Origin of the sequence: Paracoccus sp. 228 (genome assembly GCF_000967825.1) — a bacterium.
Taxonomy (GTDB): domain Bacteria; phylum Pseudomonadota; class Alphaproteobacteria; order Rhodobacterales; family Rhodobacteraceae; genus Paracoccus; species Paracoccus marcusii.
The window spans coordinates 344,500-395,118 of sequence record NZ_JYGY01000004.1; the positions used below are offsets into that span (position 1 = coordinate 344,500).

General features: G+C 68.4%; 44 protein-coding genes, 2 tRNA genes, 1 pseudogene and 1 riboswitch (1 of these 48 only partly in view). Of the genes and pseudogenes, 22 read left to right on the forward strand and 25 right to left on the reverse strand.

Going from position 1 to position 50,619, the window contains the following annotated elements; all coding sequences use genetic code 11:
* From SY26_RS14640 to SY26_RS14685, 10 genes are all read left to right on the forward strand, one after another.
* Positions 1–167: the 3' portion of a MerR family DNA-binding transcriptional regulator gene (locus tag SY26_RS14640; RefSeq protein WP_046001102.1), read on the forward strand. 226 nt of this gene lie to the left of the window's left edge; 167 of the gene's 393 nt are visible here — the last part of the coding sequence; its start codon lies beyond the left edge, outside the window; its stop codon occupies positions 165–167.
* Between the two features lie 11 nt (positions 168–178).
* Positions 179–1,957 carry an acyl-CoA dehydrogenase C-terminal domain-containing protein gene (locus tag SY26_RS14645; protein WP_046001103.1) on the forward strand — a complete coding sequence of 593 codons (1,779 nt, stop codon included), beginning with the start codon at positions 179–181 and terminating at the stop codon, positions 1,955–1,957.
* Positions 1,958–2,227: 270 nt separating this feature from the next.
* Positions 2,228–2,869: a glutathione S-transferase family protein gene (locus SY26_RS14650; protein WP_046001104.1), complete on the forward strand. Its 642-nt coding sequence runs from the start codon at positions 2,228–2,230 to the stop codon at positions 2,867–2,869.
* A complete protein-coding gene (locus SY26_RS14655) occupies positions 2,866–4,077 on the forward strand; it encodes an acetyl-CoA C-acetyltransferase (RefSeq protein WP_046001105.1) in 1,212 nt (403 codons plus the stop codon). Before SY26_RS14650 ends, SY26_RS14655 begins: the two co-directional genes overlap by 4 nt.
* An 11-nt stretch (positions 4,078–4,088) precedes the next feature.
* Positions 4,089–6,260, forward strand: a complete 2,172-nt coding sequence (locus SY26_RS14660) for a 3-hydroxyacyl-CoA dehydrogenase NAD-binding domain-containing protein (RefSeq protein WP_046001106.1) — start codon at positions 4,089–4,091, stop codon at positions 6,258–6,260.
* Between the two features lie 167 nt (positions 6,261–6,427).
* Positions 6,428–7,612 (forward strand): toxic anion resistance protein, encoded by a 1,185-nt coding sequence (locus tag SY26_RS14665; protein ID WP_046001107.1) that lies wholly within the window; start codon positions 6,428–6,430, stop codon positions 7,610–7,612.
* A complete protein-coding gene (locus SY26_RS14670; protein ID WP_046001108.1) occupies positions 7,612–8,628 on the forward strand; it encodes a DUF2927 domain-containing protein in 1,017 nt (338 codons plus the stop codon). The genes SY26_RS14665 and SY26_RS14670 overlap by 1 nt, the downstream gene beginning before the upstream one ends.
* A gap of 51 nt (positions 8,629–8,679) precedes the next feature.
* Positions 8,680–9,798, forward strand: a complete 1,119-nt coding sequence (locus SY26_RS14675; protein WP_046001109.1) for an SPFH domain-containing protein — start codon at positions 8,680–8,682, stop codon at positions 9,796–9,798.
* 7 nt (positions 9,799–9,805) lie between these two features.
* On the forward strand, positions 9,806–10,972 hold the full coding sequence (locus SY26_RS14680) for a hypothetical protein (protein WP_046001110.1): 1,167 nt from the start codon (positions 9,806–9,808) through the stop codon (positions 10,970–10,972).
* A gap of 23 nt (positions 10,973–10,995) precedes the next feature.
* A complete protein-coding gene (locus SY26_RS14685; protein WP_046001111.1) occupies positions 10,996–11,907 on the forward strand; it encodes a carbohydrate kinase in 912 nt (303 codons plus the stop codon).
* A gap of 92 nt (positions 11,908–11,999) precedes the next feature.
* Here SY26_RS14685 and hflX read toward each other — a convergent pair whose 3' ends face one another.
* The 9 genes from hflX to dusB all read right to left on the reverse strand — a co-directional run bounded on the left by hflX (position 12,000) and on the right by dusB (position 24,115).
* Positions 12,000–13,391, reverse strand: a complete 1,392-nt coding sequence (gene hflX / locus SY26_RS14695; RefSeq protein WP_084693860.1) for a GTPase HflX — start codon at positions 13,389–13,391, stop codon at positions 12,000–12,002.
* Positions 13,392–13,625 (reverse strand): RNA chaperone Hfq, encoded by a 234-nt coding sequence (gene hfq, locus SY26_RS14700; RefSeq protein WP_042250201.1) that lies wholly within the window; start codon positions 13,623–13,625, stop codon positions 13,392–13,394. It abuts the gene before it with no gap.
* Between the two features lie 114 nt (positions 13,626–13,739).
* Positions 13,740–15,371: a TrkH family potassium uptake protein gene (locus SY26_RS14705; protein WP_046001113.1), complete on the reverse strand. Its 1,632-nt coding sequence runs from the start codon at positions 15,369–15,371 to the stop codon at positions 13,740–13,742.
* Between the two features lie 10 nt (positions 15,372–15,381).
* Positions 15,382–16,758 (reverse strand): Trk system potassium transporter TrkA, encoded by a 1,377-nt coding sequence (gene trkA, locus SY26_RS14710; RefSeq protein WP_046001114.1) that lies wholly within the window; start codon positions 16,756–16,758, stop codon positions 15,382–15,384.
* Between the two features lie 65 nt (positions 16,759–16,823).
* Positions 16,824–18,215 carry a sigma-54 dependent transcriptional regulator gene (locus SY26_RS14715; protein ID WP_046001115.1) on the reverse strand — a complete coding sequence of 464 codons (1,392 nt, stop codon included), beginning with the start codon at positions 18,213–18,215 and terminating at the stop codon, positions 16,824–16,826.
* Complete coding sequence (locus SY26_RS14720; protein WP_046001116.1) at positions 18,212–20,473, reverse strand: PAS domain-containing sensor histidine kinase; 2,262 nt, start codon at positions 20,471–20,473, stop codon at positions 18,212–18,214. Before SY26_RS14720 ends, SY26_RS14715 begins: the two co-directional genes overlap by 4 nt.
* A gap of 73 nt (positions 20,474–20,546) precedes the next feature.
* Positions 20,547–21,992 carry a sigma-54 dependent transcriptional regulator gene (locus tag SY26_RS14725; protein ID WP_046001117.1) on the reverse strand — a complete coding sequence of 482 codons (1,446 nt, stop codon included), beginning with the start codon at positions 21,990–21,992 and terminating at the stop codon, positions 20,547–20,549.
* A gap of 12 nt (positions 21,993–22,004) precedes the next feature.
* Positions 22,005–23,117, reverse strand: coding sequence for a nitrogen regulation protein NR(II) (locus SY26_RS14730; protein WP_045982013.1), 1,113 nt, complete (start codon positions 23,115–23,117; stop codon positions 22,005–22,007).
* A complete protein-coding gene (gene dusB / locus SY26_RS14735; protein WP_046001184.1) occupies positions 23,114–24,115 on the reverse strand; it encodes a tRNA dihydrouridine synthase DusB in 1,002 nt (333 codons plus the stop codon). The genes SY26_RS14730 and dusB overlap by 4 nt, the downstream gene beginning before the upstream one ends.
* A 241-nt stretch (positions 24,116–24,356) precedes the next feature.
* Here dusB and SY26_RS14740 point away from each other — a divergent pair, with 241 nt between their 5' ends.
* A complete protein-coding gene (locus SY26_RS14740; protein ID WP_046001118.1) occupies positions 24,357–25,739 on the forward strand; it encodes an L-serine ammonia-lyase in 1,383 nt (460 codons plus the stop codon).
* Here the strand turns inward: SY26_RS14740 and SY26_RS14745 are convergent.
* Positions 25,736–26,827 (reverse strand): sensor histidine kinase, encoded by a 1,092-nt coding sequence (locus SY26_RS14745; protein ID WP_046001119.1) that lies wholly within the window; start codon positions 26,825–26,827, stop codon positions 25,736–25,738. The genes SY26_RS14740 and SY26_RS14745 overlap by 4 nt on opposite strands.
* Positions 26,828–27,086: 259 nt before the next feature.
* Between SY26_RS14745 and SY26_RS20015 the strand changes: the two genes are divergently transcribed.
* From SY26_RS20015 to SY26_RS14760, 3 genes are all read left to right on the forward strand, one after another.
* Entirely contained in the window at positions 27,087–27,647 is a 561-nt protein-coding gene (locus SY26_RS20015; RefSeq protein WP_052715297.1) for a COG3650 family protein, read from the forward strand.
* Positions 27,648–27,759: 112 nt separating this feature from the next.
* Positions 27,760–29,946 carry a YjbH domain-containing protein gene (locus SY26_RS14755; RefSeq protein ID WP_052715298.1) on the forward strand — a complete coding sequence of 729 codons (2,187 nt, stop codon included), beginning with the start codon at positions 27,760–27,762 and terminating at the stop codon, positions 29,944–29,946.
* Positions 29,947–29,954: 8 nt separating this feature from the next.
* A complete protein-coding gene (locus tag SY26_RS14760; RefSeq protein ID WP_232303358.1) occupies positions 29,955–30,605 on the forward strand; it encodes a YjbF family lipoprotein in 651 nt (216 codons plus the stop codon).
* Between the two features lie 152 nt (positions 30,606–30,757).
* On the opposite strand, the gene SY26_RS14765 is transcribed toward SY26_RS14760, so the two are convergent.
* From SY26_RS14765 to SY26_RS14780, 4 genes are all read right to left on the reverse strand, one after another.
* Complete coding sequence (locus SY26_RS14765) at positions 30,758–30,961, reverse strand: hypothetical protein (protein ID WP_369799442.1); 204 nt, start codon at positions 30,959–30,961, stop codon at positions 30,758–30,760.
* A 198-nt stretch (positions 30,962–31,159) separates the two neighbouring features.
* Complete coding sequence (locus SY26_RS14770; RefSeq protein ID WP_045982018.1) at positions 31,160–31,942, reverse strand: metal ABC transporter permease; 783 nt, start codon at positions 31,940–31,942, stop codon at positions 31,160–31,162.
* A gap of 6 nt (positions 31,943–31,948) precedes the next feature.
* A complete protein-coding gene (locus tag SY26_RS22230; RefSeq protein WP_046001121.1) occupies positions 31,949–32,728 on the reverse strand; it encodes a metal ABC transporter ATP-binding protein in 780 nt (259 codons plus the stop codon).
* Positions 32,725–33,231: a Fur family transcriptional regulator gene (locus SY26_RS14780; RefSeq protein WP_369799443.1), complete on the reverse strand. Its 507-nt coding sequence runs from the start codon at positions 33,229–33,231 to the stop codon at positions 32,725–32,727. Before SY26_RS14780 ends, SY26_RS22230 begins: the two co-directional genes overlap by 4 nt.
* Before the next feature lie 112 nt (positions 33,232–33,343).
* Between SY26_RS14780 and SY26_RS14785 the strand changes: the two genes are divergently transcribed.
* A complete protein-coding gene (locus tag SY26_RS14785; RefSeq protein ID WP_046001122.1) occupies positions 33,344–34,369 on the forward strand; it encodes a zinc ABC transporter substrate-binding protein in 1,026 nt (341 codons plus the stop codon).
* Positions 34,370–34,519: 150 nt separating this feature from the next.
* Positions 34,520–34,696 (forward strand): hemin uptake protein HemP, encoded by a 177-nt coding sequence (gene hemP / locus SY26_RS20205; protein WP_064503568.1) that lies wholly within the window; start codon positions 34,520–34,522, stop codon positions 34,694–34,696.
* A 65-nt stretch (positions 34,697–34,761) separates the two neighbouring features.
* Here hemP and SY26_RS14790 read toward each other — a convergent pair whose 3' ends face one another.
* Complete coding sequence (locus tag SY26_RS14790) at positions 34,762–36,546, reverse strand: pseudouridine synthase (RefSeq protein WP_046001123.1); 1,785 nt, start codon at positions 36,544–36,546, stop codon at positions 34,762–34,764.
* A gap of 118 nt (positions 36,547–36,664) precedes the next feature.
* Here SY26_RS14790 and SY26_RS14795 point away from each other — a divergent pair, with 118 nt between their 5' ends.
* Positions 36,665–37,117: a nucleoside deaminase gene (locus tag SY26_RS14795; protein ID WP_046001124.1), complete on the forward strand. Its 453-nt coding sequence runs from the start codon at positions 36,665–36,667 to the stop codon at positions 37,115–37,117.
* Positions 37,118–37,164: 47 nt separating this feature from the next.
* Positions 37,165–37,238 (forward strand) — tRNA-Gly (locus SY26_RS14800).
* A gap of 15 nt (positions 37,239–37,253) precedes the next feature.
* On the opposite strand, the gene SY26_RS14805 is transcribed toward SY26_RS14800, so the two are convergent.
* From SY26_RS14805 to SY26_RS14840, 8 genes are all read right to left on the reverse strand, one after another.
* The gene (locus SY26_RS14805) at positions 37,254–38,018 is read right to left on the reverse strand and encodes an ABC transporter ATP-binding protein (RefSeq protein ID WP_046001125.1); all 765 of its coding nucleotides are present in this window, start codon (positions 38,016–38,018) and stop codon (positions 37,254–37,256) included.
* A complete protein-coding gene (locus tag SY26_RS14810) occupies positions 38,015–39,070 on the reverse strand; it encodes an iron ABC transporter permease (RefSeq protein ID WP_046001126.1) in 1,056 nt (351 codons plus the stop codon). The genes SY26_RS14805 and SY26_RS14810 overlap by 4 nt, the downstream gene beginning before the upstream one ends.
* Positions 39,067–40,074: an ABC transporter substrate-binding protein gene (locus SY26_RS14815; protein WP_046001127.1), complete on the reverse strand. Its 1,008-nt coding sequence runs from the start codon at positions 40,072–40,074 to the stop codon at positions 39,067–39,069. Before SY26_RS14815 ends, SY26_RS14810 begins: the two co-directional genes overlap by 4 nt.
* Before the next feature lie 137 nt (positions 40,075–40,211).
* Positions 40,212–40,429, reverse strand: a riboswitch (cobalamin riboswitch).
* A gap of 248 nt (positions 40,430–40,677) precedes the next feature.
* Complete coding sequence (locus SY26_RS14820) at positions 40,678–40,932, reverse strand: hypothetical protein (RefSeq protein ID WP_046001128.1); 255 nt, start codon at positions 40,930–40,932, stop codon at positions 40,678–40,680.
* A 125-nt stretch (positions 40,933–41,057) separates the two neighbouring features.
* Positions 41,058–42,374 (reverse strand): TRAP transporter large permease subunit, encoded by a 1,317-nt coding sequence (locus SY26_RS14825; RefSeq protein ID WP_045982566.1) that lies wholly within the window; start codon positions 42,372–42,374, stop codon positions 41,058–41,060.
* Positions 42,374–42,931 carry a TRAP transporter small permease subunit gene (locus tag SY26_RS14830; RefSeq protein WP_045982565.1) on the reverse strand — a complete coding sequence of 186 codons (558 nt, stop codon included), beginning with the start codon at positions 42,929–42,931 and terminating at the stop codon, positions 42,374–42,376. The genes SY26_RS14825 and SY26_RS14830 overlap by 1 nt, the downstream gene beginning before the upstream one ends.
* A 49-nt stretch (positions 42,932–42,980) precedes the next feature.
* The gene (locus tag SY26_RS14835; protein ID WP_046001129.1) at positions 42,981–44,000 is read right to left on the reverse strand and encodes a TRAP transporter substrate-binding protein; all 1,020 of its coding nucleotides are present in this window, start codon (positions 43,998–44,000) and stop codon (positions 42,981–42,983) included.
* Complete coding sequence (locus tag SY26_RS14840; protein WP_198143176.1) at positions 43,997–44,527, reverse strand: gluconokinase; 531 nt, start codon at positions 44,525–44,527, stop codon at positions 43,997–43,999. The genes SY26_RS14835 and SY26_RS14840 overlap by 4 nt, the downstream gene beginning before the upstream one ends.
* Before the next feature lie 97 nt (positions 44,528–44,624).
* On the opposite strand from SY26_RS14840, the gene SY26_RS14845 reads away from it, so the two are divergent.
* The 3 genes from SY26_RS14845 (at position 44,625) to SY26_RS14855 (ending at position 47,559) form a co-directional block, all read left to right on the forward strand.
* Entirely contained in the window at positions 44,625–45,665 is a 1,041-nt protein-coding gene (locus tag SY26_RS14845) for a LacI family DNA-binding transcriptional regulator (RefSeq protein WP_046001131.1), read from the forward strand.
* 81 nt (positions 45,666–45,746) lie between these two features.
* The gene (locus tag SY26_RS14850; protein WP_046001187.1) at positions 45,747–46,985 is read left to right on the forward strand and encodes a serine hydrolase; all 1,239 of its coding nucleotides are present in this window, start codon (positions 45,747–45,749) and stop codon (positions 46,983–46,985) included.
* Between the two features lie 97 nt (positions 46,986–47,082).
* On the forward strand, positions 47,083–47,559 hold the full coding sequence (locus SY26_RS14855) for a nucleoside deaminase (protein ID WP_046001132.1): 477 nt from the start codon (positions 47,083–47,085) through the stop codon (positions 47,557–47,559).
* A 104-nt stretch (positions 47,560–47,663) separates the two neighbouring features.
* Here SY26_RS14855 and SY26_RS14860 read toward each other — a convergent pair.
* Positions 47,664–48,874 (reverse strand): annotated as a pseudogene (locus SY26_RS14860) (IS3 family transposase).
* A gap of 36 nt (positions 48,875–48,910) precedes the next feature.
* Between SY26_RS14860 and SY26_RS14870 the strand changes: the two are divergent.
* The gene (locus tag SY26_RS14870) at positions 48,911–50,353 is read left to right on the forward strand and encodes a recombinase family protein (RefSeq protein WP_052715299.1); all 1,443 of its coding nucleotides are present in this window, start codon (positions 48,911–48,913) and stop codon (positions 50,351–50,353) included.
* A gap of 171 nt (positions 50,354–50,524) precedes the next feature.
* Here SY26_RS14870 and SY26_RS14875 read toward each other — a convergent pair.
* Positions 50,525–50,601: transfer RNA gene (locus SY26_RS14875), tRNA-Met, on the reverse strand.
* Positions 50,602–50,619 lie beyond the last annotated feature (18 nt).

Sequence of the window (50,619 nt, forward strand, 5' to 3'; positions counted from 1 at the left end):
GCGGCACGAACCGCGCGCAGATCGCGGCCACGATCGATGTCGGCCGCGACCGCCTGGCGGACATGGAACGGCAATATGCCGAACTGAGCGAGGCGATCGCCGACCTTCGCCAGCAGATCTTGGATGCCGAAGGCCGGCTTTCCGCAGCCCCCACAGAACAGCCGTAAAGGATCCCGACATGCCTTCGTACACGCCCCCGATCCGCGACCTGCAGTTCGTCCTGCACGACGTTCTGAAGCTGTCGCAATCCGACCTGCCCGGCCATGACGAACTGGCCCCCGACTTTACCGAGGCCGTGCTGGAAGCCGCCGGCAAGCTGTCCGCCGAGGTGCTGGCGCCCCTGAACCTGTCCGGCGACCAGGAAGGCTGCGTTCTGGAGAATGGCGTCGTCCGCACGCCCAAGGGCTTCCGCGAGGCGTTCGAGCAGGTCAAGGAGGGCGGCTGGACCGCGCTGGACTGCGACCCCGAATACGGTGGCCAGGGCATGCCCTACACCATGGGCGTGGCCACCGGAGAGATGTTCGTGTCGGCCAACATGGCCTTCAACATGTACCAGGGCCTGACCCACGGCGCCTATTCTGCGATCCACGCTCACGGCACCGACGACCAGAAGCAGACCTATCTGCCCAAGATGGTCAGCTGCGACTGGACCGGCACAATGAACCTGACGGAACCGCATTGCGGCACCGATCTGGGCCTGCTGCGCACCAAGGCGGAACCGCAGGATGACGGCAGCTATCTGATCACGGGCCAGAAGATCTTCATTTCGGCCGGTGATCACGACATGGCCGAGAACGTCGTCCACCTGGTCCTGGCCAAGGCGCCCGGCGGCGGCGAGGGCACCAAGGGCATTAGCCTGTTCATCGTGCCGAAGTTCCTGGTGAACGCGGACGGCTCTCTGGGCGATCGCAACGGCGTGTCGGTGGGCGCGCTGGAGCACAAGATGGGCATCCACGGCAACGCGACCTGCGTGATGAACTATGACGGCGCGAAAGGCTGGCTGCTGGGCGACCTGCACAAGGGCATGCGCGCCATGTTCACCATGATGAACGAGGCGCGTCTGGGCGTGGGCCTGCAGGGCTATGCCGCGGCGGTGCCCGCCTATCAGAACGCGCTGGCCTATGCCAAGGACCGCCTGCAGGGCCGTGCGGTGACCGGCGCGCAGAATCCGCAGGGCGCCGCCGATCCGCTGATCGTGCACCCCGACATCCGCCGCAGCCTGCTGGACCAGAAGAGCTTTATCGAGGGTGCTCGCGCGCTGGCGCTGTGGGGCGCGCATCTGATCGACCGCGGCCACCTGGCCGGCGACAAGGACGCCGAGGGGCTGGTGTCGCTGATGACCCCGGTCATCAAGGGCTTTCTGACCGACAAGGGCTTCGAGGCGACGGTCCTGGCCCAGCAGGTCTTCGGCGGCCACGGCTATGTCGAGGAATGGGGCATGAGCCAGTTCGTCCGCGATGCCCGCATCACCATGATCTACGAAGGTGCGAACGGCGTGCAGGCGCTGGACCTGGTCGGCCGCAAGCTGGCCCAGGATGGCGGCAAGCATGTGATGGCCTTCTTCGACATGGTCAAATCGTTCTGCAAGGAACAGTCCGGCAATCAGGCACTGGCCGGCGACTTCATCGAACCGCTGAAGGCCGCGTCCAAGGACCTGCAGGCGGCATCCATGTTCTTCATGGAACGCGGCATGAAGAACCCGAACGATGCGCTGTCGGGCAGCTACGACTTCATGCACCTGTTTGGTCACGTAACCCTTGGTTACATGTGGGCCCGGATGGCGGTCGCCGCACAGGCGGCGCTGGATGCGGGCACCGCGGACCCGGCGTTCCACAAGACCAAGCTGGCAACCGGCCGCTACTACATGAAACGGCAGCTGCCGATGACCGCCACGCATCTGGCCCGCATCCAATCCGGAGCAGCCACGGTGATGGAGCTGGAGGCAGAAGCCTTCTGATCCGGCAGCAAGGGCGGAGAGGTCGGATTGGGTATTTTTGCAAAGAAGAAGCAGGATGCGCCCCGACCTCTCCCGATTGTTGTCGGGTCAGGCGTTGTCGGCCCACAGGCCGGGGCGACTTCTCCTTTGGCGGTCATCGGCTCCCCAGCCTGTACCGCAGGACCAGACTAATGCCGCTCAGTTGAAGAAGTGGTTAACGCCGCTTCTTCTTTGCCCAAATACCCTGCGGGGGGTCCGGGGGCGCGCAGCCCCCGGCGTCGAGGAGGAAAGATGACCGCGCAACTCTGGTGCTTTGGCGAATCCGGGAACGCCTACAAACCGGCCCTGACGATGCAAGTGGCGGGTTATGACTGGCAGCCCGTCTACGTCGACTTCTTTAACGGAGAGGGGCGCAGCCCCGCATTTCGGGCGTTGAACCCGATGGGCGAGGTCCCGGTGTTCCGTGAGGGCGATGTGACCCTGACCCAATCGGCCGTCATCCAGCTGCACGTCGCGGAACGCACCGGCAGGTTCCTGGGCAGCGACCGCAACGAGACGCTGCGCTGGCTGATGTTTGACAACCACAAGGTCTCGGGCCAGGCGGGACCGGCGCGGTTCCTGTTGAACTTCCTGCCCGCGGACAAGCGTCCGGCAGGAGCCGCGGAATACCTGCAGGGACGGCTGAAAGGGGCCTATCAGGTGCTGGAAGCGCATCTGGCTGACCGCGACTGGGTCGCACCCGGCGGCCCGACCATCGCCGATTTCGCGCTGTGCGGTTACCTGTACTATCCCGAGCCCTTCGGCTTTGACCGCAAGGATTGGCCCCATATCGATCGCTGGCTGGACGGCATCGCCGCGCTGCCCGGCTGGAAACACCCATATGATCTGATGCCCGGCAACCCATCCGACCGGGCGCCCAAGGAGGACACATGACCGACGCATTCATCTATGACGCCGCCCGCACGCCGCGCGGCAAGGGCCGCCCCGATGGCAGCCTGCACGAGGTCACCTCGCTGGCGCTGTCGGCGCGCCTGCTGAACGCCGTCAAGGACCGCAATGGGCTGGAAGGCCACGCGGTCGAGGATGTCATCTGGGGCAACGTGACCCAGGTCAAGGAACAGGGCGGCTGCCTGGCGCGCAGCGCCGTGCTGGCATCGGACCTGGACCAGAGCATTCCCGGCCTGTCGATCAACCGCTTTTGCGCGTCTGGCATGGAGGCCGTGAACCTGGCCGCCAACCAGATCAAGGGCGGCGCGGGCCAGGCCTATATCGCCGGCGGGGTCGAGATGATGGGCCGCGTTGCCATGGGCAGCGACGGGGCGGCCATCGCGGTCGATCCGGGACTGGCCATGCGGTCGTACTTCGTACCGCAGGGGATCAGCGCCGACATCATCGCGACCGAATACGGCTTCAGCCGCGCAGACGCCGATGCGCTGGCGCTGGAAAGCCAGCGCCGCGCGGCGCAGGCCTGGGCCGACAACCGCTTTGCCAAATCCATCGTCCCGGTGCTGGACCAGAACGGCCTGACCATCCTGGATCGCGACGAATACATGCGCCCCGGCACCACGGCGGACGATCTGGCCAAGCTGCGCCCGGCCTTCAAGGAGATGGGCGAGATGATGCCCGGCTTTGACAAGGTCGCGATGCTGAAATACCCGCACCTGACCCATGTCGATCACATCCACCACGCCGGCAACAGCAGCGGCATCGTCGACGGCGCCGCCGCCGTGCTGATCGGCAACGCGGAATTCGGGCAGGCCCATGGCCTGAAGCCCCGCGCGCGCATCCGCGCCACCGCCAAGATCGGCACCGACCCCACGATCATGCTGACCGGCCCGGTTCCCGTGACCGAGAAGATCCTGAAGGACAGCGGCCTGTCCATCGGCAACATCGACCTGTTCGAGGTGAACGAGGCCTTCGCATCCGTGGTGCTGCGCTTCATGCAGGCCTTCGACGTGGACCATTCCAAGGTCAACGTGAACGGTGGCGCCATCGCGATGGGCCACCCCCTGGGCGCGACCGGCGCGATCATCATCGGCACCCTGCTGGACGAGCTTGAGCGGCAGGACAAGACCATGGGTCTGGCGACCCTGTGCATCGCGTCCGGCATGGGCGCGGCCACTATCATCGAACGCGTGTGAGGAGCCCGGACATGACCGATTTCACGATGGAAAAAGGCGCCGACGGCGTCGCGGTGATCACCTGGGACGTGCCGGGCAAGTCGATGAACGTGCTGTCGATGGACGGCGCGACCGCCCTCAACGGGCTGATCGACGACGCGCTGGCCGACGATGCCGTCAAAGGCATCGTCATCACCAGCGGAAAGAAGGACTTTGCCGCCGGGATGGACCTGAAGGTCATCGCGGGCATGAAGGACGCGAATGGCGCGCAGGGCGTGTTCGACGGCGTGATGACGCTGCACCACCTGCTGCGCAAGATCGAACTGGCGGGCATGGACCCCAAGACCAAGAAGGGCGGCAAGCCGATCGCCAGCGCCCTGCCCGGCACCGCGCTTGGCATCGGGCTGGAACTGCCGCTGGCGACGCATCGCATCTTTGCGGCCGACAATGCCAAGGCCAAGATCGGCCTGCCCGAGATCATGGTCGGCATCTTTCCCGGCGCTGGCGGCACCACCCGCCTGACGCGCAAGCTGGGCGCCATGATGGCCGCACCCTTCCTGCTGGAGGGCAAGCTGTCGGACCCCAAGAAGGCGAAATCGGCCGGGCTGATCGACGAAGTCGTCGAAGACCCGCTGGCCGCCGCAAAGGCCTGGGTGCTGGAGGCCAAGGAGGCCGACCTGGTCAAGCCGTGGGACGCCAAGGGCTACAAAATGCCGGGCGGAGAGCCGTTCCACCCGGCGGGCTTCATGACCTTCGTGGGCGCATCCGCGATGGTGCACGGCAAGACGATGGGCGTCTATCCGGCGGCCAAGGCGTTGCTGTCGGCGGTCTATGAGGGGTCGATGGTGCCGTTCGACCAGGCGCTGAAGATCGAGGCGCGCTGGTTCACCAACGTGCTGATGAACCCTTCGTCCACCGCAATGATCCGCAGCCTGTTCATTAACAAGGAAGCCCTTGAGAAGGGCGCGAACCGCCCCGAGGCCCCCGACCAGACCGTCCGCAAGGTCGGCATCCTGGGTGCGGGCATGATGGGCGCGGGCATCGCCTATGTCAGCGCCATGGCCGGGATCGAGGTCGTGCTGATCGACGCGGCCCAGGACAGCGCCGACCGCGGCAAGGCCTATTCCACGGGCCTTCTGAACAAGGCCATCAGCCGAAAGAAGGCGACCGAGGAGAAGAAGGCCCAGGTGCTGGACCGCATCACCGCCACCACGGATTACGCCGCCCTGCAGGGCTGCGACCTGATCGTCGAGGCGGTCTTTGAGGACCCGTCGGTCAAGGCCGAGGTGACGAAGAAGGCCGAGGCCGTGATCCCGCAGGACGCGATCTTTGCGACCAACACCTCGACCCTGCCGATCAGCGATCTGGCGCGTGCCAGCGCGCGCCCCCAGCAGTTCATCGGCATCCACTTCTTCAGCCCGGTCGACAAGATGCTGCTGGTCGAGATCATCAAGGGCAAGGAAACCGGTCCCGTGGCGGTCGCAAAGGCGCTGGATTTCGTGCGCCAGATCCGCAAGACCCCCATCGTCGTGAACGACGAACGGTTCTTCTATGCCAACCGCTGCATCATCCCCTATATCAACGAAGGCATCCGCATGGTGGCCGAGGGCGTGAACCCCACGCTGGTGGAAAACGCCGCCAAGATGATGGGCATGCCCCTGGGTCCGCTGCAGCTGGTCGACGAGACCTCGATCGACTTGGGCGTCAAGATCGCCAAGGCGACCAAGGCCGCGATGGGCGATGCCTATCCCGACGGCGCGGTCGACGACGTGCTGTTCTGGATGGCCGACCAGGGCCGGATGGGACGCAAGGGCGGCGCGGGCTTCTATGCCTATGAGGACGGCAAGCGGCAGGGCCTGTGGGAGGGTCTGGACGCGCAGTACCCGCGCAGCGCCGATCAGCCCGACCTGCACGAGATCCAGCACCGCCTGATGTTCGCGCAAAGTCTGGAAGCCGTTCGCGCGCTGGAGGACGGCGTGCTGGAGGACATCCGCGAAGGGGATGTGGGCGCCATCCTGGGCTGGGGCTTTGCGCCCTGGTCGGGCGGTCCCTTCGGCTGGCTGGACATCCTGGGCGCGCAGAAGGCGGTCGAGATCTGCGACCGGCTGGAGGCCGCGCACGGTGCCCGCTTCAAGGCGCCGCAGATGCTGCGCGACATGGCCGCCAAGGGTGACAGCTTCTATGGGCGCAAGGCCGCGGCCTGACACCACCGGATGGGCCGCGCTTGTGGCCCATCCGCACCACCCGCTGTGTCCGCCCTGCCATGTGACGAAACTTTCCGGTCTGGCCGTCGTTGAAGCCGCGGAAATTAGTCATATGCTGCGACAACGGAACCGCCCGACGGGCGGATGGCCGACAAGGGGACATGCCGATGAGTGACGAGACGAAACGCCGCGCCGAAGCTGCCCAGGCCCAGATCGAGGCGATCGCCTCGGCCCCGCTGCCCGAGCCTGCTCCTGCGGCGCAGTCCCTGTCCGATGCCGACCCCGCCGTCCAGGCCCAGATCCGCGCCCGCATGGCCGAGATCGACCTGAAGGACAGCAATTCCATCCTCCGCTTCGGCACCCGTGCGCAGGCCGATCTGCAGCAGATCAGCCAGTCCATGCTGGCCGATGTCAAGGCCAAGGAGGTCGGTCCGGCCGGCGACAGCCTGCGCGAGGTCGTGACCACGATCCGCGGGTTCTCGACCAGCGAGCTGGACATGCGCCGAAGCCGCAGCTGGTGGGAAAGGCTTTTGGGCCGGTCGGCGCCCTTTGCCAAGTTCGTGGCGAATTATGAACAGGTCCAGACCCAGATCGACCGCATCACGGCCGAGCTGGAGGGGCACGAGCAGAAGCTGCTCAAGGACATCAAGTCGCTGGACATCCTGTATGACCGCACGCTGACCTTCTATGACGAGCTGGCCCTGTACATCGCCGCCGGCACCGAAAAGCTGGCCGAGCTGGACCGAGAGACGATCCCCGCCAAGGAGGCCGAACTGGCCGCAAAGGCGCAGCCCGACCAGGTGATCGAGGCGCAGGAGCTGCGCGACCTGCGCACCCTGCGCGACGACTTGGAACGCCGCGTCCACGACCTGAAGCTGACGCGCCAGGTGACGATGCAGTCGCTGCCCTCCATCCGGCTGGTGCAGGAGAACGACAAGTCGCTGGTCACCAAGATCAACTCGACCCTGGTGAACACGGTGCCCCTGTGGGAGACGCAGCTGGCCCAGGCCGTCACCATCCAGCGCAGCGCCGAGGCCGCCCGCGCGGTCAAGGAGGCCAACGACCTGACCAACGAGCTGCTGACGCGCAACGCTGACAACCTGCGTCAGGCGAACGCCCAGATCCGGGCCGAGACGGAACGCGGCGTCTTTGACATCAAGGCGGTTCAGACCGCCAACGCCCAGCTTATCGCCACGATCGAGGACAGCCTGCGCATCGCCGACGAAGGTCGCTCGCGGCGCGCCTCGGCCGAGACCGAACTGGTGCGCATGGAGGCCGAACTGCGCGATGCGCTGGCGGCGGCATCCTCGCGGCAGCCTGCGGCCGTCACCGGCCCCGGTGGGCGGCGCTGATGCGGCGCCTGGCTGCCCCCGCCCTGGGATTGGCGCTGCTGCTGGGCGGCTGCGCCCCCGACCCGTTCACGGACACGCCCGGCTCTCCGCGCCCGCAGGCACGTCCCGAGGCCGCCTCGGCCGCGCAAAGCCAGGCCGAGTTGCGCCGCGCGCGGGCCGAGCGCAACCGCGCCGCGAATGCCGTTGCGCGCCAGGCTTCGGCCTCGCCCAGCCAAGCCAGCCAGTCACAGCGTGACTATTATGCCGCGGCGGAACGGCGGCTGGTGGCGCAGGGTCGCCTGCGCCGCGACCGGACCCCGCTGGACGCGCCGATCGACGCCGAGATCCTGACCCGCAACTTCATCGACATCGCGCTGCGCGACGAATACAGCCAGACCGACGGCGGGCTGGTGTCGCAGTCCCGCGCGGCGCCCCTGCGCCGCTGGCAGGGTCCGGTGCGGATGCAGCTGGAATTCGGCGCCTCGACCGACATGGCCGCCCGCCCCGCCTGGCGATCGGAGGTCGCAGATTTCGCGGGCCGCCTGTCGGACGCCACGCGCCATCCCGTGTCGCTGACGGCCGAGGGCGGAAATTTTACCATCCTGGTCCTGACCGAGGATGAGCGCCGGGCCATCGGCCCGCGCCTGGCCCAGCTTGTGCCGGGCATCCCGGCGCAGGACGTGTCGATCATGACGGACCTGCCCGCCGCGATCAGTTGCGCGGTCTTCGCCTATTCGCAGGGCGCGGCTGCCGACTATGCCCGCGCCGTGGCGGTGATCCGGGCCGAACTGCCGCCGCTGCTGCGCACGTCCTGCATCCACGAGGAGCTGGCGCAGGGAATGGGGCTGGCCAATGACAGCCCCGGTGCGCGTCCGTCGATCTTCAACGACGACGAGGAATTCGCGCTGCTGACGCGCCATGACGAGCTGCTGCTGCGGATCCTCTATGATCCCCGCCTGCGTCCCGGCATGTCCGAGGCGGAGGCCGCCCCCATCGTCCGCCGCATCGCGACCGAGCTGCTGGGCGAGAACGCTTGATCCCGTCCCCGGCCCGCCCCTAGAAAGGGGCGAGGTCAGCGGGAGGCACCTATGTCCATCTTCGACATCCTGGGCGGCGAATTCATCGAGATCATCGAATGGACGGCCGACGACCGCGACACGATGGTCTGGCGCTTCGACACCGTCGGGCGCGCGATCAAGTATGGCGCCAAGCTGACCGTCCGCGAGGGTCAGGCCGCCGTCTTTGTCCATGAGGGCCAGCTGGCCGACGTGTTCGGCCCCGGCCTGTACCTGCTGGAGACGAACAACCTGCCGGTGCTGACGCGCCTGCAGCACTGGGACCACGGCTTTCGCAGCCCCTTTAAGTCCGAGGTCTATTTCGTCAGCACGACCCGCTTCAACGATCTGAAATGGGGCACCCGCAACCCCATCATCGCCCGTGACCCCGAATTCGGCCCGGTCCGCCTGCGGGCCTTCGGCACCTATGCGATGCGGGTGAGCGACCCCGCCCGGTTCATGTCCGAGATCGTCGGCACCGATGGCGACTTCACCCGCGACGAGATCACCTTCCAGATCCGCAACGTGATCGTGCAGGAGTTTTCCCGCGCCATCGCCGCGTCGAACATTCCCGTTCTGGACATGGCCGCAAACACCGACCAGCTGGGTGGGCTGGTCGCCAAGGCCATTGCCCCGGTGATCGAGGCCTATGGCCTGGTCCTGCCGGAATTCTACATCGAGAACATCAGCCTGCCCGCCGAGGTCGAGGCGATGCTGGACAAGCGCACCAGCATGGGGATCATCGGCGATCTGGATCGTTTCGGCCAGTATGCCGCGTCCGAGGCCATGCTGGCGGCCGCGCGGAACGAGGGGGGCGCCGGTGCCGGCCTGGGCGCCGCAATGGGGGCCGCCATGGGCGCCACGATGCGCGGACCCTGGGGCGCCGTGCCCTCGGCCGCCCCGCAACCCGCAGCGCCGCCGGCGGCCCCGCCGCCCTTGCCCGGCGGCACGGCACCGCGCTGGCATGTGGCCATCGACGGCGCGGCCTCGGGGCCCTTTGCGCAATCCGACCTGCCGCGGCTTGTGGCCGAGGGGCGCCTGACCCCTGCCACGCTGGTCTGGACCGAAGGCCAAGATGGCTGGCTGGAGGCCGGTCAGGTCCCGGCATTGGCCGCCATCCTTGGTGCGACGCCGCCGCCCCTGCCGCGCTGAGGACCGGATGATCCCGGCCGAACACCGCTTTCCCTGCGGACAATGCGGAGCCAGCCTGACCTTTCGCCCCGGCCAGCAGGAGCTTGTCTGCGACTGGTGCGGCCACCGCCAGGCCATCGGCCCCGGCCCCGCCCGCGCGCCGGGGCGCAAGGCCGATGACAGCAGCGCCGACCCCGCCCTGCAATGGTCCGAGGGCCCGCGCGCGCCGGGCCCCGCGCTTCGCGAGATCCCCCTGGCCGAGGGGCTGGATCTGTCCCAGGGTGCCGCGGACATCGTGCAGACCGTCCGTACCCTGTCCTGTCCGAACTGCGGGGCACAGGTCGATCTGGACGCCGACCATCACGCCAGCGCCTGCCCCTTCTGCGCAACGCCGGTCGTCACCGACACCGGCCCCACCCGCCGCATCAAGCCGCAGGGGGTGATGCCCTTTACCCTGACCGAGGCGCAGGCCCGCGCCGCAATGAAGGCGTGGCTGGGCAGCCTGTGGTTTGCGCCCTCCGGCCTGACGGCCTATGCGCGCAAGGATCGGCGTCTGAGCGGGATCTATTCCCCCTTCTGGACCTTCGACGCCGACACGACGTCGCGCTATCGCGGCCAGCGGGGCGATGCGTATTACGTCATGGTGCAAAGCACCCAGACCGTGAACGGCCGGACGCAGACGGTCAGCCGCCAGGAACGCCGCATCCGCTGGACCCCGGTGTCGGGTCAGGTCGCGCGCCAGTTCAACGACGTGCTGATCCCCGCATCGACCGCGCTGCCGCCGCGCTTCTCCGAGGCGATGAAGCCTTGGGATCTGTCGGCCGTGGCGGAATACGACCCCCGCTTTCTGTCGGGGTTCGAGGCAGAGGGGTACACCGTCCCCCTGGCGGACGGTCACGGGGCTGCGCGCCAGCAGATGGCGCAGGTCATCCACCAGGACGCCCGCCGCAGCATCGGCGGCGCGGAACAGCGCGTCGATCACGTCGACAGCCGCTTCGTGAACGAGACCTTCAAGCACGTGCTGCTGCCGATCTGGGCGGCGGCCTATCGCTACAACGGCGCAAGCTACCGCTTCGTGGTCAATGGCCAGACCGGCAAGGTCATGGGCGAACGCCCGTATTCGGCATGGAAAATCGCCGGGGCCGTCGCCGTGGCACTGGTAGCGTTAGCAGCCATCCTGTATCTGACCCAATAGGGCCGAACCAAGGGGGACCGACCATGATCCTGTGCGCAGGCGAATCGCTGATCGACATGGTGCCGTCCGACGGCACCTTCCGCCCGCTGGCCGGCGGCGCGGTCTACAACACCGCCATCGCGCTTGGGCGGCTTGGCCAGGACACGGGCTATCTGTGGCCGATCAGCCGCGACCCCTTCGGTGACCAGATCCTGCGGCCGCTGGCCGAGGCCGGGGTGAACACCGACCTGTGCCCCCGCACCGACCGGCTGACCACGCTGGCGCTGGTGACGCTGACGAACGGCGAGGCGCGCTACTCCTTCTACGACGAGGGCTCCGCCGGGCGGATGCTGCTGCCCGAGGATATCGGGCCGCTGCCTGATACCGTGACCGCGCTCTTCGCCGGCGGCATCAGCCTGGTGCCCGACCCCTGCGGCGGCACCATCGAGGCGCTGATCGCGCAGCATCACGACCGCCTGCCGGTGATGATCGATCCCAACATCCGGCCGTTCTTCATCACCGATGCGGGCGCCTATCGTGCGCGGCTGGCCCGGCTGTTGCCCATGGCCGATATCGTCAAGCTGTCGGCCGACGACCTTGAATGGCTGCACCCCGACCTGTCGCCCGAAGACGCCGCCCGCGCGGTGCTGGCCACCGGCCCCAAGCTGGTCCTGCAGACCGGAGGAGAGGCCGGCGCCAAGGCGATCTGGGCCGGAGAGACAGTCCACGCCCCCGCCGTGCGCGCCACCGTGTCCGACACGATCGGCGCGGGCGATACGTTCAACGCGGGCGTGCTGGCCTCGCTGGACCGCCAGGGCCTGCTGACCAAGGACGCCATCGCGGCGATCACCCCCGCCCAGATCCACGCGGCGCTGACGCTAGGCGCGCAGGCCGCCGCCGTCACCGTCTCGCGCCCCGGTGCCAACCCGCCCTGGTCACACGAAATGCCTGCCTGATCTGGGGGAGGGTCCGGGAGGGGCGCAGCCCCATCCCGGCGGGGGGTGCGGGGGGCTGGCCCCCCGCCCTTCCGTCGCGGGACGCAACGGGCTCAGTCCGCCGGGTGCCACCCGCCGCTGCGCGGCTCTTCGGGTTCGTCATCCTCGTCGGCCTCGGTGGCCGAGCCGGTGAACGCCTCGAACGCGCCCTTCTGCCGCGCGGTCCAGCGCAGATCCAGATGCAGCCCGTCCTCGCCTGCCTCCTCACGCTCGACCACGCCGGCCTCGTGCAGCCAGGCACGGCTGCGCCCATCGGCAAAATCCAGCACGACCTGCCCCTCCACGCGCGGCTCGTCCAGAACCTCGCCCAGCTGACGGTCGATGGCGGCGATCAGGTCGTCCAGCCCCTCGCCCGACAGGGCACTGACCGCCTGCACGCCCTCGGTGCGGGCATCGGTGCGACGCAAGGCCGCCCGGGTGTCGTCGCCCAGGGCGTCGATCTTGTTCCAGACCTCGATCGCGGCCACGTCCTCGTCCACGCCCAGGCTGTCCAGGATCGCGGCCACGTCGTGGGCCTGCTCCTCGGTCTCGGGGTGGCTGATGTCGCGCACATGCAGGATCAGGTCGGCCTCCAGCACCTCCTCCAGCGTGGCGCGGAAGGCCGCGACCAGCTCGGTCGGCAGATCGCTGATGAAGCCCACCGTGTCCGACAGGATCACCTTGCGCCCCGAATTCGCGCCCTGCGCGTCAGGCAGGCGGATCGCCCGCATGGTCGGGTCCAGCGTCGCGAACAGCATGTCCTTGACGAACACGTCTGCCCCGGTCAGCCGGTTGAACAGCGTCGATTTCCCGGCGTTGGTGTATCCCACCAGCGCGACGATCGGATAGGGCACCTTCGCACGCGATGCGCGGTGCAGGCTGCGGGTCTTGACCACGCGGTCCAGCTGCCGGCGCAGGCGCGTCATCTGGTCGTCGATGGCGCGACGGTCGGCCTCGATCTGCGTCTCGCCGGGACCGCCCACGAAGCCCAACCCGCCGCGCTGACGCTCCAGGTGGGTCCAGGCACGAACCAGCCGCGTGCGCTGATAGGACAGCGCCGCCAGCTCGACCTGCAGGACGCCCTCGCGGGTGCGGGCGCGGTCAGCAAAGATCTCCAGGATCAGCCCGGTCCGGTCCAGAAGCTTGACGCCCCAATCCTTCTCCAAGTTGCGCTGCTGGACCGGGGTCACCGGCCCGTCGATCAGCACCAGTTCGACTTCAAGCGCCTCAAGGCGCTCCTTGATCTCGGCCAGCTTGCCCTTGCCGAACAGCTTGCCGGCATTGGGTTCGCGCAGGTTGGCGACCTCGGACCCGACCATCTCGATGCCCGGCAGGGCCAGGGCCAGCGACACGGCCTCGGCCAACGCATGCTCGGGCTCGCGCCGTTGGGTACGGGCGCGGCCCAGATCGGGGTGGATCACATAGGCGCGTGTCGGCTTGGCTGCGGTTTCCGTCAGTTCGGCCAATCAATCCTCGCCTTCGTACAGGGTGATGGGCTGGCCCGGCATGATCGTGCTGATCGCATGCTTATAGACCAGTTGCGACTGTCCGTCGCGACGCAGCAGGACGCAGAAGTTGTCGAACCAGGTGATGACGCCTTGCAGCTTGACACCGTTGATCAAAAAGATGGTGACGGGCACCTTGGCCTTGCGGACATGGTTCAGGAACGCATCCTGCAGGTTCTGCTTGTCGCCAGCCATTTGTTTATCGTCCGTTTTTCACTGTCCCTGTCCGTTCAACATCTAAGCCGATGCCCCACCCCATGCAAGCATGGCGGATTTCGCGAAAACGCGAAGGCAACATTTGGGCCACACCTAGCGGCGCCAGAACTCCGGAGAGAACAGCGCCAGCACCGCCAGCGTCTCGATCCGGCCCAGGACCATCGCGCAGGCCAGCACCGCCTTGGTGAAATCGGGCAGGCCCGACCAACCCTCCCACGGCGCGGAGGCGATGCCGGCAGTGCCTTCGAAGGCGGGCGTCAGGGGAATGGCGCTGGCCAGCGGGCCGGCATTGGTCAGCGCGGCGATGGACAGGATGGTCGCGGTCTCGAACTCGATGGCGTGGATGGACACCAAACTGACCACCAGCGCGATCGAAATCGCGAACAGCATGAAGAAGATGAAGGCCAGATAGGCGCCTTCGCGACGCAACCTGCGGGCGATTCGCCCGCCGCCGGACACGGAATGGGGGTGGATGATCCGCTCCATCTCGCGCTGGCCGTGGGTGGCCAGCGCATAGACGCGCAGCAGCTTGACGCCCCCCGCGGTCGTGGCGATCCCGCCCCCCATCAGTGCTAGCCCCGCCAGGACCAGCCCCGGCGCGTCCAGCCCCGACCAGGACCGCGCCCCCGCCCAGGCGACAGAGGTCCAGCCGGTCGTGGTCAGATAGCTCAGCGCGCTGAACATGCTGCCCCACATGGCCGACAGGGCGCGCCTGACCTCGGCCATGCCGGTCGGATCGGGGGGCGCCGCGCGGTCGACCTCGATCGCGCCCAGGAAATGGCGCAGGAACAGCATGACGCCCACCCCCAGGACCAGGCCCAGCGCCATGCGCAGTTCGGGGTCCTCGATCAGCCGCTCGGTCGCGCGCAGTTCCGCGCCCCCGGGCCAGAAGCGCCGTGACAGGGCAGGGATCAGGAAGATAAAGACCAGCATCTCTCCGGGAATGCCCGAAGCCTCGCCCGACGGCCCGATCACCGGAGAGATGCCCGACGTCGACAGCGTCCCCATCGCCCGCGTCAGCGCCACGAAGGACGGATCGCCCAGCATCAGCAACCCCACCCACAGCACCAGCGTGAAGCCCAGATAGAGCGGGCCCACCTGCAGCGCGGCGCGGCCCAGCCGGCTGGCGGGATCGGCCAGCTGCGTGTCGAAGCTGGGATCGGACAGGTGTAGGACCGGGCGGCGCGGCTGGTCCGACGGCGGCAGGTGCTCGCGGTATTCCTCGCGGCCATAGGGGTTCGACATGATCTCGAACCCGCCGACGCGCAGCGGCGCCAGGATCGCGACCGCCGCCACCAGCACGAAAAAGCCCCCCATCCAACCCACCATCGACCGCCACAGATGCAGCGGCAGCGGCAGCAGGTCGGCCGAATAGAGCGACGCCCCGGTGGTGGTCAGCGACGACACCATCTCCCACCAGGCGTTGAAGAACCCCGTGTCGGGCTGGCTTTCCGCAAAGGGCACGGCCAGCAGCAGCGGCAGCAGCCCATAGACCCCCAGCATCAGCAGCAGCATCTCGCGCGCGGTCTGGCCGCGGGGGTTGGCCTGCGCCGCAAGCCCGATCAGCCCGCAGAAGGTCAGCGTCAGCAGCGCCGCATAGAAGAAGTTGCGCGCGATTGCGGCGTATCCCGTGACCGAGGCAAAGCCCGCGGGCGCCAGCATCAGCACCGCCGCCAGCCCGACCAGCAGTACCAGCAGCGGCATTCGCAGAAGAAAGCCCGTCATCCCCCGACCCTCAGAAGAAGTCGATGGAGACCTGCAACAGGCGCTCGACTTCGGGGACGTCCTTGGTCAGGGCAAAGATCAGCACGATGTCGCCCTCGTCGATGCGGGTGTCGGCCAGCGGCTTGACCACCCGATCGCCCTTGCGGACCGCACCCAGCAGCGCGCCTTCGGGGAAGTCGATGTCGCGGATCGCGCGGCCCGCCATGGGGCTGGTGGACAGGACCTGCGCCTCCATCACCTCGGCCTCGGCATCGCCGACGGAATAGATGTCGCGCACGCGCCCGTGACGGATGTGGCGCAGGATCGTGGACACGGTCGTCGATCGCGGGTTGATATAGGCGTCGATGTCCAGCGCCCCCATCAGCGGCACCAGCGTGGGATCGTTGATCAGCGCAATGGCCATTTTCGCCCCCGCCTGCTTGGCGCGCACCGAGGCTAGGATGTTGGTCTTGTCGTCGTCGGTGACCGCCAGGACGGCGTCGGCCTGGGGAACGGCGGCCTCGTCCAGGATCTCGGCGGACAAGCCGTCGCCGTTCAGCACGATGGTCCGTTCCAGACGGTCGGCCGCGAATTCGGCACGCCCCCGGTCGCGTTCGATCAGCTTGGCGCGGATGCGGTCCGGCCGCGCCTCCAGCGCCTGCGCCACCGACAGGCCCACATTGCCCGCCCCGATGATGGTCACGCGCTCCTGCTTGCGGGCGGGCTTGCCAAAGATGTCCAGCGTGCGCGCCACGTCGTCGATGTGGCAGAAGACATAGATCTGGTCCTCGGCGAACAGCTGATCACCCGGCTCGGGCGCGAACAGCCGCCCCTTGCGGCGCACCCCCGCCACGATGGCACGCAGGCTGGAGAACAGCTCGGTCAGCTGGCGCAGCGGCGTATTCAGCGCCGGGCAGTCCGGTTCCAGGTCGATCCCCAGCAGCTGGATCTTGCCGTCCATGAAGGTCTCGACGTCGAAGGTCGACGGCGCCGAAAGGCGCTGCAGGGCGGCCAGCGCGACCTCGCGTTCGGGACTGATGACCACGTCGATGGGCAGGTGCTCGGTGCGGTACAGATCGGAATAGATCGCGTCCAGATAGGCGCCCGACCGCAGGCGGGCGATCTTGCGCGGCACCTGGAAGATCGAATGCGCGACCTGGCAGGTGACCATGTTCACCTCGTCCGAATGGGTCGCGGCGATGATCAGGTCGGCGTCGCGCGCGCCGGCGCTGTCCAGGATGTCGGGATGGCTGGCAAAACCCGTCACCCCCTGCACGTCCAGCGATTCCGTGGCCCGGCGCACCAGGTCGGGATTGTTGTCGATGACGGTGACATCGTTGCGCTCGCCCGACAGGTGGCGCGCGATCTGCCAGCCGACCTGCCCTGCCCCGCAGATGATGATCTTCATGCGTCACCCTTCCTGTCCCGCGCCCCCTTGCCTAAGCCGGGCGCGCGGTCCGCGCAAGCGGCAGGCTATTTGCCCATCATCAACTCGTCCTCGCCGCGCATCCCGCCGACGACACCAAGCGACTTCAGCTTGCGGTGCAGCGCGCTGCGCTCCATGCCGACGAACTGCGCGGTGCGGCTGATGTTGCCGCCGAACCGGTTGATCTGGGCAACCAGGTATTCGCGCTCGAACAGCTCGCGCGCCTCGCGCAGCGCCATCGCGGTGACCGATGGCCCCAGGCTCAGCGTGTCGCTGTTGTCCGGCGTGGCCCCCTGGGGCTCCAGTTCGGACGGCAGGATCGGCCCGTGGCTTTCCGCCAGGATCAGCACGCGTTCAATGACGTTGCGCAGCTGGCGGATGTTGCCGGGCCAGCGCATCGACTGCAGCGCGGCCACGGTCTCCTCGGGCAGATCGCGCGGCGTCAGGCCCTGGCTCTTGTGGAACTGCTCAATGAAATGGCGCGCCAGGGCCGCGATGTCGTCGCGCCGGTCGGCCAGCGACGGCACCGCGATGGGCACCACGTTCAGCCGGTCGAACAGCTCCTGCCGGAACCGGCCGGCGGCGATCTCCGCCACCAGGTCGCGGTTCGTCGACGACAGCACCCGCAGGTCGACCCGCACCTTGTCCGCGCCGCCCGCGCGCACGAACTGCTGTTCGGTCAGCACCCGCAGGATCTTGGGCTGGGTGCCCATGGGCATGTCGCCCACCTCGTCGAAATAGATGATGCCGCCATGGGCCTGCTCCAGCAGGCCCGGCTCTATCCCGCGTTCGGGGGATTCGCGGCCGAACAGCACCTCCTCCATGCGCTCGGGCTCGATCGTGGCACAGGGGACGGTGACGAAGGGCGCCGACGCGCGCGGGCTGTGCGCGTGGATATAGCGCGCGGCGCTTTCCTTGCCGGTGCCGGGTTCGCCCGCCAGCATCACCCGACCGTTGGATCGCGCCACCTTGTCCAGCGCGTCGCGCAGCCGCTTGAAGGCCGCGGACTGGCCCAGCATGTCGGCCACGCGGTCACCGCCGCGCCGCAGGCTGCTGTTCTCGCGGCGCAGGCGGGCGGTCTCCATCGCGCGGTTGATGACGACCATCAGCTGGTCGATGTTGAAGGGCTTCTCGATGAAATCGTACGCCCCCTGCTTGATCGCGGCGACCGCGATCTCGATGTTGCCATGCCCCGAGATGATGATCACCGGCACGTCGGGATTGTTGCGCTTGACCTGTTTCAGGATGTCGATCCCGTCCATGCGGCTGTCCTTCAGCCAGATGTCCAGGATCATCAGCGACGGCTCGCGGTCGTTCAGGGCCGCCACGGCCTCGTCCGAATTCGCGGCCATGCGGGTGTCAAAGCCTTCGTCGCGCAGGATGTCGGCGATCAGTTCGCGGATGTCGCGTTCATCATCGACGATCAGGATGTCGTTCATGGTGTCGCCTCGTCTTTTTCTTGTCTGCTCTTGGTCTTGGGCCCCCGCACGGGATGGCGTTCGCGGGGCAGCCGGATCTCGGCCATGGCACCCGGCGGATCGGGCGCATCGGTCAGGGACAGGCTGCCGCCATGTTCCTCGACGATCTTCTTGACGATGGGCAGGCCCAGCCCGGTGCCGTGGCTTTTCAGCGTCACATAGGGTTCGAACAGCCGCGACCGGTCGGCGGGCAGGCCCGGCCCGGTATCGGTTATGCGGATGCAGACGGATTCGGGCTGCACCTCCAGCGCGACGGCGATCTTCGGCGTCCAGCCGGGGATCGCCGTCGCGGCCTGTTCGTCGATGGCCTCTCCGGCGTTCTTCAGCAGGTTGGTCAGCGCCTGGCGCATCATCCCCGCGTCGCAGTCGACGATCACCGGCTCCTCCGGAATGTCGCGGACGATGGTCGCGTGCAGGGCATCCTGCTGCAACAGCAGCACCTGGCGCAGCAGCGCGGCCAGGTCGGTCTCGGCCCGGTCGGGTTCGGGCATCCGGGCAAAGCGGCTGAACTCGTCCACGATCCGGCGCAGGTCGTTCGTCTGGCGGATGATCACCTCGGTGTACTGATCCAGCGCGGCGCGGTCGCCCTCGGCCGCCAGCGGGCCGAACTTGCGGCGCAGGCGTTCGGCGGACAGCTGGATGGGCGTCAGCGGGTTCTTGATCTCATGGGCCACGCGGCGGGCGACGTCGCCCCAGGCGGCCATCCGCTGCGCGCTGACCAGTTCGGTCACGTCGTCGAAGGCCACCACGTATCCCTCCAGCGCGCCGTCCGCGCCCCGGCGCACGGCCATGCGGACCAAGAGGCTTTCCACCCGGCCCTCGCGCATCAGGCGGACCTCGTCCTGGATCGTCTCGGCGACCGAGGCGGACAGGCGCGCGAACAGCGGCGCGAATTCCGGCACCACCTCGGACAGCAGGGCGTCGATATCGCGTTTCGCATCCAGCCCCAGAAGCCGGCTGGCCGAGCGGTTGACGAAGTCGATCTCTCCGGCCGCGTCCAGCCCGATGACCCCCGACGTGACCGAGGTCAGCACGTTGTCGAACAGCCGCCGCTGGTCATCGGACAGGCGATAGCTCTCGACCAGCTCCTCGCGCTGCGTCTTCAGCTGGCGGGTCATGCGGTTGAAGGCCTGGCCCAGGGTCTGGATCTCGTCCCCGGTGCGGACCTCGGGAACCTGCACGTCCAGATCGCCGCGCCCCACGCGGTCGGTCGCCTGCGCCAGAAGACCGATGGGCCGCGACAGGCGGGACGCGAACCACAGCCCCAGCCAGATCGCCGCCGCCACCAGCAGCAGCGCAAACCCCAGATAGACCAGCGAAAACTCCAACAGGACCTGGCTGCGCATCGCCTCCAGCTGGCGGTAATCGCCCGCGGTCGCCCGTGTGTCGTCCACCAGCCCCAACAGGTCGCCATCCACGTCGCGTGTCACGTACAGGTATCGGTCGGCCAGAGGCGGAAGCGCGACAAGTGCCCGGAACTCGTCATTCGCCCAATCCTCGATCAGGGCGATGCCGTCGGCCTGCGCGCGGTCCAGCTGGTCGGCACCCGGCGCCTCGTACCAGAACAGATAGCTCCGCTCGCCCCGGGCGCGGATCTCTCCGGCACCGTTGATGATATAGGCTTCGCGCAGGCCACGCTGGATCAGGCCCTGGCCCTGCACCAGCAGCTCGCGCATCTCTCCGTCCTCGATCAGGGGATTGGCGCGCCCCGCACGGGTCAGGATGCTGGCCAGCGCGCGCGCATCCTCGGTCAGATCGCCGCGATGTTCCGCGTGATAGGCCTCGGCCGCGGCCTGGGACGTGGTCACGACCTGCTGCACGCGGTCGGAGAACCAGCCCTCCAGCCCGATGTTGACCAGAAATCCCGCGAACAGCGCGACCAGCACTGTGGGCACCAGCGCCAGCCCCCCAAAGATCGCGACCAGCCGTGCATGCAGGCGCGATGCGGGCGCCGTGCTGCGCCGGGCCGAGATCAGCCGCGCCATGCGCGCGACGATGAACCCGATCAGCACGATCAGAAAGGCCAGATCCGCCAGCAGGACCACCCGCAGGGTCGCGCCCTGCATGCCCCGACCGAACGGCCCCATCACCGCCAGCGTCGCCACGGCCAGCGCCACGCCCGACAGCACGATGCCCCAGGTCAGCGCCCCGCGCCACGGTCGGGGCAATCGGATACGGGCCAGCCTGTCCCAGCTGAGCCCCGATGCCAAACCTGCCATATCCCCCACTTGCCGTCTTTCGCGGCTTTTGTTGCGGGCGCGCGTGTCCTTCGCGCTGGTCCCTGTGGCGGTTTTACATCAGTTTGCGCCTCCGTGTCACCTCGATATTCAGCTCGGTCAGTTTCTTGCGCAACGTATTGCGGTTGATCCCCAGCAGATCGGCACAACGCAGCTGATTTCCGCCGGTCGCATCCAGCGCCACCTGCAGCAGCGGGCGTTCCACCTCGCGCAGGATGCGGTCATAAAGGCCCGGCGGCGGCAGCGCGTCGCCATGCAGGTCGAAATAGCGCTGCAGATGCGCCTCGACCGAATCCGACAGGCGCGATCCGACCTGGGGCAGGCTGACGACGCCCGCGGGTTCGGGCGCGGGCGTCAGGGCCGATACCGGCGCCGCTGCGGGGGTGCGGTGCCCCGACTGCTGGGACAGCGCCTCGCGCATCTCGGCGGTGCTGATGGCGGGGCCGCTGGCGGTCAGGGCCAGCCGGCGCATCATGTTCTCCAGCTCGCGGACGTTGCCCGGAAACGGATGGGCGCGCAGCATGGCGGCCGCATCGTCCGACAGCATCCGCTCCGGCAGGCCCTGCGCGGCGGCACGGGCCAGCAGATGCGCCGCCAGCGGCAGGATGTCGTCCACCCGCGCGCGCAGGGGCGGCACGCTGACGGTGACGCCCGCCAGGCGGTAATACAGGTCCGACCGCAACCGCCCGGCCGCCACGTCGGCCTGCGGATCGGACCCGGTGGTCGCCACGATGCGGGGCGCATGGGCGCGGTCGGGGCCGGCCTCCATCGTCTCGATCAGGCCGATCAGGCGGGCCTGCGCGCCTGTGTCGAACCCGGCCGGGTTCTCGATGATGATCGTGCCGCCGCGGGCCTTGTCGGCGGCGCGCGCGATCGCCTCCTCGGTCGCGTCGGACGAGGTCAGGACCGCAAGCCCCCGGTCGCGCCGGTCCGACAGCTCGTGAAAGCTGCGCGCGATGGTGGTCTTGCCCACCCCCGCCTCTCCGGCGATGATCACCGGCAGGTCGGCGTTCAGCACCCGCGCGACCATGCGGAACAGCGCCTGCATCGACGGCGCATGGCCGATCAGCGGCATGGCCGGGTCCGCCGCCTCGCGCGGGGCGGGCAGCGGTTCGGGGATCGGGTCGGACTTGCGCGGGCGGCGCGACAGGGCCTGGTTCGCCTTGGACATCAGGTCCGGCAGATCGAAGGGCTTGGGCAGGTATTCGAACGCCTCGGCCTCGGTCGCGCGGATCGCGGTGACGATGGTGTTCTGGGCCGAGATCACGATCACCGGCAGGTCGGGCCGCGCCTCGCGGATGGCGGGGATGCGGTCGATGCCGTTGCCGTCGGGCATCATCACGTCGGTGATGACCAGGTCGCCGCGCCCCTCCTCGACCCATTTCAGCAGCTGTGCCAGGCTGCCCGTGGCGTGGACGCGGCATCCAGCGCGGGTCAGCGCCTGCGTCAGCACCGTGCGGATGGTGCGATCGTCGTCAGCAATCAGAACGGTGCCGTCCATGGGTTCAGGTCCTTATGCCTTGGGCAGGGAGATGCGGAACACGGTGCGACCGGGGCGGCTGTCCACCCGGATCAGCGCGCCGTGGTCGGTGATGATCTTGCTGACCAGCGCCAGGCCCAGCCCGGTGCCGTTCTCGCGGCCCGAGACGAAGGGCTCGAACACCTGATCGGCGATGGCCGGGGGGAAACCGGGGCCGTTGTCCTCGATCTCGATCTGCAGGGGCAGCGGGCGGCCCGTGGGATCGGTCTCGTCGGGGGGGCGGCGCAGCGTGTGGTCGTAATGGGTGCGCAGGCGGATCGCGCCGCCGGCCTTGCCGTCCAGCGCCTCGGACGCGTTCTTGACCAGGTTCAGGCAGACCTGCACCAGCTGGTCCGCATCCGCCAGCGCCGCAGGCAGCGAGGGGTCGTAATCGGTCACGATCTGCACGTCGCGCGCAAAGCCCGCCTTGGCCGACCGGCGCACCTGTTCCAGCACGTCGTGCACGTTCAGCGCCGACAGGCGCGGGGCCGAGGTGTCGCCGAACCGTTCGACCTGGTCCAGAAGCGCCACGATACGGCGCGATTCCGCGACGATCATCTCGGCCATCTCGCGGTCCTCGGGGGTGGCGTTCATGGCCATCAGCTGGGCCGCGCCGCGGATGCCCGCCAGGGGGTTCTTGATCTCGTGGGCCAGCATCTCGGCCATGCCGATGGCGCTGCGGGCGGCGCTGCGGACATGGCGGGCCTGGTGCGCGCCATCATCGTCCTGCGGCACGATCAGCAGCGACACCGACCCGCCTGCCCCGTCCGCGGGCCCCGCATGCACGGCCGCCCGCCGCGCCTGGTGGTTGCCGGTCCGGTCGCCGATCTCGAACTGGACGCTGGTCTGGTACAGCGCCTCCTCGCTGGCGCGCACGCGGGCCAGCAGCGGCCCCAGGCCGGGCTGCAGGCGCAGGCGCATCGACATCTCGTCCCCGTCCAGCGCGCGGCCCAGAGTCGAGTTGCGCGACAGGTTCAGCCAGATCTCGGCGGCGTCGTTCATCGCGGCCACGCGTCCGTCGGCGTCCAGGATCAGCGCGGGCAGCGGCAGCGCCGCCCAGCCCGGTCCGGGGGCCGCCTCACGGAAATCGCGCGGCCGAGGCGTCATGCGGCCACCCCCGCGGCATCGCCGAAGGCACGGGCGATCAGGTCCAGCGTCGCGCGGGGCGTGTCGGCCCGCATCATCTGGTCGCGCAGCGGCGCGCCGTTCGCATCGGCATACCAGCCCAGATGCTTGCGCGCGACGCGCAGGCCCAGGTCGGTGCCATAGAAGTCCAGGATGTCCTCGTAATGCTCGGCCACCAGATCGGCCAGCGACGCGCCTTGCGGCACGCCGGGCGCGGGCGTGCCCCACAGGTCATGCGCGATCTGCGCCAGGATCCAGGGCCGCCCCTGTGCGCCGCGACCGACCATCACCGCATCCGCCCCCGACGCCTCCAGGGCCGCACGGGCGCTGGCGGCGTCGACGACGTCGCCATTGGCCACCAGCGGCGGGCGCGCCGGCAGGTCGGCCACGGCGCGGATCGCGGACCAGTCGGCCTGCCCCTTGTAGAACTGCGCCCGCGTGCGGCCATGCACGGTCAGCATCGCGACCCCCGCATCGCGCGCCCGCGCCGCCAGATCGGCCGCGTTCAGGCAGTCGTCGTCCCAGCCCAACCGCATCTTCAGCGTGACGGGCACGTCGACCGCCCCCACGACCGCATCGACCAGCGTCATCGCATGATCCAGGTCGCGCATCAGCGCCGCGCCGGACAGCCCGCCGGTGACCTTCTTGGCGGGGCAGCCCATGTTGATGTCGATGACACGCGCCCCCATGCCGGCCACGATGCGCGCGGTCTCGGCCATCGGTGCGGCTTCGCGGCCCGCGATCTGGACGCTGACGGGCAGCGCCCCTTCGGTCAGCGCCTTGGCGCGCACGGCGGCACGGGTCGACGGGCGCGGTGTCACCATCTCGGTCGAGGCGACCATCTCGGACACCATCAGGCCGGCGCCGAACCGCGCGACCGCGCGGCGGCAGGGGACATCGGTGATCCCGGCCATCGGCGCCAGGAAGACCGGCGGGCCAAGGGGTGTGTCACCAAGCATGATCGGGTCGGGCAATCGCATGTTCTGTTCCTTCACCCCGGGGCAGACCGCCCGCAAGAACGGCAGGGGGCGGCTGGCCTGCCCAAATCGCAGGCGCGTCCCGGTTGCCTGCAAACCGGGCATGTTGCAATCATCTTAAGCAGACCGCGCGCCAAGGCTGCAAGCGGGCCGATGTCGCAACCGGAACCGGAAGCGACGTGGACGGTGGTGGCGGCGGGGCCTGCGTCGTGCTTGGATGGGCGCGGAAATGCAAGGGGGTGCCATGTTTCTGTCGGTGTTCGATCTGTTCAAGCTGGGGGTGGGGCCCTCCTCCTCGCACACGATGGGGCCGATGGTGGCCGGACAGCGGTTCCTCGACTCCCTGCGGGTGCAGCCGTTCCGCGCGCATGGGCTGCGCGCCAGCCTGCATGGCAGCCTGGCCTTCACCGGCAAGGGGCACGCAACCGACCGCGCGACGATCCTCGGTCTTGCGGGCTTTACCCCCGCCAGCATGGACATGGACGCGGCCGAGGCCGCGCTGGCCCGCAACCGAGAGACCCGCCTGCTGGAGCCACAGGGGCTGGGCCCGCTGGTCTTCGACCCCGAACGCGACCTGCGGTTCGATTACGACCACACCCTGCCCGGCCATGCCAACGGCATGACCCTGTCGGCGACAGACGCGCAGGGCGACGTGATCTATCACCAGATCTACTACTCGATCGGCGGCGGCTTCGTGATGACCGACCAGGAGCTGGCCGACAAGGCGGGCGCCGTGCGCAGCGATGCCACGTCCAGCGTGCCCTATCCCTTTGCCAGCGCGGCCGAGATGCTGGAGATGGCCCAGGCCTCGGGCAAGTCCATCGCCCGCATGAAGGAGGCCAACGAGCTGTGCTTTCGGTCCCGTCCCGACATGCTGGCGGGGCTGGACCGCATCTGGACCGCGATGCGCGACTGCATGGACCGCGGCCTGTCGACGGACGGTGTCCTGCCCGGCGGGCTGCACGTGCGTCGGCGCGCGCGCGCGATCCACGCCAAGCTGGTCGAGGAACGCGGCCTGAACATGACCGCGCCCCATGTCATCAACGACTGGATGTCGGCCTATGCGATGGCCGTGAACGAGGAGAACGCGGCCGGCGGTCAGGTCGTCACCGCACCCACGAACGGCGCCGCCGGCACGGTGCCTGCGGTGATCCGCTATTGGCTGGACCATGTGCCGGGCGCGTCCGAACGGCTGCTGCCCGATTTCCTGCTGACGGCGGCGGCGGTGGGCGGGCTGATCAAGCACAACGCCTCGATCTCGGGCGCGGAATGCGGCTGCCAGGCCGAGGTCGGATCGGCCGCCGCGATGGCCGCCGCGGGCCTGGCCGCCGTCCTGGGCGGCACCCCCCAGCAGGTCGAGAACGCCGCCGAGATCGCGCTGGAGCATCACCTGGGCATGACCTGCGACCCGGTGCGCGGCCTGGTCCAGGTGCCCTGCATCGAGCGGAACGGGCTGGGCGCGATCAAGGCCGTGGCGGCCGCCAGCCTGGCGCTGCGCGGCGACGGCAGCCACATCGTGCCCCTGGACGCCGCCATCGAGACGATGCGCCAGACCGGCCGCGACATGTCCGAGAAGTACAAGGAGACGTCGCTTGGCGGCCTGGCCGTGAACGTCCCGAACTGCTAGGGGGTCAGCTGCCCGCGCAGCGTGTAATGCAGGCCCTGGGGCAGGAATTCGGCCTGCCCCTCGCCGTTGAAATAGGCCGGGACGATCATGTTCACCAGGCGCGACCCGAACCCTTCGCGCGTGGGCGCGGCCACGACCTGACCGCCGGTCTCCTGCCAGTCCAGCGCGAAGTCGTCGCCCATGACCGACCAGGTCAGGTCGACCATGCCCAGCGGGCTGGCCAGCGCGCCGTATTTTGCCGCATTCGTCGCCAGTTCGTACAGGGCCAGCGACAGGCCGACTGCCTGCTGGCTGCTCAGCGGCACGGGCGGGCCGGACAGGCGGATGCGGTCGTTCCCGACCAGATGGGCGCCGATGGATCGGGCCATCACCTCGGTGATGTCGGCGCTTTCGCCCAGGCCCGTGAACAGGCCCTGTGCCTTGGCCAGCGCCATGATGCGCGCGCCGACCGTGTCGCGGGCCTCTTGGATGCTGGTCGCGTTGCGCAGGCTGGAGGACACCACGGTCGAAGTCACCGACAGGATGTTCTTGATCCGGTGCAGCAGCTCTTCCTGCATGACCTGCTGGTTGCGGCGCGCCAGCACCAGCGCGGTCATGTCCACAGTGATGTTCATCAGACCGGCCACGCTGCCGTCGTCGTCGTAAAGCGGGCTGTAGCTGAAGGTCCAGAACGTCTCCTCGTCGAACCCGTTGCGGGTCATGACAAGGCGCATCTCCTCGGAATAGGTGCCGCGGCCTGACAGCGTCTGGTCCACCAGCGGCTTGACGTCGTCCCAGACATCCGCCCAGATCTGCTGAAAGGGCTGACCCAGGGCCCGCGCCTCCTTGCGGCCCAGGACGGGCGCATAGGCGTCGTTGTACAGCATGATCAGCTCGGGGCCCCAGAACATGCAGGACGCATGCCGCTGCGCCAGCATCATCCGCACCGCGGTCGTCAGCGCGACCGACCAGCCCGAGATCGGCCCCAGGGGCGTGGCTTGCCAGTCAAAGTTTCCGGTCGCACGCGCCATCGGCCCGTCGTCCCAGGAAAATCGCGCCGGTTCGGGCCGCGCGGCGGGGCCCCGGGCGTGCTGTGCCGATCCCGTCATGTGGGTGCCACCAGAGAGAACATCACCGAAACCTATGCCGGTTCCCGTATGATATTCAACGAATAACCCTCGATGCAGCCGGTTTCGCACCAATAATCATCATTTATCAACAAGGTGAACCGTCCGGTGCGGCCGATCCATGCGGCGGCGACATGCCGGGACGGGGGCGTGACGCTTGCCCCCTGAGGCTGCGGTTGCTAACGCTTGGCGGACAGTGATCCCGCGACAAATCCGCCCAGAACCAGAAGGCCAAAGCCCCATGTTCCCCCGCCTTGCCATCCTTGCCCTGATGACCCTGCCCCTGGCCGCCTGCGACACCCAGGTGATGACCGACCTGCGACGCGGGGTCGGCCTGGACGACGCCGCAGCCCAGCCCGAGGAGCCGACCGGCCCGCGTCCGCCCGCCGTCTCTCCGCTGGAACAGCCGATCGAGACGGGCACGGTCGGGCGCGTCGTGCCAACCGCGGAACCTGTGACCTATCGCACCACCGCCTTCGTGGCGGGCGGGAACGAACCCGCCTGGAATGTCCAGGTCAGCGGCGACACGGCCGTCTATCGCACGCCCGACAACCAGGCCGGGCGCCAGATCCCGGTGAACCGCCTGGTCTTCAGCCAGGGCGTCGAATACATCGGCGTGCTGGGCGGGCGGCCCTTCGTGCTGAACCTGCGGGCGGCGAAATGCAAGGACAGCATGGTCGACGAGACCTATCCGCTGACCGCACGCCTGACCGTGAACGGCCAGACCCAGCCCGGCTGTGCACAGCCCGCCGCCCCGGCCGCACCCGCCACAGCCGAGGCCGCACCGGCCGCCGCCGGTTGACGCGCGCGCACGGCTCACGCATTCGTGTGTCGATCCGTGCCGCAAAGCCTGCCACTGCGCCTGACGATCCTGCCCTGCCCGCCCTGATCCTGCCGCCGAAAGGAAGCCGCCGATGCGCCGCTCGCGACTGACCCGCCAGCTGATGGCCACCACCCTGCCCCTGGCCCTGATCGTGGGGTCGGGCGTCGGCGTCGCGACCGCCGACCCGATGCTGGGGCGCAACATGTCGACCTATGGCCTGCCCGGCGGCATCGACACGCCCACGGCCGAGACGATGCCCGACGGCAGCCTGGGCGCGACGCTGTCGCTGTCCGACTATGCCCGGCGCGGCAACGTCTTCTTCCAGGCGCTGCCGGGGCTGACGACGGTCCTGCGCTATGGTCGCGTCGACGGGATCAACGATTACCGGCAGGAGGGGTTCATCTCGGACCGCTCGCTGGACCTGCGCTATCAGATCGTGGACGAGGACGGCTGGCGCCCCGCGGTGGCCGTCGGCCTCCAGGATTTCCTGGGCACCGGCGTCTATTCGGGTGAATACATCGTGGCCACGCGCAACGTGACGCCGACGGTGCGCGCATCGGTCGGCCTGGGCTGGGGCACGCTGGCGGGCAAGCCGCGCATCATCGACGTCGGCGACGAGGGCGGGACGCCCAATGTCGAGGACTGGTTCACCGGCGGGGCCAAGCCCTTCGCCTCGGTCAGCTGGCAGGTCAACGACCGCCTGAACCTGGTCGCGGAATACTCCAACGACATCTATCGCGCCCGCTACAGCGACGGCAACGAATACCAGCAGGGCGACGAGCCGGGCAGCAACATCAACCTTGCCGCCAACTATCGCTTTGGCCGCAACTACGAGGCCGGGCTCTATACCATCGGCGGAGAGACGATCGGCGCGCAGTTCACCATCGCGCTGAACCCGCGCGACGCCACCTATCCATCGGGCCTGGAAAGCGCGCCGGCCCCGGTGCGTCCGCGGCCGGCCCCCGCGCAGGACCCCGAGGGCTGGTCGGGCGGCTGGTCGCAGGACCCGACCGCCCAGCCCGCCATCCAGAAGGCCCTGGGCGACGGCATGGCCGACGAGGGGATGCTGCTGGAAAGCATGGCCCTGGCGCCGACCCGCGCCGAGGTCCGCCTGCGCAACCAGCGCTATATCAACCAGGCCGAGGCCGTGGGCCGCACCGCGCGCCTGATGACCCGCGCCCTGCCCCCGTCGGTCGAGACCTTCGTGATCACCTCGACTAGCGACGGGATGCCGACCTCGTCGGTGACCCTGCGCCGCAGCGATGTCGAGCGGCTGGAGAACACCGAGGCCGGGCAGATCGCCGCCGCATCCACCCTGTCGGACGCCGCACCGGGCGCGCCGGGGCTGGTGGCCAGCCAGGGCCTCTATCCGCGGTTCCGCTGGTCGGTGAAGCCCTATCTGGACCTGGGCATCTTCAGCGCCGAGGACGGGCTGACTCACGAGGTCGGCGCCGAGGCGCGTGCCAGCTATGAGCTGATGCCCGGCCTGATCGCCACCGGGGCCCTGCGCCAGCGCGCCTTCGGCGACATCGGTCAGCGCGGACCGGGCATTCCGGGCCAGCGGGGCGAATATTACAGCCCCGACGAGTATGAATCGAACCCCGCCCTGGAAACCACGCCGCAGGGCGTGCCGCGGGTGCGGTCCGACACGCGGATGTACACGGGCAATTCCAGCCCGGTGATCCCGGAACTGACGCTGGCTTGGTACGCCAAGCCGTCGGACGCGATCTATACCCGCGTGACCGTGGGCCTGCTGGAACGCGCCTATGGCGGCGTCTCGGCCGAGGCGCTGTGGAAGCCCGCCAATTCGCCCCTGGGCTTTGGCGCCGAGATCAACCGCGTCCGCAAGCGCGACTTCGACCAGTTGTTCGACTTCCGCGACTATGAGGTCACGACCGGCCACGTCTCGGCATACTATGAGTTCACGCAAGGCTTCACCGCCCAGCTGGATGTCGGCCAGTACCTGGCGGGGGACGTCGGTGCGACCGTGACCCTGGCGCGCGAGTTCGCGAACGGATGGCAGATCGGCGCCTATGCCACCAAGACAGACCTGTCGGCCGAGGAATTCGGCGAGGGCAGCTTCGACAAGGGCGTGACCCTGTCGATCCCGCTTGGCTGGGCCACGGGCCAGGCCAGCCGCGACCGCGTGTCGACCAACATCCGCTCGCTGTCGCGCGACGGCGGATCGCGGGTCAATGTCAACGGACGCCTGTACGACCGTGTTCGCGAAAGCCACACCGTCGATCTTTACGAAGGCTGGGGGAGGTTCTGGCGATGAGCAGAGCGATGCAGACGCGCGCAATCCTGGCCGGAGTGGCCCTGGCCGCCCTGTCGGCCTGCGGCAATACCGGCGCGGACGAGGCCGGGGCCAGCCCGCTGTCGGTTCTGGCCCAGACCGCGACCCAGGCCATCACGGCCCGCGGGGCGGCCCAGCCGGCGCAACCCGCCCGCAACCCCCAGCAGGCCGCGGCCGAGGCGTTGCGCGTCAATCCCGGCCCGCTGATCCAGGCGACCTTTGAAAGCCCTGCCCGCACGCAGGTCCTGGCGCTGACGGGGACGAACGGTGCCATGCGCACCTACATGACTCCCGACGAACAGGCGGTGATCCTGCGCGGCGGCATGCTGATCGGCACGCGCGGTCTGGGCCGCGACCTGTCGGTGGCGGAACCGGGGACCGAGGCGCTGATCCGGGCAGGCCAGTCCGGCAGCGGCACGCGCGTCATGCGCTATCTGTCGGGCGACGGGCTGGAACGGCCGCTGCAGTTTTCCTGCACCACTGCGCCCGGCCCCAACCCCGGCGTGATCCTGGAGACCTGCGAAGGGCATGGTGCGACCTTCCAGAACAACTATCTGGTCCAGAACGGGCAGATCCCCGTATCGCGCCAATGGATCGGGCCGGGCATGGGCTATGTGACCATCCAGACGCTGCGTCCCTGACAGGCAACACCGGAACGGAAAGACCGGCCCTTTGCGGGGCCGGTTTTTTCATGCGCGGGTGCCATGGCGGGCAGGCCTGCGGACAACGAAAAAGGGGCTGGCCAAAGGCCAGCCCCTTGTGGCTCGGACCGTGCGGACGATCCGATCCGATATCAGCTGTCGTCGTCGTCCGAAGCGACTGCGGCGATGACGCCCAGCAGCAGCAGGGCGGGGACGACCAGGCCAGCGTTCGAGGAAGCGGGCTGCTCCTCGACGATGACGGGCTCGACTTCCACGACGGGGGCGACATAGCCACCGGCCAGAGCCGAGGTTGCGGTCAGGCCGAGAGCGGCCGCGAAAGTAGCGAATTTGGTCATGATCATGCTCCGTTTCGATTGACGGCTGCCATTTCTGGCAACATCGAGGCGACAGTTACACAAACCCGAACAGTTGAAAAGCAGCATTGAATTGATTCCCCCGTGGGCTTGCAACCACTGTTGCATATTGGCCAACACCTGTTTCGGCACTTGGTTCCGGCCCCCGCAAACCCCCGGAAAAACTGTGACAATTCGGCACTATGCCCGGCGAAGTGCCTGTGAGACGACGAAAAAGATCGCCGCCGCGGTCACGATCGAGGGACCCGCCGGCGTGTCGAGTCGCAAACTGGCCCACAACCCCAGGATGACGGATGCGGCAGCGATCAGGGCGGCGCCGGCGGCCATCCGCTCGGGGGTCCGGGCCCATGTGCGGGCCGCCGCCGCCGGCACGATCAGCATCGCCGAGATGAGGAGCGAGCCCACCACTCGAATCGCCAGCGCGACCACCACGGCCAGCGCCAGCGACAGGACCAGGCGCTCGACCCGCGGGTCGATCCCCGCGGCCATGGCCAGCTCCTCGTTCAGGCTGCTGGTCACAAGCCGTTGCCAACGCAGGGCCAGGACCGCCAGAACCAGCGCCGCCCCCGTCCAGATCAGCACCAGGTCGGCACGGCCCACCGCCAGGATGTCGCCGAACAGATAGCTGGACAGATCGGACCGCGCGGCAGGCACGAAGCTGATCGCGACCAGGCCCACGGCCAGCGCGGAATGCGACAGCACGCCCAGGATCGTGTCCATCGCCTGGCCGCGCGTCACCAGCGCCGACACCAGGCAGGCCATCGCCACCGCAACCGCAAGTGTCCCGGCATAGATCGACACCTCGAAGGCCAGGGCCATCGCGACGCCCAGGATGGCGGCATGGGCAGTCGAATCGCCGAAATAGGCCATCCGCCGCCAGACCACGAAACTGCCCAGCGGTCCCGCCACCAGGGCCAGCCCCAACCCCGCCAGAACGGCGCGCATGAAAAAATCGTCAAGCATCGATGGTCACCCCTGCGCCCGGTCGGCGTGGTCATGGCCGCATCCCGGCCCGTGGACATGCGGCGTCAGGTCGTGGTCGTGGTCGTGGCGGTGCTGATACAGCGCCAGCGTGCCCTCGGCCCCGGCGCCGAACAGGGCGCGGTATTCGGGGGCGGTGCTGACATGCTGGGGCGTGCCCTCGCAGCAGACATGCCCGTTCAGGCAGACCACCCGGTCCGACGACCGCATGACCACCAGCAGGTCGTGGCTGACCATCAGCACGGCCGCGCCGGTCTGCCGGCGCACCTCCTCGATCAGCTGATAGAAGGCTACGATGCCCGGCTGATCCAGCCCCTGCGTGGGTTCGTCCAGGACCAGCAGATGCGGGTCCGCCAACAAGGCCCGCGCCAGCAGCACCCGTTGGAACTGGCCGCCCGAGAGCTGGGTCAGTTGCCGCGCACCAAGGCCCGGAACGCCGGTGCGGACCAGCGCATCCTCGGCCTGGTCGTCGGATACGCGCACGGGCAGCGACAGGAACCGGCGCACTGTCATCGGAATGGCCGTGTCCAACTGAACCCGCTGCGGGACATAGCCGATGCGCAGCCCCTGTCGGCGCGTCACCGCGCCGGAGGCCAGCGGCATGTGCCCCAAAAGCGCCCGGATCAGCGACGACTTGCCCGACCCGTTCGGGCCGACGACGGTCACGATCTCGGCGGGGCGGATGCGAAAATCGACCTGCGCCAGCACCGGTTCGGTCGTGCCGGGGCGATGGATCGTCAGCGCACGGGATTCGATCAGCGGGGTCATGCGACGCCTTCGGCGGCACAGGTGGCGCAGAGGCCCAGCGCCTCGATCGTGGCGCGTTCGACGCGGAACCCGCCCTGGGCCGCGACCGCGGTCAGCGCATCGCGGATCGGGGCGGCGGCGGCCTCTGCCACCTTGTCGCAACTGCGGCAGATCAGGAAGGCCGGATGATGGTCGTGCCCCGGATGCAGGCAGGCCGCAAAGGCGTTCAGTCGCTGCAGCCGGTGGGCCAGCCCATGCGTGACCAGAAACTCCAGCGCGCGATAGGCGACGGGGGGTTGGCGGCCGAACCCTTCGGTCGCCAAGCGGTCCAGCACCTCATAGGCGCCCATCGCGCGGTGGCTCTCCAGAAGGATCTCCAGCGTGCGGCGGCGGACGGGGGTCAGGCGCGCGCCCTGCTCGGCCAGCCGGGCCGCAGCCTCGTCCAGCGCACGGTGGGCGCATTCGCGGTGGTCATGCGGCGCAAAGGTCGCGGCGATGACATGGTCGTGGTCGTGGTCTGGCACGGGGGTCCTTCACGCAGCGATGCGTTACTTTATTACAATGCGGTTGACTTGTTACCCTGTAACACACAGAACCCTGCCATCGCAACAAACCCGCCCTGCAAAGGAGATCCCGATGCGCAGCCCTGCATCCCTTGCCGCCATCCTGTCACTGACCGCCGCCCCTGCCCTGGCCACCCCGCAGGTCGTCACAGACCTGGTCCCCACCGGCGCCCTGGTCCAGGAGGTCATGGGCGATCTGGCCGAGGTGCGCGTCCTGCTGCCCCAGGGGGCCAGCGCGCATCATTACCAGATGCGCCCGTCGGACGCCCAGGCGCTGCAGGGTGCCGATGTGGTGATCTGGATGGGACCCGAGCTGACGCCCTGGCTGTCGCGGGCGTCGGACACCCTGTCGGGGGCCACGCAGCTGCGCCTGCTGGAGGTCGAGGGCGTCGCCCTGCGCGACTATGCCGGTGCAGCGTCGGAGGGTGACGCGGACCATGGCGACCATGCGGGTCATGACGACCACGCGGATCACGCCGGTCACGATCACGGCGATCATGCCGACCACGACCACGACCACGACCACGACCACGACCACGACCACGGGGACCATGCGGGGCATGATCATGTCCATGCCGGCACCGATCCCCATGCCTGGCTGAACCCCGCCAACGCGGCGCCTTGGCTTGACGCCATCGTCGCGACGCTGTCCGAGCAGGACCCCCAGAACGCCGCCACCTATCGCGCCAACGCGGATGCGGCGGCCGAACGCATCGCTGCCCTCGACGACACGTTGCGCGAACGCCTTGCCCCGCATGCGCAGGACCGGTTCGTCGTGTTCCACGACGCCTATGGCCACTTCACCGATCACTTTGGCCTGCAGCCTGCAATCGCCGTGTCGCTTGGGGACGCCTCGACCCCGTCCGCGGCGCGCATCGACCAGATCCGCACCCAGATCGCCGAGTCCGGGGCCGTCTGCGCCTTTCCGGAATACGCCCATGATGCCGGCCTGATCACCACCGTGACCGAGGGCAGCGACATCCGCACCGGCGGCGAACTGAGCCCCGAGGGCGGCACGCTGTCCCCCGGCGCGGGCCAGTACGAGGTTCTGTTGACTCAGATGGCAGACACCATCGTCGATTGCCTTGCCGATCAGTGATCGCCCGTCCGGGCCGCCTTCGCGGCGGTCCGGACCACCTGTCAGCGGGTCGAAATCTGATCGTGAAGAATCCTGACTATTTTACTTTGACAAACCTGAACGAATTTGTCAGCATTGGGGCATCATCACTGTCCCAGCATGAGGCTGACCATGACCGCAACGCGCCCCGCCGATTTCACCCGTCCCGGCACCGCCATTCTGGCCCGGATGCCGCAGCATGACGCCACCGCCCTCACGCAGGGCGGAAACCAGGCGCTGATCGTCCTGGACGAGCAGGTCTATCAGCTGCGGATCACCCGTGCGGGCAAGCTGATCCTGACGAAATAGTCGATCGACCTTGGCAAAAGGGCCGCCCTCCCGGGCGGCCCTTTCGTCATGCGTGCTGTCGCCTGTCAGCCGCGGGGCTTGCCGCCGGGGCGGCCACCACCCTGCGGGCGATCTCCGCGCGCAGCGCCGAACGGCTTGGCCGCACCCGGCCGCGGCTTGCCCTGAAACTTGCCGCCCGCATCACCACGCGGACCGCCGAACGGCTTGCGACCCTCGGCCCCTTCGCCACGCGGTGCGCCATAGGGTTTGCGGTCGCCATCGGCACGGGGTTTGCCGAAGGACTTGCCCTCCGGGCGCGGACCGCCGAACGGCTTGCGGCCCTCGGCCCCTTCGCCACGCGGCGCGCCATAGGGCTTGCGGTCACCATCGGCGCGGGGCTTGCCGAAAGGCTTCCCCTCCGGACGCGGACCGCCGAACGGCTTGCGGCTCTCGGCCCCCTCGCCGCGCGGTGCGCCATAGGGCTTGCGGTCCCCATCGGCGCGGGGCTTGCCGACGGGCTTCCCCTCGGGACGCGGGCCGCCGAACGGCTTGTGGCCTTCGGCTCCTTCGCCGCGCGGTGCGCCATAGGGCTTGCGGTCGCCATCGGCGCGGGGCTTGCCGAAGGGCTTCCCCTCAGGGCGCGGACCACCGAACGGCTTGCGGCCTTCGCCACCCTCGCCGCGCGGGCCGCCAAAGGGCTTGCGCGCCTCTCCGGGCTTGCCGGCAAAGCGCGCGGGGCGGGCATCGTCGCCCTGACCGGACATGCGGCCGCCCCCTTCGCCGGGGCCGGATTTCTTCCAGCGCGGCTTGTCGCCTGCGGGCCGGGGGCGGTCGCCGAAACCGCCAGCCGAATCGTCGCGGGCGCCAAAGCGCGGGCGTGCGCCGTCGGTGCCCGCGGGCTTGGCACCCCAGCTGCGGGCCGGGCGGTCGGACTGACCGTCGCGCGGACGGTCGCCGAAGCCGCGGCCGGCGGGCTTGCCGTCAAAGCCCGGCTTGGGGCCGAAGCGGCGCGGGCCGGCATCGCCCCCCTCGGACCGGGCGGCGCGTTCGCCGGCAGCCCCGCGGGGGCGCATCTCGCGCGGCTTGTCCTCGACCTCTCCGGTCAGCAGGCCGCCCAGCTGGTCACGCAGGACCTTGCGCTTGACCTCGGTCACCTGGTTCTTGTCCATGCCGGTCAGCTTGAACGGACCATAGCCGATGCGGATCAGGCGGTTCACCTGCAGGCCGACATGGGCCATCGCGCGGCGGATCTCGCGGTTCTTGCCCTCGCGGATGCCCACGCTGATCCAAGCGTTCGCACCCTGCTGGCTGTCCAGCTTGATCTCCATGGGGGCGAAGTCCTCTCCCTCGATGGTGACGCCGCGGCGCAGCGGGTCGAAGGTCATGTCCGAGGGCGTGCCGTTCACTCGCACCCGGTACCGGCGCAGCCAGCCCGTCGCCGGCAGCTCCAGCCGTCGCTTCAGCTCTCCGTCGTTCGTCAGCAGCAGCAGGCCCTCGGAGTTCAGGTCAAGACGCCCCACGGTCATCACCCGAGGCATGTCGCGCGGCAGCGCGTCGAACACGGTCTGGCGGCCCAGCTCGTCGTTTTCCGACGTGATTAGGCCCAGGGGCTTGTAGTACAGCCACAGCCGCGTCTCCTGCGGCTCCTCCAGCTTCTTGCCGTCGACGGTGATCCGGTCGGTGGGCAGAACGTCCAGGGCGGGACTGTCGATCTTCTTGCCGTTTACGCTGACGCGGCCCTCAATGATCATCCGCTCGGCCTCGCGCCTGCTGGCGACACCGGCGCGCGCCATCACCTTGGCGATGCGGTCGGCTTCGGTGCGGGGGGCGACCTGGGGGGCCTTGCGGTCGGGAATCTGATCGTCGGTCATGCGCGTCTCCTTCGCATCGCTGCGGGGCAAAGAGGGGTGCATACGCCCAAGAGGGCCGTGTGGGAAGCGTTTCTTTCCCCGGCTTGCGCGCCGCGCGGGGGATTGCGACAAGACGGTCATGGTCCCCTTCACCACCCATATGGCGCTTGCCCTGTCCCAAGCCCGCGACGCCGCCCTGCGCGGAGAGGTGCCGGTGGGCGCCGTCGTGACCGACCCGCAGGGCCGCGTGGTGGCCGCCGCGGGCAACCGCACGCGCGAACTGTCCGACCCGACCGCCCATGCCGAGATCCTGGCGATCCGTGCCGCCTGCGCGGCCCTGGGGTCCGAACGCCTGCCCGGTCACGAGCTGTGGGTCACGCTGGAGCCCTGCCCGATGTGCGCGGCGGCCATCTCGGCCGCGCGGATCGCCCGGCTGTATTACGGGGCGTCGGACCCGCGCATGGGGGGCGTCGCCCATGGCGCGCAGGTGTTCCGGCACGCGCAGTGCCATCATCGCCCGGAGGTTTATGACGGCCTGGCCGCGCCGGAATCACGCGACCTGCTGCGGCGGTTCTTTGCGCAACGACGGTGACGCGACCGCTTGAACCTGCCGCGCGGGCGGACTATACCGATCCCCGCGCGGGTGTTGTGTAATGGTAAGACCCTAGCCTTCCAAGCTAGAGACACGGGTTCGATTCCCGTCACCCGCTCCAATCCCTCTCATGGCATCAGACGACCGGATGAAACCGCATCACGCGGCTGCCGTCCTGCGGATCGGTCAGCGTGCTTGCCCGCACCTGAAAGACGCGCGCCAGAAGGTCCGCGGTCAGGATACGGTCTGGCGGGCCCAGGGCCACCAACCGACCGGCCTGCATCACCGCCAGCCTGTCGCAGCGCATCGCCTGGTTCAGGTCATGCAGGGCGATCACCGTGGTCAGGCCCAGGCCGCCCACCAGATCCAGGATCGCCAGCTGATGACGGATGTCCAGGTGGTTCGTCGGCTCGTCCAGCAGCAGGATCCGCGGCGCCTGCGCCAGCGCACGGGCGATATGGGCGCGCTGGCGTTCGCCCCCCGACAGAGTCGACCAGTCGCGCCCCGCCAGATGTGCCAGGTCGACCCGCGCCAGCGCCTGCGTCACATGCGCCTCGTCCGCCGGGGACCAGGGCCGCAGGGCGTCCAGCCAGGGCGTGCGCCCCAAGGCCACGGCATCGCGGACCGTGATGCGGTCCGACGTCTCGGCGCTTTGGGCGACCAGGGCGATGTGGCGGGCGACCTGGCGCGCAGGCATGGTGCGCAGCGGCCGGCCGTCCAGCGCGACCTGGCCGCCGTCGGGGCGGACCAACCCGGCCAGCATCCGCAGCAGCGTGGACTTGCCCGACCCGTTCGGGCCGATCAGGCCCAGCATCTCTGCGGGGCGGATGTCCAGGGTGACGCCGGCCACCAGGGCGCGTCCGCGCAGGCGGCGGGTCAGATCACGCGCGATCAGCATCATGACGCGGACCGCCCGCGGATCAGAATCGCCGCAAAGGCCGGCGCGCCGACCAGCGCGGTCACGACGCCGATGGGCAGGGTCTGGCCGGGTACCAGCATCCGCGCGATCACGTCCGCGGCGATCAGGAAGACCATGCCGATCAGCGCCGACACGGGCACCAGCCGCGCGTGGCGCGTGCCCACCAGGAACCGTGCCGCATGCGGGACGACCAGCCCGACAAAGCCGATCGCACCGGTGACCGACACCATGACCGCCGTGGCCATGGCGGTCGCCAGGATCAGCACGGCCTGAACGCGCCGGACCGGCACGCCCAGGGACGCCGCCGATTCCGTGCCGAAGGCAAAGGCGTCCAGCGCGCGGATGTGCCATGCGGCCGCGCCAAGGACGGTCACGGCGGCGGCCAGCGACAGGCCGACATCGTCCCACCGGACGCCCGACAGGTTGCCCAGCAGCCAGAACATGATGCCGCGCGCCTGTTCCGCACTGGCCGACCGCGCGATGATGAAGCTGGTCAGGGCGTTGAACAGCTGCGACCCGGCGATGCCTGCCAGCACGATCTGCGCGGCACCCCGCGCGCCCGGACCGCCACCCGACAGGCGCGCCAACCCCACCACCAACGCAAAGGCCGCGATCGCGCCCAGCAGCGCGCCCGCCGACATCGGCACGAACCCCGCGCCGATCCCCGCCACCGCGACCGTCACGGCCCCCGTAGACGCCCCCGCCGAGATGCCCAGCAGATAGGGGTCGGCCAGTGCGTTGCGCAACAGCGTCTGCAGGACCAGCCCCGAGATCGCCAGCCCCGCTCCGCAGGCCCCTGCCACCAGCGCGCGCGGCAGGCGGTAAGCCCAGACGATACCCTGATCGATCGGGTCCAGCGGATAGCCCGCACCCAGCATCTGGTTGGCCAGCGCCTGCCAGACGGTCGAGAGGGGGATCGGCGTTTCCCCCAGGGCGGTGCCGGCCAGGGGGGCCGCCACGATCAGCAGCGACACCCACAGCCAGACCGGGGCCAAGGGGCGGCGGACGGTCGGCACCCCGACATCGGCGGTCATTCGGACAGCCCGTCCATGCCCGCCGCCAAGGCCTCCAGCCCGTCGATCATGCGAATGCCGGGATGCAGCGCCTCGGCGTCCAGGATGACGATGCGATCCCGGCGCACGGCGGTCATCCGGCGCGTGACCGGGTCCGTTTTCAGAAAGCGCAGCTTTGCCTCGACATCGTCGGCAGGAAAGCGGCGGCGGTCCATGCGCGCGATCACCAGCACCGAGGGGTCGGCACGGGCGATCGTCTCCCACCCTACGGCGGGCCATTCCTCGTCCGAGGTCACGACGTTGCGCAGGCCAAGGCGGTCCATCATCCAGGCCGGGACGCCCATCCCGCCCGCCATGTAGGGGTCCAGCGCCAGATCGGCCGAGGAGAACCAGACCGCCGCGGACGCATCCGGCAGGTCCATCGCCCGCGCGCGCTCCACGACCGCCACCTCTCGGGCCTGCAGGTCGGCGATCAGCGCCTGGCCCGCGTCCTGCGCGTCCATGACGCGCGCGATCTGGTCGATGCCGTCCCACAGCGTCGCGATGTCGAAGGGCGCAAGGCGGGTGCCGTCGGCGCCCACGCTGTTGTCCTTGCCTTGGCAGTCCGTGGGCATGACATAGGCCGGAATGCGCAGATCGGCGAACTGCCGGCGCGTGCCGACCGCCCCCTGATCCCCGATCATCCAGGCGAACATCGTCGGCACGAAGCCGGGGCGCCGGTTCACCACCGATTCAAAGCTGGGCGTGTCGTCGCTGATGCGGTCAACCCTGGCATCATCCTCTGCAAAGGCGGGCAGCACCGGGGTGAACCACAGCGCGGTCCCGGCCATCCGGTCCGCCTGGCCCAGCGCATACAGGATCTCGGTCGTGGACTGGCCGATCGACACGACGTTGTCGGGACGCGCGGGGATGGTCACTTGGTGCCCGCAATTGTCGATCACCAGCGGATAGTCGGTCGGCGCGGCAAGGGCCGCCTGGCCCAGGCCCAGCGCCACCGCGGTCGTCAGGAAGATTCTGGTCGTCATGGTCGTCCTTCATGAAACGAAGGACGGGGCTGAAAAAGGCGCAGCGGCGTCACCGGGGTCCCACCCACCTTCGCGGTCGCGTCGGATGAAGGCCGTGGATCGGCGCATGCGGTCTTTCTCCGGGGCACCCCGCCCGGGTTGGTTCAGGTCATGATGGCAGGTCTCCTGACTTGCGGGTCGCGGCCTTCCCCGCCTTCCCGGCGCAGGGGGCGCCAGTGGCATCATGGGGTCGGCTACCGCTTACAGTTGCGGGGGCAGTCGCGGATTCGGCGCCTGATGGCTACACCTCACCACGTTCCCTTTTCACCCTGCCGGGGCCTTGGCCGGCACGGGAACCATCACGGACGGAAATGCCGCCGGGTGGGGACAAAGTCAACTGCCGCGGCAAGCAGCCCGCAGCCGACCCGGCCACCACGGCCGACGCACCTGTGACACCCGCCGCTTATGCCAGCCTGATCCCGGCGACCGGTGCGCCGCTGGTCGAACGCGCTGGCGCCCTGCGGAGGAAGGAGTTGGTCCCAGTCCTTCCTGCCAGGCATTGATGGGGGGTCGGATATAGGGCGTCAGACCACCGGGCGATCCAGCGCCTGACACCGCAGGGCTTCAAACCTGGCCGGGCCTCTTTCGCCACAGGTGGCGAAGGTCCAGCCGGGGATAGTCCCGCTCGATCTGGCTGCCCCAGAACAGGCCGGCGATCGGGGCTTCGGGATGGTCAGGGTCAAGGCCATAGTCGATCTGGGCGATGCGTTCGGCCGGCATGTGCAGGGTGTATCGCAGGAACAGGAACTGCTCCAGCCAGGCGTCATGGTCCTTGTTCGTGAACAGGTCCGGACGGGGGACGGGTTCGGGGTCGTGCATGATGGGTCAGCCTTGGGTGACGGACCCCGATTGTCCGTCAATCCGCTTGCCGGTGCAACATTCCTGTCCCCGAACGAAAAGGGGGCACGCCGCATCCGGCATGCCCCCCGATCCACGGCAGGCGATCAGTAGATCGCCAGGGCCGGGAACAGGATCAGCAGGCCCACCGCCAGGATCTGCAGCCCGATGAAGGGCAGCAGGGCGCGGAAGATTTCTCCCAGCGAGATGTCCGGCGGGGTCACTGACTTCAGGTAGAAGGCGGCGGGCCCGAAGGGCGGCGACAGGAAGCTGACCTGCATGTTCATCGCGAACAGCACCCCGAACCAGACGGGGTCGTATCCCAGGCTGACGATGATCGGCACGAAGATCGGCATGGTCAGCAGCGCGATGCCGACCCAGTCCAGGAACATACCCAGCACGAACAGGATCGCCATCATGAACAGGATGATGATCGTCGGGTTGTCGCTGATGCCGGTGATCAGTTCCGACACGAAGTTGATGCCGCCCATCAGGTTGAAGACGCCCACCAGGGCAGATGCACCGATGCCGATCCAGACGATCATGCCGACCGTCTGCAGCGTCTGCATGGCCGCGCCGCGCAGCAGGCCCCAGGTGAATTCGCCGCGGATCACGGTCGAGATCAGCACGCCCGCCACGCCCACGGCGCTGGCCTCGGTCACGGATGCGATGCCGCCATAGATGGAGCCCAGCACCATGATCACGACCAGGATCGGCAGGAACAGGCCCTTGAGCAGGCGCAGCTTTTCGTCCCGCGGGACGCGGGCGGTGACGGCCGGGGGCACGTCGCCCGGCGTCAGCCAGGCACGGATCAGCACATAGGCCACATAGAGCAGCGCCAGCATGAAGCCCGGCACGAAGGCGGCCGTGAATAGGTCGCCGATCGAGACGTTCGCGGTCAGGCCATAGATGATCAGCACGATCGAAGGCGGCACCATGGTCCCCAGGCTGCCGCCCGCGCAGACGACGCCGATGGCCAGCTTGCGGTCATAGCCCTGGGCCAGCATCTGGGGCAGCGCGATTAGGCCCAGCAGCACGACCTCTCCGCCGATGATGCCGGACATGGCGGCCAGGATGACGGCCACGAAGATCGTCTGGACCGCCACGCCGCCGCGGATGCGGCCGCCGACCAGGCGCATCGCCTCGAACAGGTCGCGGGCGATGCCGCTGCGGTCCAGGATCGCGGCCATCAGCACGAACATCGGCACCGACACGAAGACGAAGCTGGACACGAAGGTATAGACGCGGCTGGTGATCAGCGGCACGACGTTCGGACCGAACCACCCGAGCGCGAAGATCAGCGTGACCAGCAGCGTGACGAAGGCCAGCGGGATGCCCGTCAGCAGCAAAAGCAGCAGCAGCGCGAACAGAAGGCCCGTCCCGGCCTCGATCCCCAGGGATTGCAGCGAACCGAAGATCTCCATCAGCGGGCTCCCTTGTGCCCGCGGGCATAGTTGACGGTCAGGATGGCGAATTGCAGGGCCATGATCGCCAGCGCCACCATCAGCAGCACCTTGAGCACGCCCGGATAGGCCGGGTTCCAGGCCGAGCCCGAGGTCTCGAGGTGAAAGCTGCCGTCGGGGCGCCAGGCGGACCGCTTGACCATCTGCCAGGCCGCCCAGGCGAAGGCGCCCGAGGACAGGCCGCAGATCGCCGAGATGAGGATGTCGGCCACCCGCCGCGCGGCGGGCGGCAGCAGGTCATAGACCAGGACGACCCGGATGTGCCGGTCGCGCGCGGTGCACAGCAAGCCCCCGTAGACGAACGAGATCGCGCACAGGAACACCGTCGTCTCGTGCGCCCAGTTCGTCGGGCGGCCGAACACGTAACGCAGCACGACCTCCTGGATCAGGATCAGCATGGCGACCACCAGGCCCAGGGCCGGGATGATCGCCAGACGGTCGATCACGCGACCCAGGCGCCCCGACTGGGGCACGGCCTCGTGTTCCTCGCGCGGAATGGCTTCGGATGCGTCCATCATGTCCTCCTCCCTGGAAGGGACCGGGCGCGGACGCCCGATCCTGCGGCGCTTACTGCACCAGGCCCTTTTCGGTCAGGTACGCGGTCAGCGCGTCATAGACCTGCTGCGCCGCGGGCGACTGTCCGGCGACCTTTTCCCATTCGCCCATCGCGATGCCGCGGAACTTGGTGCGCTCTTCGTCGGACCAGTCGTGGACGGTGATCGTCCCGCCGGCCTCGGCCTCCGCCACGGCGGCCGCGTCGGCCTCGGCCAGGGCTGCGACCTGGACGCGGGCGAAATCGCGAACCGACTGCGTCATCACCTGCTGCAGGTCCTCGGGCAGGGCGTCCCATTTCTCCTTGTTCATCGAGATCTCGACCAGGGGCATGGAGTGGAAGCCGGGATAGACCGGATGGGGCGCGACCTCGTTCAAGCCTTGGGCTTGGTTGGTCGAAAAGACGCTGTAATCGGCCGCGTCGATGACCTTCTTGTCCAGCGATGTGAACACCTCGGAGCCGGGCAGGTTCACCGGCGATGCGCCGGCGGCGGCAAAGACCGACTGGACCAGGCCTTCGGGCGCGCGGATCTTGACGCCGGCCAGATCATCGACCCCGTCCAGCGGCACGGCGCTGACCAGCGCCTCCAGGCCCGGCGTGGTGGCGCCGATGAACTGCAGGCCATAGGGGTTCATGATCTGGTTCAGCAGCTCGGCCCCGCCGCCGTTCTCGACAAAGTCCAGCATCTGCTCGGGGTCGGACCAGGCGCCGACCGGGTTGCCCATCAGACCGAAGGCCGGATCGCGTCCCGAGAAATACGACAGGTCGGTCACGTGACCGTCCAGGATGCCCGTGGCGATCGCATCCTGGGTTTCGTTATGGGCGACGATGGATTCGACCGGCAGCAGGTCGATGGCGATGCGGCCGCCGGACTTTTCCGCGACATCCGCGGCCCAGCCCTGCTGGAGGACGAAGTTCGGGTTGCCCGACGGGTCGGACGACTGGAAACGGAAGCTGTGATCCTGGGCCATGGCGGGTGCGGCCAAGGCCATCGCGGCGCTGGCCGACATCAGGAAACGGGTCATCTTGGTCATGGTGTCTCTCCTCCGGTTGAAACTAGGCGCGGGTCGGACAGGGCCGCGACCGCGCGGTCGATGATCTGGTCGGGCGGCAGCGCCACGTCGATCCACAGCGCGCCTTCGGCGGCGGGATCGGGGGGCTGCAGCGCGGCCAGCTGGCTGTCGATCAGGCTGGCGGGCATGTAGTGGTCGCGCCGTGCCGCCATGCGCGCCGCGATCAGGTCGCGGTCGCCGTGCAGGAACACGATGTCCATCGCCCCTGCCCCGGCCCGCAGCCGGTCACGATGCGCCTGGCTGAGCCCCGAGCAGGCCAGAACGGCGCGATGGGGCGTCGCACGCGTCGCCGCCGCCAGACGGTCCAGCCAGCCCCACCGCATGTCGTCGGTCAAAGGCAGCCCGGCCCGCATGCGCGCCACGCTGGATTCGTCGTGATACAGGTCCGCCTCGATGAAGCTACCGCCGATGCGGTCGGCGATGCCACGGGCCACGGTCGACTTGCCCGTGCCGCAGATGCCCATGACCAGAATCGGCCGCGCGTCCATGATGTCTCCTCCCGATGACAGCGCAATCATGGATGACAGCGCTGTCATCGGTCAAGCCCCTTTTCTTTGCGCGGCGATGGCGTAATCTGCGCGCGTCATGAACAAAACCTCGCGGATCACCCTGTCTGATGTGGCGCTGGCCGCCGATGTCAGCCCTATCACCGTGTCGCGCGCGCTGCGGGACCCGTCCAAGGTGTCGCCGCTGGCCCGCGACCGGATAGACCGGGCCATCCGCGAACTGGGCTATGTGCCGAACCCTGCGGCGCGCGCGCTGGCATCGGGGCGCACCGATATCGTGGGTGTCATCATCCCGTCGGTCAGCAACAACGTGTTCGCCGACGTGATGCGCGGCATCGACGAAGGTCTGCAGGGCAGCCCGCTGATCGTGCAGCTGGGCACCACGCGCTACTCTCCACTAACTGAGGAGCAGCTGATCCGCGTGTTCCTGTCACAGCGCCCGGCGGGATTGATCGTCGCGGGCCACGATCAATCCCCCGCCGCCCGCGCCCTGCTGGCCGGGGCGGAATGCCCGGTCGTGCAGATCATGGAGGTCGGCCCCGATCCCATCGACCTGGCCGTCGGCCTGTCGCATTTCGACGGGGCGCGGGCCGCCGCCGAGCATCTTCTGGCGCAGGGATACCGCGCGCCGGCCTTCCTGGGTGCTCAGATGGACCCGCGCAGCCAGCGCCGCCTGGCAGGGTTCCGCGCCTGCCTGGAGGCCGCCGGGCTGGGCGGCGACGATCCCGTCGTCACCACACCCGAGCCGTCCTCGGTCAGCCTGGGGTGCCGGCTGTTCGCGGATCTGATGGCGCGCCTGCCGCAGACGGATGCGGTCCTGTGCAACAACGACGATCTGGCGCTTGGCGTGCTGTTCGAGGCGCGTCGTCGCAACATCGCGGTGCCCTCCCGCCTTGGCATCTGCGGGTTCAACGACCACGAGATGATGTCCGCGGCCGAACCGCCCATCACCTCGGTCGCCACCGATCGGCGGGCGATGGGCGCTCAGGCGATCCGCCTGATCCGCGCGCGCCTGGCCGGACAGGATGCGCCCCGCGGCCATGCGGTCGACCTGGGGTTTCAGCTGATCCCCCGCGCCAGCACGCGCCGCAACCGCTCCAGCGCCAATCGGCCAACCTGACGGCCCCTCTTTCGGACATGACCAGCCTTGCACATGCTGCAAAACTGCCCTTTCATGGATCGAAACGGATGGGAGGATGTCATGACCCTGAGGCCGCTTCACCGCACGCGGTTCCTGCTGACCCTGGGGGGCCTGTGCCTGGCCCTGCCCGGCGCGGTGCAGGCGCAGGCGCAGGACTATCCGCATGCGGACGAACCGATCGGCACGGTCGAGGACGTCTATGACGGCCACCTGACGCCGGACCTGGCGGTCAGCACCTTCCGCAACATCGACCGGCTGTTCCCCACCCGGGCCATCCCGGCCGGCGACACGCCCCGCGACCTGCCGGAGGCCTTGGTCGATCTGCCGGAAATGGTGACCTATCAGGTCGATGACGCAACCTATGACCTCTACGACTTTCTGTCGCTGGACAATGTCACCGGGATGATCGTGCTGAAGGACGGCAAGGTCGTCTACGAGACCTATCAGCGCGGCAACACGCCTGACACGCGCTGGATGTCGATGTCGGTGGCCAAGTCGATCACCTCGACCCTGGTCGGCGCGGCGATCGTCGATGGCCATATCGGCGGCGTGGACGACATGGTGGTCGACTACGTCCCCGCACTGGCTGGCAGCGCCTATGACGGGGTCAGCATCCGCGACATCCTGCTGATGGCGTCGGGCGTCGACTGGAACGAGACCTATACCGACCCCCAGTCCGACCGCCGCGACCTGCTGCGTGCGCAGATCGAACAGCGCCCCGGCGCCGCGATGGAGGTGATGGCCGCCCTGCCCCGCGCGCATGAACCCGGAACCCACCACACCTACTCCACCGGCGAGACGCAGGTTCTGGGCGAGGTTGTCTATGGCGCGGTCGGCAAGCCGTTGTCTGACTATCTGGCGGAAAAGATCTGGCAGCCCTATGGGATGGAGGCCGACGCAAACTGGTGGCTGGACAGTCCCGACGGGGTCGAGATCGGCGGCAGCGGCCTGTCCGCCACCCTGCGCGACTTCGCCCGCTTCGGGCAGTTCTTCCTGGAGGGCGGGGTGATCGACGGTAGCACCATCCTGCCCGACGGATGGACGGAGACCGCCGGCCAACCGCAGGAGCTGAAAAGCGGCGAGACGATCGATTACGGATACATGTGGTGGCCGGGCTGGACCGAGCCGTCCATCGCCGACGGTGCCTTTGCCGCCATCGGCATCCAGGGGCAGAACATCTACATCAACCCCACGCGGAACGTCGTCATCGCGACGCATATGGCGCAACCGAAGCCCGTCGGACGCGAACCGGTCGATCCGCTGGTCGTGTTCGACGCCATCTCCGAGGCCTTGGAGTGATGGTCCCGCGGCCGTCTTATGCCATCAGGTCGTCACAGGAGAGCTGCGCCCGGTCATTCGAAAGCCAGACCAGGTCCGTTGAAAGGAAAGGCGTATCATGATCGATGACACGGATCGAAAGCACCTGCAGCGCTGTGTCGACTTGGCATCCGAAGCGCTGGGCCGCGGCAACGAGCCCTTCGGATCGGTGCTTGTGTCGTCCGAGGGTGAGGTGCTGTTCGAGGACTACAACCGCATCGGCGGGGGTGACCACACCCAGCACCCGGAGTTCGCCATCGCCCGATGGGCGGCGAACAACATGGACGTTCAGGATCGCGCCAAGGCCACGGTCTATACCTCTGGCGAACACTGTCCGATGTGCGCCGCCGCCCATGGCTGGGTGGGGCTTGGTCGAATCGTCTATGCAAGCTCTGCAGCCCAGATGACGGCGTGGCTTTCCGACCTGGGCGTCCCCGCGTTCCGGGTTCGCCCGCTGCCCATCCGCGACGTGATCAGCGATACGCCGGTCGACGGCCCTGTCGAGGAATTTGCACGACAGGTCCGCGCTCTCCATGTCCGGTCGCACATCCGCTGATTTCCGGGGGTACGAGCCAAGGCCGACCCTCTAGCAACTTTTTCTCCCATTTATAACCAAAGTCTTTCAACGAGGGCGGTTCGCAATGACCTGCCACTTATCTTTCATCCAGCCACGACCGGATTTCGGTTGGGATTTATGCAGGTTGGCGCGGCTTGAGCAATCGCCCAGCGCGCGGAACCCTTATCGCGTGCAGCAGGTAGGGCAGTAGCGTTTTGGTCAGGTGCAGGGCGAAGCCTGCGCGGGTTTTGTAGCCACGCGCACAATGCGGACGCCCGGTGTTGTAGTCGGTCCCCCAGGCCGCCATCAGTTCGCGGGCATGGGTGAGGTTGCGGAACAGGACGTCGTTCAGAAACTTGTCCCGTATCCGGCCGGTCAAGCTTTCTACGAGGCCGTGTCTCGCATTGGCTTGCCGGGCGCGATGTCGTGCCATTCAACCTTGGCCTCGGGGCACCACTTCAGGATGGTGTTGGGGGTCAGCACTGTCGCATTATCGCTGACGATCATCCCGGGCTTGCCTCGCTGTTCGACCAGCGTCGTCAGTTCCTTGGCGACACGGCGGCCCGAGATCGATGTGTCGGGGATCGCCGCCAGGCATTCCCCTGTGACGTCGTCCACTACGTTCCGCACCCTAAACCGTCGCCCGCAGGCGAACTGGTCATGCACGAAGTCGAGGGATCAGTGGGCATTGGCGCACGCCTCAATCAGGATCAGGGCCCTCGTGCCGAGCGCCTTGCGGCGCGCTTTGCGTTTGCGGACGGTTAACCTTTCCTTGCGGTAGAGCCGATAAATGCGGTTGATGTCCGACAACTCCCAACCGCGCCGCAGCAGCACAAAAAGCTGCCGATACCCAAAGCGACGCCGCTCATTGGCCAGGTCTCGCAACCGACCCCGCAGCGCCGTGTCAGGTGCGCGTCGCGACTGATAGCGCGCCATCTTCCGGTCTGCCGTAGCAATCCGGCACGCCCGGCGTTACAACAGCCCGAACCGGGCCTTCAGCTGCGCGACAGCCTCGCGCTTCGCGGCGAGCGCTACCATTTTTCTGACAGTAGCTCTTTCATCGCCGCCATGTCGGGCATCTGCTCTGCCACCAACTTCTTCAGCTTCGCGTTCTCATTCGGCGATATGCGTCTCATTCCAGCGTGTTCAACCGCTTGGTCTCGGACACTGTCATCCCGGAATACTTCGCCTTCCAGGCATAAAACGTGCCTTCCGACATTCCATGCTTGCAGCACAGATCAGCGCACTTCGCGCCTGCCTCGTATTCCTGCACGATCCCGATGATCTGCTGATCGCTTCGTATCGTTCGCTTCATCGTCCGTCCTTTCCTTGGGGCGGATTCTAGTCGCAGATGAAGAAAAAATCCCATGTCTTCAGACGGCTTTTCCAGGCGCATGTATGGCACGTGGTCGAGGAGATGCGGGATGAGGCGATCAGCTGCGCCCCGCATCTGCGTCAGGGCCTTCAGCGGCTGCACAAGGCGGTGCGGGACGGCATCTGCGATGTCATCGTGGCCGAGGCGCTGGACCGGCTGTCCCGGGACCAGGAGCATATGGCGGGCCTCCACAAGCGGATGGCCTATCACAGGGTCAAGATCATAACCCGGTCGGAGGGCGAGATTGACGAGATGCGGATCAGCTTCGGCGGGTTGATGTCGTCGCAGTTCCTCAAGCAGTTGGCTGAGAAGACACGCCGCGGCCTCGAGGGCCGGGTGACGGCGGGCAAATCGGGCGGTGGCAACAGCTACGGCTACCGGGTGCGGCGCGGCTTCGATGCGGGCGGCTCGGTGATCACGGGCGAACGGGATATCGACGAAGGTGAGGCTGCCGTGGTCCGCCGGATCTTCACGGATTACGACAGCGGCCTCTCGGCACGGACAATCGCGGCGGCTCTGAACGGTGAAGGCGTGGCGCCGCCCCGTAGCGGCGGGACGGGCTCTGGCAGCTGGGGATCATCGACCATCCAGGGCAACTGGCGGCGCGGCACGGGGATCCTGAACAACGAACTCTATGTCGGGGTGCGGGTCTGGAACCGCCAGAGCTTCCTGAAAGACCCCGACACGGGCAAGCGCCAGGCGCGTCTGAATCCGCCGGAGATGTGGGTGACGACCGAGGTGCCCGAGCTACGGATCATCGACGCGGCGCTGTGGGATCGGGTAAAGGCGCGGCAGGCCGGCATCCGCGAAGCGATGAACCCCGCCGGAGTCAACGATGCCCGCATAGGGCCGGAATGCGCGAGGCGACCGGCTTACCTGCTATCGGATCTGGTGCGTCGCGATTGCTGCGGGTCTGGATACTCGATGATCAATCGGACCCGCCTCGGCTGCAGCGGGGCGCGCAACCGCGGTGCAGCCGTCTGCACCAACCGGGCGACGATCGGACGCGAGGATTTGGAAGAGCGGGTGCTAGGCGGGCTCCGGGATCGCCTGATGCATCCGGAGCTGATCGCCGCCTTCGTGGAGGCCTATCGCTTGGCCTTCAACGAGGCAGCCGGGCGGCGCAGCAGCGATCATGACGCCGCCCGTACGGCGCTCGCGCAGGCCGAGGCGAAGATCGCGGGCCTCCTGACCGCGATTGAGGATGGGATGTATTACCCGTCGATGAAAGCGAAGATGGAGGCTCTTGAGGGACGCAAGGCGGAGCTGACCCGGATGCTTGCGGCGACGCCCGAGCCCCTGCCCTGCGGCTGCACCCGGCCTTGGGCGAGCGCTACCGCCAGGAGATCGGCTGCCTGGCGGAGGCAATGCAGAGGCCGTCCACGCGATCTGTGGCGACGGGGATTTTGCGGGGTCTGATCTGTAAGATCCGGATGGTGCCGGAGGCTGCTGCGCCGGGCGCCCACGGTTTTCCACTTTTAGGTAAGCTTGCGGCGATTCTTGGCCTTGCGGAAGGCCAGGCCGGCATCAGTCGCCCGGACATGCGAAAGCCCCGGCGTTTGGCCGGGGCTGGTGGTGAGTCTTTGACGGTGGTTGCGGGGACAGGATTTGAACCTGTGACCTTCAGGTTATGAGCCTGACGAGCTACCGGGCTGCTCTACCCCGCGCCAAGGTTGTCCTGATCG

Coding starts and splice junctions, on each gene's coding strand:
- SY26_RS14645 (WP_046001103.1), top strand. CDS start 179: ATGCCTTCGTACACGCCCCCGATCCGCGACCTGCAGTTCGTCCTGCAC.
- SY26_RS14650 (WP_046001104.1), top strand. CDS start 2,228: ATGACCGCGCAACTCTGGTGCTTTGGCGAATCCGGGAACGCCTACAAA.
- SY26_RS14655 (WP_046001105.1), top strand. CDS start 2,866: ATGACCGACGCATTCATCTATGACGCCGCCCGCACGCCGCGCGGCAAG.
- SY26_RS14660 (WP_046001106.1), top strand. CDS start 4,089: ATGACCGATTTCACGATGGAAAAAGGCGCCGACGGCGTCGCGGTGATC.
- SY26_RS14665 (WP_046001107.1), top strand. CDS start 6,428: ATGAGTGACGAGACGAAACGCCGCGCCGAAGCTGCCCAGGCCCAGATC.
- SY26_RS14670 (WP_046001108.1), top strand. CDS start 7,612: ATGCGGCGCCTGGCTGCCCCCGCCCTGGGATTGGCGCTGCTGCTGGGC.
- SY26_RS14675 (WP_046001109.1), top strand. CDS start 8,680: ATGTCCATCTTCGACATCCTGGGCGGCGAATTCATCGAGATCATCGAA.
- SY26_RS14680 (WP_046001110.1), top strand. CDS start 9,806: ATGATCCCGGCCGAACACCGCTTTCCCTGCGGACAATGCGGAGCCAGC.
- SY26_RS14685 (WP_046001111.1), top strand. CDS start 10,996: ATGATCCTGTGCGCAGGCGAATCGCTGATCGACATGGTGCCGTCCGAC.
- hfq (WP_042250201.1), bottom strand. CDS start 13,625: ATGGCTGGCGACAAGCAGAACCTGCAGGATGCGTTCCTGAACCATGTC.
- SY26_RS14705 (WP_046001113.1), bottom strand. CDS start 15,371: ATGACGGGCTTTCTTCTGCGAATGCCGCTGCTGGTACTGCTGGTCGGG.
- trkA (WP_046001114.1), bottom strand. CDS start 16,758: ATGAAGATCATCATCTGCGGGGCAGGGCAGGTCGGCTGGCAGATCGCG.
- SY26_RS14715 (WP_046001115.1), bottom strand. CDS start 18,215: ATGAACGACATCCTGATCGTCGATGATGAACGCGACATCCGCGAACTG.
- SY26_RS14720 (WP_046001116.1), bottom strand. CDS start 20,473: ATGGCAGGTTTGGCATCGGGGCTCAGCTGGGACAGGCTGGCCCGTATC.
- SY26_RS14725 (WP_046001117.1), bottom strand. CDS start 21,992: ATGGACGGCACCGTTCTGATTGCTGACGACGATCGCACCATCCGCACG.
- SY26_RS14730 (WP_045982013.1), bottom strand. CDS start 23,117: ATGACGCCTCGGCCGCGCGATTTCCGTGAGGCGGCCCCCGGACCGGGC.
- dusB (WP_046001184.1), bottom strand. CDS start 24,115: ATGCGATTGCCCGACCCGATCATGCTTGGTGACACACCCCTTGGCCCG.
- SY26_RS14740 (WP_046001118.1), top strand. CDS start 24,357: ATGTTTCTGTCGGTGTTCGATCTGTTCAAGCTGGGGGTGGGGCCCTCC.
- SY26_RS14745 (WP_046001119.1), bottom strand. CDS start 26,827: ATGACGGGATCGGCACAGCACGCCCGGGGCCCCGCCGCGCGGCCCGAA.
- SY26_RS20015 (WP_052715297.1), top strand. CDS start 27,087: ATGTTCCCCCGCCTTGCCATCCTTGCCCTGATGACCCTGCCCCTGGCC.
- SY26_RS14755 (WP_052715298.1), top strand. CDS start 27,760: ATGCGCCGCTCGCGACTGACCCGCCAGCTGATGGCCACCACCCTGCCC.
- SY26_RS14760 (WP_232303358.1), top strand. CDS start 29,955: ATGCAGACGCGCGCAATCCTGGCCGGAGTGGCCCTGGCCGCCCTGTCG.
- SY26_RS14765 (WP_369799442.1), bottom strand. CDS start 30,961: ATGACCAAATTCGCTACTTTCGCGGCCGCTCTCGGCCTGACCGCAACC.
- SY26_RS14770 (WP_045982018.1), bottom strand. CDS start 31,942: ATGCTTGACGATTTTTTCATGCGCGCCGTTCTGGCGGGGTTGGGGCTG.
- SY26_RS22230 (WP_046001121.1), bottom strand. CDS start 32,728: ATGACCCCGCTGATCGAATCCCGTGCGCTGACGATCCATCGCCCCGGC.
- SY26_RS14785 (WP_046001122.1), top strand. CDS start 33,344: ATGCGCAGCCCTGCATCCCTTGCCGCCATCCTGTCACTGACCGCCGCC.
- hemP (WP_064503568.1), top strand. CDS start 34,520: ATGACCGCAACGCGCCCCGCCGATTTCACCCGTCCCGGCACCGCCATT.
- SY26_RS14790 (WP_046001123.1), bottom strand. CDS start 36,546: ATGACCGACGATCAGATTCCCGACCGCAAGGCCCCCCAGGTCGCCCCC.
- SY26_RS14795 (WP_046001124.1), top strand. CDS start 36,665: ATGGTCCCCTTCACCACCCATATGGCGCTTGCCCTGTCCCAAGCCCGC.
- SY26_RS14805 (WP_046001125.1), bottom strand. CDS start 38,018: ATGATGCTGATCGCGCGTGATCTGACCCGCCGCCTGCGCGGACGCGCC.
- SY26_RS14810 (WP_046001126.1), bottom strand. CDS start 39,070: ATGACCGCCGATGTCGGGGTGCCGACCGTCCGCCGCCCCTTGGCCCCG.
- SY26_RS14815 (WP_046001127.1), bottom strand. CDS start 40,074: ATGACGACCAGAATCTTCCTGACGACCGCGGTGGCGCTGGGCCTGGGC.
- SY26_RS14820 (WP_046001128.1), bottom strand. CDS start 40,932: ATGCACGACCCCGAACCCGTCCCCCGTCCGGACCTGTTCACGAACAAG.
- SY26_RS14825 (WP_045982566.1), bottom strand. CDS start 42,374: ATGGAGATCTTCGGTTCGCTGCAATCCCTGGGGATCGAGGCCGGGACG.
- SY26_RS14830 (WP_045982565.1), bottom strand. CDS start 42,931: ATGATGGACGCATCCGAAGCCATTCCGCGCGAGGAACACGAGGCCGTG.
- SY26_RS14835 (WP_046001129.1), bottom strand. CDS start 44,000: ATGACCAAGATGACCCGTTTCCTGATGTCGGCCAGCGCCGCGATGGCC.
- SY26_RS14840 (WP_198143176.1), bottom strand. CDS start 44,527: ATGGACGCGCGGCCGATTCTGGTCATGGGCATCTGCGGCACGGGCAAG.
- SY26_RS14845 (WP_046001131.1), top strand. CDS start 44,625: ATGAACAAAACCTCGCGGATCACCCTGTCTGATGTGGCGCTGGCCGCC.
- SY26_RS14850 (WP_046001187.1), top strand. CDS start 45,747: ATGACCCTGAGGCCGCTTCACCGCACGCGGTTCCTGCTGACCCTGGGG.
- SY26_RS14855 (WP_046001132.1), top strand. CDS start 47,083: ATGATCGATGACACGGATCGAAAGCACCTGCAGCGCTGTGTCGACTTG.
- SY26_RS14870 (WP_052715299.1), top strand. CDS start 48,911: ATGAAGAAAAAATCCCATGTCTTCAGACGGCTTTTCCAGGCGCATGTA.